Annotated in this window: 53 protein-coding genes and 1 other RNA gene (2 of these 54 cut by a window edge); 16 read left to right on the top strand and 38 right to left on the bottom strand. The window is 64.0% G+C overall.

Going from position 1 to position 55,201, the window contains the following annotated elements; genetic code table 11:
• On the bottom strand, positions 1-282 hold the 5' portion of the coding sequence (locus H5P29_RS14765; RefSeq protein ID WP_154386676.1) for a CreA family protein. 207 nt of this gene lie to the left of the window's left edge; the window shows 282 of its 489 coding nt (coding positions 1-282); the start codon lies at positions 280-282; its stop codon lies off the left edge, out of view.
• A 120-nt stretch (positions 283-402) separates the two neighbouring features.
• On the opposite strand from H5P29_RS14765, the gene H5P29_RS14760 reads away from it, so the two are divergent.
• The 4 genes from H5P29_RS14760 to H5P29_RS14745 all read left to right on the top strand — a co-directional run bounded on the left by H5P29_RS14760 (position 403) and on the right by H5P29_RS14745 (position 4,026).
• Complete coding sequence (locus tag H5P29_RS14760) at positions 403-606, top strand: hypothetical protein (protein WP_154386677.1); 204 nt, start codon at positions 403-405, stop codon at positions 604-606.
• A gap of 34 nt (positions 607-640) precedes the next feature.
• Positions 641-1,219 (top strand): SCO family protein, encoded by a 579-nt coding sequence (locus tag H5P29_RS14755; RefSeq protein ID WP_154386678.1) that lies wholly within the window; start codon positions 641-643, stop codon positions 1,217-1,219.
• A gap of 21 nt (positions 1,220-1,240) precedes the next feature.
• On the top strand, positions 1,241-2,113 hold the full coding sequence (locus H5P29_RS14750; RefSeq protein WP_154386679.1) for a 50S ribosomal protein L11 methyltransferase: 873 nt from the start codon (positions 1,241-1,243) through the stop codon (positions 2,111-2,113).
• 83 nt (positions 2,114-2,196) lie between these two features.
• The gene (locus H5P29_RS14745; protein ID WP_154386680.1) at positions 2,197-4,026 is read left to right on the top strand and encodes an aminopeptidase P family protein; all 1,830 of its coding nucleotides are present in this window, start codon (positions 2,197-2,199) and stop codon (positions 4,024-4,026) included.
• A gap of 48 nt (positions 4,027-4,074) precedes the next feature.
• Here the strand turns inward: H5P29_RS14745 and H5P29_RS14740 are convergent, their stop codons facing one another.
• The 23 genes from H5P29_RS14740 to mraZ form a co-directional block, all read right to left on the bottom strand.
• A complete protein-coding gene (locus H5P29_RS14740) occupies positions 4,075-4,371 on the bottom strand; it encodes an AzlD family protein (protein WP_154386681.1) in 297 nt (98 codons plus the stop codon).
• Positions 4,368-5,096, bottom strand: coding sequence for an AzlC family ABC transporter permease (locus tag H5P29_RS14735; protein WP_246340994.1), 729 nt, complete (start codon positions 5,094-5,096; stop codon positions 4,368-4,370). The genes H5P29_RS14740 and H5P29_RS14735 overlap by 4 nt, the downstream gene beginning before the upstream one ends.
• Before the next feature lie 154 nt (positions 5,097-5,250).
• Positions 5,251-5,859, bottom strand: coding sequence for a 3'-5' exonuclease (locus H5P29_RS14730; protein ID WP_154386708.1), 609 nt, complete (start codon positions 5,857-5,859; stop codon positions 5,251-5,253).
• 8 nt (positions 5,860-5,867) lie between these two features.
• On the bottom strand, positions 5,868-8,024 hold the full coding sequence (gene ligA / locus H5P29_RS14725; protein ID WP_154386683.1) for an NAD-dependent DNA ligase LigA: 2,157 nt from the start codon (positions 8,022-8,024) through the stop codon (positions 5,868-5,870).
• Between the two features lie 130 nt (positions 8,025-8,154).
• On the bottom strand, positions 8,155-9,831 hold the full coding sequence (gene recN, locus H5P29_RS14720) for a DNA repair protein RecN (protein WP_067960423.1): 1,677 nt from the start codon (positions 9,829-9,831) through the stop codon (positions 8,155-8,157).
• 10 nt (positions 9,832-9,841) lie between these two features.
• Positions 9,842-10,711, bottom strand: coding sequence for an outer membrane protein assembly factor BamD (locus H5P29_RS14715; protein ID WP_067960420.1), 870 nt, complete (start codon positions 10,709-10,711; stop codon positions 9,842-9,844).
• A 182-nt stretch (positions 10,712-10,893) separates the two neighbouring features.
• Positions 10,894-11,829: a UDP-3-O-acyl-N-acetylglucosamine deacetylase gene (gene lpxC, locus H5P29_RS14710; protein ID WP_067960413.1), complete on the bottom strand. Its 936-nt coding sequence runs from the start codon at positions 11,827-11,829 to the stop codon at positions 10,894-10,896.
• Between the two features lie 276 nt (positions 11,830-12,105).
• Positions 12,106-13,794 (bottom strand): cell division protein FtsZ, encoded by a 1,689-nt coding sequence (ftsZ, locus tag H5P29_RS14705; protein WP_067960410.1) that lies wholly within the window; start codon positions 13,792-13,794, stop codon positions 12,106-12,108.
• A gap of 70 nt (positions 13,795-13,864) precedes the next feature.
• Positions 13,865-15,175: a cell division protein FtsA gene (gene ftsA, locus H5P29_RS14700; RefSeq protein WP_067960407.1), complete on the bottom strand. Its 1,311-nt coding sequence runs from the start codon at positions 15,173-15,175 to the stop codon at positions 13,865-13,867.
• Positions 15,172-16,113, bottom strand: coding sequence for a cell division protein FtsQ/DivIB (locus H5P29_RS14695; RefSeq protein ID WP_067960405.1), 942 nt, complete (start codon positions 16,111-16,113; stop codon positions 15,172-15,174). The genes ftsA and H5P29_RS14695 overlap by 4 nt, the downstream gene beginning before the upstream one ends.
• Positions 16,101-17,027: a D-alanine--D-alanine ligase gene (locus tag H5P29_RS14690; RefSeq protein ID WP_067960401.1), complete on the bottom strand. Its 927-nt coding sequence runs from the start codon at positions 17,025-17,027 to the stop codon at positions 16,101-16,103. Before H5P29_RS14690 ends, H5P29_RS14695 begins: the two co-directional genes overlap by 13 nt.
• Before the next feature lie 347 nt (positions 17,028-17,374).
• Complete coding sequence (murB, locus tag H5P29_RS14685; protein WP_067960398.1) at positions 17,375-18,340, bottom strand: UDP-N-acetylmuramate dehydrogenase; 966 nt, start codon at positions 18,338-18,340, stop codon at positions 17,375-17,377.
• Positions 18,337-19,743, bottom strand: coding sequence for a UDP-N-acetylmuramate--L-alanine ligase (gene murC / locus H5P29_RS14680; RefSeq protein ID WP_067960396.1), 1,407 nt, complete (start codon positions 19,741-19,743; stop codon positions 18,337-18,339). The genes murB and murC overlap by 4 nt, the downstream gene beginning before the upstream one ends.
• Positions 19,740-20,867 carry an undecaprenyldiphospho-muramoylpentapeptide beta-N-acetylglucosaminyltransferase gene (murG, locus tag H5P29_RS14675; RefSeq protein WP_067960393.1) on the bottom strand — a complete coding sequence of 376 codons (1,128 nt, stop codon included), beginning with the start codon at positions 20,865-20,867 and terminating at the stop codon, positions 19,740-19,742. Before murG ends, murC begins: the two co-directional genes overlap by 4 nt.
• 1 nt (position 20,868) lies before the next feature.
• Entirely contained in the window at positions 20,869-22,023 is a 1,155-nt protein-coding gene (gene ftsW / locus H5P29_RS14670; RefSeq protein WP_067960389.1) for a putative lipid II flippase FtsW, read from the bottom strand.
• Entirely contained in the window at positions 22,023-23,423 is a 1,401-nt protein-coding gene (gene murD, locus H5P29_RS14665) for a UDP-N-acetylmuramoyl-L-alanine--D-glutamate ligase (protein WP_154386686.1), read from the bottom strand. The genes ftsW and murD overlap by 1 nt, the downstream gene beginning before the upstream one ends.
• 7 nt (positions 23,424-23,430) lie before the next feature.
• Positions 23,431-24,513: a phospho-N-acetylmuramoyl-pentapeptide-transferase gene (gene mraY / locus H5P29_RS14660; protein WP_067960384.1), complete on the bottom strand. Its 1,083-nt coding sequence runs from the start codon at positions 24,511-24,513 to the stop codon at positions 23,431-23,433.
• A 24-nt stretch (positions 24,514-24,537) separates the two neighbouring features.
• Positions 24,538-25,971 (bottom strand): UDP-N-acetylmuramoylalanyl-D-glutamyl-2,6-diaminopimelate--D-alanyl-D-alanine ligase, encoded by a 1,434-nt coding sequence (locus H5P29_RS14655; protein ID WP_154386687.1) that lies wholly within the window; start codon positions 25,969-25,971, stop codon positions 24,538-24,540.
• Positions 25,968-27,422, bottom strand: coding sequence for a UDP-N-acetylmuramoyl-L-alanyl-D-glutamate--2,6-diaminopimelate ligase (locus tag H5P29_RS14650; protein ID WP_154386688.1), 1,455 nt, complete (start codon positions 27,420-27,422; stop codon positions 25,968-25,970). Before H5P29_RS14650 ends, H5P29_RS14655 begins: the two co-directional genes overlap by 4 nt.
• A 48-nt stretch (positions 27,423-27,470) precedes the next feature.
• The gene (locus H5P29_RS14645) at positions 27,471-29,189 is read right to left on the bottom strand and encodes a penicillin-binding protein 2 (protein ID WP_067960374.1); all 1,719 of its coding nucleotides are present in this window, start codon (positions 29,187-29,189) and stop codon (positions 27,471-27,473) included.
• On the bottom strand, positions 29,186-29,560 hold the full coding sequence (locus H5P29_RS14640) for a hypothetical protein (RefSeq protein ID WP_067960370.1): 375 nt from the start codon (positions 29,558-29,560) through the stop codon (positions 29,186-29,188). The genes H5P29_RS14645 and H5P29_RS14640 overlap by 4 nt, the downstream gene beginning before the upstream one ends.
• Positions 29,561-29,563: 3 nt before the next feature.
• The gene (gene rsmH / locus H5P29_RS14635) at positions 29,564-30,580 is read right to left on the bottom strand and encodes a 16S rRNA (cytosine(1402)-N(4))-methyltransferase RsmH (protein ID WP_154386689.1); all 1,017 of its coding nucleotides are present in this window, start codon (positions 30,578-30,580) and stop codon (positions 29,564-29,566) included.
• Positions 30,577-31,035, bottom strand: a complete 459-nt coding sequence (gene mraZ, locus H5P29_RS14630) for a division/cell wall cluster transcriptional repressor MraZ (protein ID WP_055969736.1) — start codon at positions 31,033-31,035, stop codon at positions 30,577-30,579. Before mraZ ends, rsmH begins: the two co-directional genes overlap by 4 nt.
• A 407-nt stretch (positions 31,036-31,442) precedes the next feature.
• On the opposite strand from mraZ, the gene H5P29_RS14625 reads away from it, so the two are divergent.
• Entirely contained in the window at positions 31,443-32,558 is a 1,116-nt protein-coding gene (locus H5P29_RS14625) for a cystathionine gamma-lyase (protein ID WP_154386690.1), read from the top strand.
• A 208-nt stretch (positions 32,559-32,766) separates the two neighbouring features.
• Here H5P29_RS14625 and rnpB read toward each other — a convergent pair.
• The 4 genes from rnpB to H5P29_RS14605 form a co-directional block, all read right to left on the bottom strand.
• Positions 32,767-33,163: RNase P RNA component class A (rnpB, locus tag H5P29_RS14620), an RNA gene on the bottom strand.
• A gap of 172 nt (positions 33,164-33,335) precedes the next feature.
• Positions 33,336-34,046, bottom strand: coding sequence for a lytic transglycosylase domain-containing protein (locus H5P29_RS14615; RefSeq protein WP_371818562.1), 711 nt, complete (start codon positions 34,044-34,046; stop codon positions 33,336-33,338).
• 155 nt (positions 34,047-34,201) lie between these two features.
• A complete protein-coding gene (locus H5P29_RS14610) occupies positions 34,202-34,966 on the bottom strand; it encodes an N-acetylmuramoyl-L-alanine amidase (RefSeq protein WP_154386691.1) in 765 nt (254 codons plus the stop codon).
• On the bottom strand, positions 34,963-35,682 hold the full coding sequence (locus H5P29_RS14605; RefSeq protein WP_067960355.1) for a DnaJ family molecular chaperone: 720 nt from the start codon (positions 35,680-35,682) through the stop codon (positions 34,963-34,965). Before H5P29_RS14605 ends, H5P29_RS14610 begins: the two co-directional genes overlap by 4 nt.
• A 151-nt stretch (positions 35,683-35,833) precedes the next feature.
• Between H5P29_RS14605 and H5P29_RS32580 the strand changes: the two genes are divergently transcribed.
• Positions 35,834-36,181, top strand: coding sequence for a hypothetical protein (locus H5P29_RS32580; RefSeq protein WP_246670865.1), 348 nt, complete (start codon positions 35,834-35,836; stop codon positions 36,179-36,181).
• Positions 36,070-36,726: a DMT family transporter gene (locus tag H5P29_RS14600; RefSeq protein ID WP_246670866.1), complete on the top strand. Its 657-nt coding sequence runs from the start codon at positions 36,070-36,072 to the stop codon at positions 36,724-36,726. Before H5P29_RS32580 ends, H5P29_RS14600 begins: the two co-directional genes overlap by 112 nt.
• 65 nt (positions 36,727-36,791) lie before the next feature.
• On the opposite strand, the gene H5P29_RS14595 is transcribed toward H5P29_RS14600, so the two are convergent.
• Entirely contained in the window at positions 36,792-37,082 is a 291-nt protein-coding gene (locus H5P29_RS14595) for a hypothetical protein (protein ID WP_154386692.1), read from the bottom strand.
• 196 nt (positions 37,083-37,278) lie between these two features.
• Here H5P29_RS14595 and H5P29_RS14590 point away from each other — a divergent pair, with 196 nt between their 5' ends.
• Positions 37,279-38,523, top strand: coding sequence for a DUF3419 family protein (locus H5P29_RS14590; RefSeq protein ID WP_154386693.1), 1,245 nt, complete (start codon positions 37,279-37,281; stop codon positions 38,521-38,523).
• Complete coding sequence (locus tag H5P29_RS14585; protein WP_154386694.1) at positions 38,523-39,188, top strand: class I SAM-dependent methyltransferase; 666 nt, start codon at positions 38,523-38,525, stop codon at positions 39,186-39,188. The genes H5P29_RS14590 and H5P29_RS14585 overlap by 1 nt, the downstream gene beginning before the upstream one ends.
• On the opposite strand, the gene H5P29_RS14580 is transcribed toward H5P29_RS14585, so the two are convergent.
• Positions 39,181-40,569 (bottom strand): serine hydrolase, encoded by a 1,389-nt coding sequence (locus H5P29_RS14580; RefSeq protein ID WP_154386695.1) that lies wholly within the window; start codon positions 40,567-40,569, stop codon positions 39,181-39,183. The genes H5P29_RS14585 and H5P29_RS14580 overlap by 8 nt on opposite strands.
• A 235-nt stretch (positions 40,570-40,804) precedes the next feature.
• On the opposite strand from H5P29_RS14580, the gene H5P29_RS14575 reads away from it, so the two are divergent.
• Positions 40,805-41,608: a GH25 family lysozyme gene (locus H5P29_RS14575; protein WP_067960341.1), complete on the top strand. Its 804-nt coding sequence runs from the start codon at positions 40,805-40,807 to the stop codon at positions 41,606-41,608.
• A 167-nt stretch (positions 41,609-41,775) separates the two neighbouring features.
• Positions 41,776-42,996: a lytic murein transglycosylase gene (locus H5P29_RS14570; protein ID WP_083948549.1), complete on the top strand. Its 1,221-nt coding sequence runs from the start codon at positions 41,776-41,778 to the stop codon at positions 42,994-42,996.
• A gap of 49 nt (positions 42,997-43,045) precedes the next feature.
• Here H5P29_RS14570 and H5P29_RS14565 read toward each other — a convergent pair whose 3' ends face one another.
• Together H5P29_RS14565 and H5P29_RS14560 are read right to left on the bottom strand one after the other, a co-directional pair.
• On the bottom strand, positions 43,046-43,924 hold the full coding sequence (locus tag H5P29_RS14565) for an NAD-dependent epimerase/dehydratase family protein (protein WP_154386696.1): 879 nt from the start codon (positions 43,922-43,924) through the stop codon (positions 43,046-43,048).
• Between the two features lie 113 nt (positions 43,925-44,037).
• Positions 44,038-45,261 (bottom strand): alanine racemase, encoded by a 1,224-nt coding sequence (locus H5P29_RS14560; RefSeq protein ID WP_154386697.1) that lies wholly within the window; start codon positions 45,259-45,261, stop codon positions 44,038-44,040.
• A 159-nt stretch (positions 45,262-45,420) separates the two neighbouring features.
• Here H5P29_RS14560 and H5P29_RS14555 point away from each other — a divergent pair, with 159 nt between their 5' ends.
• Entirely contained in the window at positions 45,421-46,317 is an 897-nt protein-coding gene (locus H5P29_RS14555; protein ID WP_067960332.1) for a DMT family transporter, read from the top strand.
• Between the two features lie 471 nt (positions 46,318-46,788).
• Here H5P29_RS14555 and metF read toward each other — a convergent pair whose 3' ends face one another.
• Positions 46,789-47,703: a methylenetetrahydrofolate reductase [NAD(P)H] gene (gene metF / locus H5P29_RS14550; RefSeq protein ID WP_067960329.1), complete on the bottom strand. Its 915-nt coding sequence runs from the start codon at positions 47,701-47,703 to the stop codon at positions 46,789-46,791.
• A complete protein-coding gene (locus H5P29_RS14545) occupies positions 47,703-48,710 on the bottom strand; it encodes a metalloregulator ArsR/SmtB family transcription factor (RefSeq protein ID WP_067960326.1) in 1,008 nt (335 codons plus the stop codon). The genes metF and H5P29_RS14545 overlap by 1 nt, the downstream gene beginning before the upstream one ends.
• 118 nt (positions 48,711-48,828) lie before the next feature.
• Here H5P29_RS14545 and tsaA point away from each other — a divergent pair, with 118 nt between their 5' ends.
• From tsaA to H5P29_RS14525, 4 genes are all read left to right on the top strand, one after another.
• On the top strand, positions 48,829-49,332 hold the full coding sequence (gene tsaA / locus H5P29_RS14540; RefSeq protein ID WP_154386710.1) for a tRNA (N6-threonylcarbamoyladenosine(37)-N6)-methyltransferase TrmO: 504 nt from the start codon (positions 48,829-48,831) through the stop codon (positions 49,330-49,332).
• 2 nt (positions 49,333-49,334) lie between these two features.
• Positions 49,335-49,649 (top strand): DUF2293 domain-containing protein, encoded by a 315-nt coding sequence (locus H5P29_RS14535; protein WP_067960323.1) that lies wholly within the window; start codon positions 49,335-49,337, stop codon positions 49,647-49,649.
• Positions 49,646-50,137, top strand: coding sequence for an Lrp/AsnC family transcriptional regulator (locus tag H5P29_RS14530; RefSeq protein ID WP_154386698.1), 492 nt, complete (start codon positions 49,646-49,648; stop codon positions 50,135-50,137). The genes H5P29_RS14535 and H5P29_RS14530 overlap by 4 nt, the downstream gene beginning before the upstream one ends.
• Positions 50,138-50,297: 160 nt before the next feature.
• Positions 50,298-51,245, top strand: a complete 948-nt coding sequence (locus H5P29_RS14525) for an aminotransferase class IV (RefSeq protein WP_154386699.1) — start codon at positions 50,298-50,300, stop codon at positions 51,243-51,245.
• A 16-nt stretch (positions 51,246-51,261) separates the two neighbouring features.
• Here H5P29_RS14525 and H5P29_RS14520 read toward each other — a convergent pair whose 3' ends face one another.
• From H5P29_RS14520 to H5P29_RS14505, 4 genes are all read right to left on the bottom strand, one after another.
• Positions 51,262-51,879, bottom strand: coding sequence for an MOSC domain-containing protein (locus H5P29_RS14520; RefSeq protein WP_067960316.1), 618 nt, complete (start codon positions 51,877-51,879; stop codon positions 51,262-51,264).
• Positions 51,880-51,976: 97 nt separating this feature from the next.
• On the bottom strand, positions 51,977-53,098 hold the full coding sequence (locus tag H5P29_RS14515) for a beta-ketoacyl-ACP synthase III (protein WP_154386711.1): 1,122 nt from the start codon (positions 53,096-53,098) through the stop codon (positions 51,977-51,979).
• A 202-nt stretch (positions 53,099-53,300) separates the two neighbouring features.
• On the bottom strand, positions 53,301-54,068 hold the full coding sequence (tam, locus tag H5P29_RS14510) for a trans-aconitate 2-methyltransferase (RefSeq protein ID WP_067960308.1): 768 nt from the start codon (positions 54,066-54,068) through the stop codon (positions 53,301-53,303).
• 123 nt (positions 54,069-54,191) lie between these two features.
• Positions 54,192-55,201 (bottom strand): IS3 family transposase gene (locus H5P29_RS14505; RefSeq protein ID WP_371818561.1). Its coding sequence is split into 2 segments (ribosomal slippage): positions 54,192-55,067 and positions 55,070-55,201, totalling 1,353 coding nucleotides (it continues 345 nt past the right edge of the window); the frame shifts between segments, so codons are not numbered across the junction.

Below are 55,201 nucleotides of genomic sequence, written 5' to 3'. Positions count from 1 at the left end.
GAGGTCGATCTCGCCAATGGTGATCGGTCCGGTCTGCTGGCACGAGATTGCGGTGTCCGACGGGTTCTCGAACCAGTTGCCTTTCTGCAGCCGGTCGATCACGCCGCGGTCGAAATAGGAGACGTGGCAGGTGACGCCCTCGACCTTGGGGTCCTTGATCGCCTCGACGATGATGTCGTTGCCGAGCCAGTCGACGCCGACCTCGCCCACCTGCTGGGCCATGGCGGGCAATGCTGCGCCGAGCGCAAGGGTGGTCGCAAGGACGGAAAGGGCAAGCCGCATGAAAGCCTCCTGAATTGGCTGAAGTCGTCCACACTTGGGTCGCCCGCGCCCACCTTGCAAGCCAGAGACGCTGCATCCTGCTCGCGAAAAGGTGTTTTGTGGACGAATGAGAGCGTCAACATGTCCCTTTTGGCAAATCACGCGCCGCGCTATGTAGGGTTGATGAAACAGGCCTTGCCCATATCGCTTTCGGCGACCGCGTGGATCGCGCTCGGCATGATGGCGTTTGCGGCAGCTTCGGGCCTCGCCTTCGCCTCCTGGCTGGACAAGGACGCCGGCATCTTCATGTCGCTGGTCGAGGCCGGCATGTCCTGGTGCTTCTGAACCGGTCATCAATAACACCATGGAATCACAATCGATGATGCGCACGATCCTTGCCGGCATTCTGATCCTGATGGCCGCCGGCGTCGGCTGGCTGACCTTCGACTGGTACAGCAGCAAGACCAGCGCCCAGGCTTTCGGTGCGCCCTTCGTGCTTGTCGATCAGAAGGGCGCCGAGATCACCGAAGCGGCGTTCCGCGGCCAGCCAAGTGCTGTCTTCTTCGGCTTCACCCATTGCCCCGAGGTCTGCCCGACCACGCTGTTCGAGCTCGACGGCCTGCTCAAGCAGATGGGCGACGAAGGCAAGAACCTCCGCGCCTATTTCGTCTCGGTCGATCCCGAGCGCGACACGCCCGAAGTGATGAACAGCTACGTCAGCAACGTCTCCGACCGCATCACCGGCATCACCGGCTCGCCCGACAAGATCGCCGCCATGGCCAAGGCCTTCGGTATCTATTCCAAGAAGGTGCCGACCGAAGGCGGCGACTACACCATGGATCACACGGCGTCGGTGCTGCTGCTCGACAGCAAGGGTGATTTCTTCGGCACGATCGCCTATGAGGAGAACCCAGAGACCGCACTTGCCAAGCTCAAGCGGCTTGCCAAGGAAGGCTGACCCTCCTCTCCCGGACCCGACATGACCCAGACACGGCTGCACTTTACCACCGGCCGCGAAGCCGCCAACCGCATCTTCGCTGCCCTCGAAACCGCCTTCGAGGAAGATGGCTGGCCGATCGCCGTGATCGAGGTCGACGAGGACCGCGATATCCATGAGGTCTCGCTCTACACGGATGGCGATGTCGAGGACGTTGCCAGCCGCATGGCCGAGGTGGTTGCAGAAGCAGGCCACAAGGGCCCGCTGGGCCGTGAGGTGCTGCCCGACGTCGACTGGGTGGCGAAGTCGCTCGAAGGCCTGAAGCCGGTACAGGCAGGACGCTTCATCGTTCATGGCAGCCATGATCGCGAGGACGTGCGCCCCGGACAGATCGCCATCGAGATCGAGGCTGGCCTCGCTTTCGGCACCGGCCATCACGGCACCACGGCAGGCTGCCTCGAGATGATCGAAAAGGTGATGGCCGCGGAAAAACCGGCCAAGGCGCTCGACCTTGGTACCGGCAGCGCCGTGCTGGCGATCGCAGTCGCCAAGCTGGCGCCGATCCCGGTACTGGCAACCGACATCGACCCGGTCGCAACCGACGTGGCCGCCGCGAATGTCCGCCTCAATGGTGCTGCCGACCACGTCGAGACGGTCACCGCCGCAGGCTTCGACGACCCGATCTTCGCCGCGCGCGGCCCTTTCGACCTGATCGTCGCCAACATCCTGGCGCAGCCGCTGATGCTGCTGGCGCCCGAAATGGCCACGAACCTTGCGGTCGACGGCTCCCTCGTGCTGTCGGGTATCCTCGACCGTCAGCACGACGCCGTGCTCGAAGCCTATGTCGCGGCAGGCTTCCGCCACATCGAGACCTTCCACAGGGAAGGCTGGGTGACAATCCACCTCAAGAACTGAGCCCGCTGGCACAAGCCGGCGGCGTTGCCAGCAACGGCCGGCGCGGATAGGTTCGCCCGACATCCAGCTCTCGGGAAACCACCATGTTCCAGTCCTTTGATTCAGCCGGCGATCCCACCGTCGGCAAGCCGCGCGTGGCGTTGCTCCGGCAATGGCTCAAGGAACACGGGCTCGACGGCTTCGTCGTGCCCCGCGCCGACGAGCACCAGGGCGAGTATGTCCCGCCACGTTCGAATCGCCTGCGGTGGCTGACCGGCTTCAGCGGCTCGGCCGGCGTGGCGATCGTGCTCGCCCGCAGCGCCTACATCTTCGTCGACGGGCGCTACACGCTGCAGGTGCGCGACGAGGTCGATCTCGACATCTTCACCGTCGAAAGCCTGATCGACAACCCGCCATCGGTGTGGATCAAGGAAAGCCTGCCCAAGGGCGCAAGGCTTGGCATCGACCCGTGGCTGCACACCATGGGCGAGGTCAAGGCGCTGACAACGGCAACCGAAAAGGTCGGCGCCGTGCTTGTCCCCCTCGCCCGCAACCCCATCGACGCGATCTGGGAAGATCAGCCCGACGCACCGCTGGCCCCGGTCGAGATCCATCCGGAGGCCTTTGCCGGCGAACTGGCCAAGGACAAGTTGAAACGGCTCGCCGCAGCGATCGAGAACGACGGCGCCACCCATGTGATCCTGACCGACCCGTCGTCGCTCGCCTGGGCGTTCAACATCCGTGGTGGCGACGTACCCCACACGCCGCTTGCCCTTGGCTTCGCCATCCTCTCCGCCGACGGCAGCCATGCCGTGTTCATGGACAAGCGCAAACTTGGCCGCACCGAGGAGGCCTATCTCACCCAGCTTGCCGACATCAAGGCACCGAGCAAGCTCGACGACGCGGTCGCGGCCCTTGCCAAATCTGGCGCGAAGATCGCGCTCGACCCGGTGCTTGCCGCCGACAGGCTGCGCGCCCTGATCGAGGACAATGGCGGCACGGTGGTGCAAGCGCCCGACCCGGCCCGCCTGCCCCGCGCCACCAAGAATGCCCAGGAGATCGCCGGTTCGCGCGCTGCCCACCGCCGTGACGGCGCTGCTGTCGCCAAGCTTTTGTGCTGGCTCGACCGGCAGAATCCCGGCAGCCTCGACGAGATCGCCGTCGTGACCAAGCTGGAGGAATGCCGCCGCCAGACCGGCGAGGAAACGCAGATGCCGCTCCGCGACGTCTCGTTCGACACCATCTCGGGTGCCGGCGCCAATGGCGCGATCATGCATTACCGCGTCTCGAAAGCGACGAGCCGGGTGCTGGCCGAGGGTGAACTGTTCCTGCTCGATTCGGGCGCGCAATATCAGGACGGCACCACCGACATCACTCGCACCATGCCGGTCGGCAAGCCGAGCGAGGAGATGCGCGAGCGTTTTACCCTGGTGCTCAAGGGCATGATCGCGATCTCGCTGGCGCGGTTTCCCTCAGGCACGCGTGGCGCCGACATCGACGCGCTCGCCCGCATCGCACTGTGGAAGAACGGCCTCGACTACGCCCACGGCACTGGCCACGGCGTCGGGTCCTATCTCGCTGTTCATGAAGGCCCGCAGCGCATCGCCAAGACCGGCATGGAAAAGCTGCTCGCCGGCATGATCCTGTCCAACGAGCCCGGCTACTACAAGGAAGGCCATTACGGCATCAGGCTGGAAAATCTGATCCTGGTGACGCCAACCGCCGAGCTGCCCGGCGGCGACATCGCCATGCACGGCTTCGAGACGTTGACGCTGGCGCCTTTCGACCAGCGCCTGCTGCGCGCCGACCTGCTGACCCGCGAAGAGCTGGATTGGCTCAATGCCTACCATGCCCGCGTGCTGGCCGAGATCGGACCGATGCTCGACGGCGAAACGCTGGCGTGGCTGGAAAAGGCGACGGCGCAGATCGCCTGATCAGCGTGTAATGAAAACGACCGGCCGCTTCATGCGGCCGGTTTTCGTTCAGCCGATGAAATGCCGCATGGCAATCAACACGGCAGCGCCTGTCAGAAACATCGTCATCAGGCCACCACGCAGTCCAACAACGGCTGCCACGGCAAGCGCTGCCAGCTCAGCCGGACCGGCCGAGAGTGCCGCGGGTGCCACGAGCGTCGTCAGAACCGCAGCCGGCACCGCGTTCAGGCCCGCCTCGACGCGCGGATGGATGCGCTCGAAACGCGAAATGACGAGATGGCCGCCGATACGGGTCAGATAGGTGGCGACAGCGCCGGCAATGATGATCCAAAGCGTCGTGCTCATGACACCACCTCCGCCGTTTCTTCACTCGTCAGGCTCTCGTCGGACCTGACCGGCATCGCCGCCGCAAACAGCACGCCGGCCAGCGCCCCAATGGAAACATGCCAGGGTGAGCCTACGGTCTTGTAGGCGATCATCGAGGCAACGGCGCTGGCAACGACGATCGGCAGCCAGCGCGGGCGCTTGCGGAAGCTCATCACCAAACCGAGAAAATAGATCGGCAGCAGGAAGTCGAGCCCGATGGCATGGGGGTTGGGAATCAGCCGCCCGAACAGCGCGCCGAGCGCGCTTTCGGCGACCCAGAAGACATAGATCGGCAGCGCCATGCCCATGTACCAGGCAAAGGTCACCTGCTCGCCATTCTCGCCCTTGCGCTCGGCCTCGGCATATTGCGGATCGACCAGGAAGAAATAGCCGATGGCCTGCTTCAGGAACGGCCAATGGTCGATGTGCTTGCCAACGGCAGCCGAATAGAGAACGTGGCGGAAGTTGACGGCGAAGATCGATAGCACCACCAGCCACGGCGCGACATGCTGGCCGAACAACTCGATGCCGACCAGCTGGCTGGCGCCGCCATAGATCGAGGCGCTCATCAGTGTCGCCTCGACGACGGAGAAGCCGTTGTCGACGGCCAACGCCCCGAACAGGATGGCAAAGGGCGCCGACGCGACCACCACCGGCACGCTCAATCGCATGCCCTGCAAGAATTCACCGCGACGATCAGACATTAGGCCTCCGTGGCGCATCGGCCCCAGATCGAATTTTGAGCGTTGGAATGCACGATACAGGCCGAACGAGCTCGGCCAAGGCTCCATAGCTTGCGCGGGGGTCTGAATAAGTCAGCCGGCTTGGCGTGTCACATCAATTCGGTTGAGCCAACGATCAGCGCTTCTTGGCCTTCGGCGGCCGCTTCACCGAGCACGGCACATTACCGCCGGCATGAAGCCGGCCCATCGTCATGTCGAGCTTGATCGGCAGGTCGCGCAGCGCCGAGACGTTCAGCTTGCGCGCGGCTGCCAGCGCCACCTCGCCGCAGGCATGCGCGTCCTCTGCAGCATTATGGTGCCTGAAGGAGAAATCGATATGGCGCGACACCTCGTTGAGCCGGTGCGAGGTTAGCTCCTGCCACACCTTCTTCGCCATCTTGAGCGTGCAGATGTAGTCGATGTCAGGACTGACAGTGCCATACAGCTGATAGCTCGCCCTGAGCACACTCATGTCGAAGGACGCGTTGTGGGCGATCACAAGCGTGTCTGAGAGATCGTCCTCGAACTCCTCCATCACCTCGGGAAACTCGGCTGCGTCCTCGACATGTTCGGGCCGTATGCCGTGAACGGCAATGTTGAAGCGCGAGAACCGCATGTCCCGGGGGCGGATCAGTCGCTCCTCGATACGGATGACCGCGCCGTCCTCGATCCAGGCAAGGCCAATGGAGCACGGGCTGCTCCGCTGCTCATTGGCAGTTTCGAAGTCGATGGCAAGTGCTCGCATGACGTCTGTCAGCCCGCCTGCCCGACGCGTTCGAACCACTGGTCCTCTGTGATCACCTCGATACCCAGATCGGTCGCCGCCTTGAGCTTCGAGCCAGCACCTGGGCCCGCCACAACGAGGTCGGTCTTCTTGGACACCGAGCCCGCCACCTTGGCGCCAAGCTTCTCGGCCATCGCCTTGGCCTCGTCGCGCGACATCTTTTCGAGCGAGCCGGTGAACACCACCGTCTTGCCCGAAACGGGTGACGACACGTCGCCGATACGCTCCTCGTCAAGCGGCGTCACTTCGGCAAGCAGCGCATCGAGCACCTGCCTGTTGTGCTCCTCTGCGAAGAACTCGACCACCGCCTCGGCGACGATGGCGCCGATGCCGTTGACGCCGGTCAGCTCCTGCCAGGCGGCATTGCCCTTGTCACCCTTGCCCTCAGGCATCACGGCAGCAACACCAGCGGCGCGGAAGGTCTCGAAATTGATGTAGTGGCGCGCCAGGCGCTTGGCATTGGTTTCGCCGATGTGGCGGATGCCGAGCGCAAACAGGAAGCGCGAGAACTCGACCTGGCGGCGGTCGTCGATGGCCGCAAACAACTTGCGAGTCGATGTCGCGCCGAAGCCATCGATGTTCTCGAGCTTGGTGAGCGATCCTTCTTGTCGCCGCTTCAGCGTGAAGATGTCCGCCGGCGAGCCGACATGCAATGCCGGGTCCTGCGACTGGAAGAAGAACTCGATCTGCTTCTCGCCCAGGCCCTCGATGTCAAAGGCATTGCGCGAGACGAAATGGCGAAGGCGCTCCACAGCCTGTGCCGGACAGATCAGGCCGCCGGTGCAGCGGCGCACCACCTCACCCTCCTCGCGGACAGCATGGCTGTCACAGGCCGGGCAGCGCGTCGGGAACAGATAGGGCTGCGCTCCTGCCGGGCGCTTCTCCAGGACGACGTCGAGGATCTGCGGAATGACGTCACCTGCCCGCTGTACGATGACGGTGTCGCCGACGCGGATGTCATGATCCTCGTCGCGAATGGCCGCGCCGCTGTTGCCGAGGCCCTTGATGTAGTCCTCATTGTGCAGCGTGGCGTTGGTGACCACCACACCGCCCACCGTCACCGGCTGCAGCCGCGCCACCGGCGTCAGCGAGCCGGTGCGGCCGACCTGGATGTCGATGCCGAGCAGTGTCGTCGTCGCCTTTTCAGCCGGGAACTTGTGCGCGATGGCCCAGCGCGGCGAACGCGAGACGAAGCCGAGCCGCTGCTGCAGGTCGAGCCGGTCGACCTTGTAGACGACGCCGTCGATGTCGTAGCCGAGCCCGGCGCGATTGGCCTCGATCATCCGGTACTGCGACAGCAGGCCGTCGACGCTGTCGAACACCTTCATCAGCGGATTGGTCTTGAAGCCGTAGGTCTTAAAAGCCTCGACCATGCCCATCTGGGTGTCGGCCGGCATGTCGCTGACCTCGCCCCAGGCATAGGCGAAAAAGCGCAGCGGACGGCTGGCAGTGATAGACGTGTCGAGCTGGCGCAGCGAACCGGCGGCCGCATTGCGCGGATTGGCGAAAATCTGCTTGCCAGCTTCAGCATTGCGCCGGTTGAGTTCGGCAAAGTCGGCGTGGCTCATATAGACCTCGCCGCGCACTTCCAGCACCTCGGGAAAGTCGCCCTTCAGCACGTTCGGAATGTCGGCGATGGTGCGGGCGTTCGCCGTGACGTTTTCGCCGACCTGGCCGTCGCCGCGCGTCGCCGCCGTCACCAGCCGGCCGTTCTCGTAGCGGATCGACAGCGACAGGCCGTCGATCTTGGGCTCGGCGGTGATTACCACCGGCTCGTCGGCGGACAGCCTGAGGAAGCGCCTGATGCGGCCGACGAACTCGCTGACGTCCTCGTCGGCAAAGGCGTTGTCCAGCGACAGCATCGGCACGACATGGGTGACCTTGCCGAATTTTTCGGAGACGGCAGCGCCCACCGACTTGGACGGCGAGTCCTCACGCACCAGTTGCGGAAAACGCTGCTCGATGGCGAGGTTGCGGCGGCGCAGCGCATCGTAATCCGCGTCCGAAATCGTCGGCGCGTCCTCGGCATGATAACGCAGGTCGTGGCCGGCAATTTCTTCGGCCAGCCGCGCAAGCTCCGCCGCGGCTTCAGTCTCGCTCAGCGAATCGACTGGCTTGTCGGACATGGTACGGCTCCGGCTGAAAACGCGGCCACCATAGATCAGGACGCTGTCGAGCGGGAGCCGCCCGGACCGAATTCCACGTCAAATCAGCAGCATCGCGAAGGCTCCTGACATGGGAGCCGCAATCGCGTGGTCAGGAAAGGACGGCCGTGTTCTCGCGCAGCAGGCGCTCGGCGGCGGCGCGCGCTTCCTCGGTGATCGAGGCGCCAGACAGCATGCGCGCGATTTCCTCCTGGCGCGCGGTACGGTCCATCTCGTGGATACCGGTCGCCACCTTGTCGGTGTTGCCCTTCTTGGAGATCAGGAAATGCGTCGCCGCGCGGGCCGCGACCTGCGGCGCATGCGTCACTGACAGCACCTGCACCCGGCGGGACAGCCGTGCCAGCCGCTGGCCGATGGCGTCGGCAACCGCGCCACCCACGCCGGTATCGATCTCGTCGAACACCAGTGTGGGTGCCGAACCACGGTCGGCAAGCGCCACCTTCAACGCGAGGAGAAAACGCGACAACTCGCCACCCGAGGCGACCTTCATCATCGGGCCCGGTCGGGTGCCGGGATTGGTGCGCACCCAGAACTCGACCTGATCGATACCTTCCTGCATGCGATTGTCGGCTTCGCTCGACATCTCGACGATGAATTCGGCGCGTTCGAGCTTGAGTTCGGGCAATTCGGCCATGACGGTCTTGCGCAGGCTCTCGGCCACAGTCTTGCGGAGCTCCGACAGATTGGCAGCGATGCGATCATAGGCATCGCGGCTGGTCCTCGCCTGCGTTTCCAGCACCTGCAGCCGCTCCTCGCCGGCATCGAGGTCGGCGAGGTCGGCAACCATCGTGTCGCGCAGCCTGGCTAGGTCGTCGACGGCAACATTGTGCTTGCGTGCAGCCGCGCGCAGGGCAAACAGCCGCTCCTCAGCCTTTTCCAGCCGCTGCGGGTCATATTCGGTGGCGCGAAGGGCGGCATCGACGCCGGATTGCGCCGCATCAAGCGAGATCATCGCCTCGTCGAGCGATTTCACCACCTCATCGAGCAGGCCCGGCACCTCGGCCGCCTTGCGCTGCAGGCGGCGCAACAGGCTGGCAAGCTGCGGCAGCGGCGACGACGAGCCCGACAGCACGTCCTGTGCATCCTGGATTTCGGAGGCGATCTTTTCGACGCGCATCATTGCGGCACGCAGCTCGGCGAGTTCGCTCTCCTCCCCCGGCTGGGGATCGAGCTTGGTGAGTTCGGTCACCGAGGCACGCAGATATTCAGCCTCGCGCGCGGCGGCATCGACGCGGGCGCGATGGCGTGACAGCTCCTGCTCGGCACCGCGCCACAACTTCCACGCGTCGGCGGTGGCCTTGGCTTCGCCGACATGACCGCCAAAGGAATCGAGCACATCGCGATGCGCCCCGGCGTCGACAAGCGCGCGATCGTCGTGCTGGCCGTGGATTTCGACAAGCGCGCGGCCGATGTCGCGCATCAGCGTGACGCTGGACGGCTGGTCGTTGACGAAGACGCGCGTGCGCCCGTCGGCGGTCTGGACGCGTTTCAGGATGATGTCGCCATCGTCGTCGATGGCATTGTCGGCAAGCAGCGTACGCGCCGGATGGTTGCGCGGCACGTCGAAGACCGCACTCACCTGCCCTTGCGTGGCACCGTGGCGGACCAGCGATGCATCGCCGCGCGCGCCGAGCGCGAGCGACAATGCGTCGAGAAGGATGGATTTGCCCGCGCCGGTCTCACCGGTCAGCACCGACAGGCCAGGCGTGAAATCGATGTCCAGCCGTTCGATCAGGACAATATCGCGGATCGACAGGCGCGAGAGCATCTATTTCTGGTCAGGCGCCGGAGAACATCTTCCCGGCCTTGGAAATCCAGGAGCCGGCATTTTCCCGAGGCTCGAGGCCATTGGTCTGCAGCAGCTTGTACGAATCCTTGTACCACTGGCTGTCAGGATAGTTCTGGCCGAGCACGGCCGCCGCCGTCTGGGCTTCCGAGGTCAGGCCCATCGCGTAGTAGGTTTCGACGAGGCGCGCGAGCGCTTCTTCGATGTGGCGTGTGTTCGAATAGTTCTCGACAACATTGCGGAAGCGCTTTGCCGAAGCGATGAATTCGCGACGCTCGAGATAATAGCGGCCGATCTGCATTTCCTTGCCGGCGAGCTGGTCGCGGGCGAAGCGGATCTTGGCGTTGGCGTCGTCGACATATTCGGAAGCCGGCCAGCGCTGAACCACCTCGGTCATCGCCTCGATGGTGCGGCGAGCTTCCTTCTGATCCTGCGTCACGTCGCGAATCTGGCGGAAATAGCTGAGGCCGATGATGTACTGGGCGTAGGCCGCGTCGTCGGTCGAGGGATAGAGCGCGAGATAGCGCTTGGCCGAGTTGATGGCCTCTTCATAGGAGCCCTGGCGATAGCTGGCGAAAGCGCCCATCACCATCGATTTACGGGCAAACTCCGAATAGGGATGCTGACGGTCGACAGCCTCGAACTTGCGGCTGGCCTCCTTGAGGCGGCCGGCATTGAGGTTGGCGAGGCCCTGATTGTAGAGCACATCGGCCGGTTCGGTCTGCTCGACATAGGTCGCGAGATCAACATCGGCTTCGCCGGACATGCAGCCGGACAGTGCAAGCGTCGGAGCGATGAGCGAAAGCGCCACAACCAGAGGCTTCACGCGCAATTTCGATCGATCGGCTCGTATCAATGACATCACAGAGTTCCGCCCCTTTGGCGCTGTTTCGCTTTTAGGCAATGGCCATAGATCACAACTGGCTTTGCCGGGCAACGCTATCAGCCGCCAATCGCGCAATTTTGTGGCACGCAATGACGCATGCCATTTCGCCGGCCAAGTGGTGCAACAAGGTCACACCACCTCCAGGCGATTGCCGGCCGTCAGAGGGTCCAGGGCGCGTGGACTGCGGCACTGACAGCGATAAGTTCGGCCGAGCGGCCGCGCTCGCGGCGCGACGTCTCGACGACTTCGAAAGCCGACCTGTCAGAAAGCAGGCGGCGCAGCGCAGCGGCGTTCAGCCGGTGGCCACCGCGATAGGAACGGAAGCAGCCGATGAAGCGCGCGCCGGCGAGTGCCAGGTCGCCCATCGCGTCAAGCGTCTTGTGGCGCACGAACTCGTTGGAGAAGCGCAGGCCTTCCATGTTGATGATGTGGTTGTCGTCGCCGATGACCACTGAATTCTCGAGCGACGAACCAAGCGCATAGCCGGCTGCCCACAGGCGCTCGACGTCCTTCATGAAACCAAAGGTGCGGGCGCGCGAGATCTCGCGGCGGAATATGTCGTCGTTGATATCGGAAGCAAAGGACTGGCGCCCGATCGCTGGGCTCTCGAAATCGATCTCGACCTCGAATCGCGTGCCGCCATGGGGACGGAACTCGGCCCAGGAGGCGCCGCTTTCGATTCGTACCGGCTTGAGAACGCGGATGTAGCGGCGCTTGACGCACTGCACTTCGATGCCGGCCAGGTCGATGGCCTCGACGAACTGCGCGGCACTGCCGTCCATGATCGGGATTTCAGCGCCTTCGACTTCGATCAGCAGATTATCGATACCGAGGCCGAACAGAGCGGCCATCAGGTGTTCGATCGTGGCAACGTGCTGGCCGGCGGGATCGCCGAGCAAGGTGCAAAGATCGGTCGCACCCACTTCTGACACAATTGCGCGAAATTCTCGGTCAGCAACCTGAAACACCACGCCCGTATCCGCGTCTGCCGGCGCGAAATGGATGGCTACCGGCTTGCCGCTGTGAACGCCAACGCCCGACAGGGTGACACGCGATTTGAGTGTTGTCTGATAGTCCTGCAAGTCGATCCCCATATGCCCGTACTCACCACGTCCGCTTCGCCACACCACGGCGCACGGCTCTTATGCTCGCCAGACGGGACCTCATCCCCACAATACCCGTCAGCGACCTTAATCGGCGCGAAGATAGTCTTCCGGGTGAGAGACTCCAAATCACGGTTTCTTACTCTGTGTAACTGCGGGGACGCTTCGACTCGCCCCGCCAAGCTCATGTTTTAACTTATCTTTTCAGAGCAAAAGGCGGGCGTCGAGACGCCCGCCTTTCAAACAGTGTTACCGGCCGTTCACAGATCAGTTGGCTTGCCGGCGAAGGAACGCTGGAATCTCCAGCTGATCGTCCTCCTGAGTCCGTGCCTGCGGTGCCAGGCGGCCATGTTCGTCGAGCTGTCCGCGGCGCGGCGCGTACATCTGCGATTCCTGGCTGGTCATGCGGCGCTGCTCGGGCGCCGGCTGGCGCAGCTTGGGCTCGCGCGGCTGCGCGGGCTGCAGGCGTGCCGGTTCTTCCTCACGGCGGGTCAGGCCGCTGGTCAGGCGCTTGAGCAGGCCCATCGGACCACGATCCTCATGCTGCTCGGCCGGCTGAGCCTTGGCTTCGACCTCGGCCTTGACCATCGGCGGAAAGTCCTCGACGCGCGGCATGCGCGGCTGAACCTGGGCCGGCTGCATCATCTCGCGCTGCGGTGCCATCTGCGGCTGGGCAACCGGCTGCGGTGCGGGCTGCTGGAACTGCTGCGGCTGATACTGCTGGACCTGCGGCTGGGCCGGCGGAGCGGCAAACAGCTTGCTCTGCGGACGGAAGTCGTCAGCCGGAGCGGCTGGCCGCGGCTGCGCCATCGCGGCGGCATTGGCTTCGGCAAGGCGGATGGCCTCGGCAACCGGATCGTTGGTGCGCACTTCCATGCGCGGCTGTTCGACAGGAGCAGCCTGCACGACAGGACGCGGTGCCTCGACCTGACGCTGTGCCGGCTTCGGCGCCTGACGGATGGTCAGCGGTGCAGCAGCCATGTCGGCAGCCGACTTGTCGATGCCGGTGGCGACGACCGACACGCGGATGACGCCTTCGAGGTCTTCGTCGAAAGTGGCGCCCAGGATGATGTTGGCGTCCTGATCCACTTCCTCACGGATTCGGGTGGCAGCTTCGTCGACTTCGAACAGGGTCAGGTCGCGGCCGCCGGTGATCGAGATGAGCAGGCCCTTGGCGCCCTTCATCGAGGTTTCGTCGAGCAGCGGGTTGGCGATTGCTGCTTCGGCGGCGGCCATCGCACGGCCCTCGCCCGAAGCTTCGCCGGTGCCCATCATCGCCTTGCCCATTTCGCGCATCACCGAACGGACGTCGGCGAAGTCGAGGTTGATCAGGCCTTCCTTGACCATCAGGTCGGTGATGCAGGCAACGCCCGAATACAGCACCTGATCGGCCATGGCGAAGGCGTCCGCGAAGGTCGTCTTGTCATTGGCCAGACGGAACAGGTTCTGGTTCGGGATGACGATCAGCGTGTCGACGCACTTCTGCAGCTCTTCGATGCCGTAATCAGCCGTCTTCATGCGGCGCTGGCCTTCGAAGTGGAACGGCTTGGTGACGACGCCGACGGTCAGGATACCCTTTTCGCGAGCGGCGCGGGCGACGACCGGAGCAGCACCGGTGCCGGTGCCGCCGCCCATGCCGGCGGTGACGAAGCACATATGCGTGTTCGACAGGTGGTCGATGATCTCGTCGATGCACTCTTCAGCGGCGGCGCGACCGACTTCCGGCTGCGAACCCGCGCCCAGGCCCTCGGTGACATGCGCGCCGAGCTGGATGAGACGCTCGGCCTTCGACATGGTGAGTGCCTGCGCATCGGTGTTGGCCACGACGAACTCGACGCCGCGCAGGCCAGCGGTGATCATGTTGTTGACAGCGTTGCCGCCGCCACCGCCGACACCGAACACGGTGATGCGGGGCTTGAGCTCGGTGATGTCCGGCTTCTGCAGATTGATCGTCATAGTCCTCGTCCTTTTTGCCTTTCGAACCGCTTCGCCGTGCGGCCGGTAATGGGGCTGCCCCCGTCAATTCCTAAAAACTGTCTCTCAACCACTGACTCATGCGATGCAGTTTTCCGCCAGTTCCCGTTGCCCTGTAACGGGAAATCCCTTTCGCAGACTGGCTCTCGATGCCGGCCATCTGCGGGTAGATGAGAAGCCCGACGGCGGTCGCGAAAGCCGGCCCCTTGGCCGCCTCCGGCAGACCTGCCACGCCGAGTGGGCGGCCGATGCGCACATTGCGGCCGAGAATGCGTCGCGCTGCCTCGGGCAGGCCGACGAGCTGACTGGCACCGCCGGTGAGGACGACGCGTTTACCGACGGCATTGCCGTAACCCGACTTGTTGAGCCGGTCGCGCAGCAGTTCCAGCGTCTCGTCAATGCGGGCGCGGATGATGCGCGTCATGACAGAACGCGGTATCTGCAGCGGAACTTCGCTGTCGTCGACGCCGATCGGCTGGATGCTGATCATGTCGCGGTCGTCGGTGGTGCCGGGCAGCGCCGATCCATGCATGACCTTGAGCCGCTCGGCATCGTCGAGACGCGTCGACAGGCCCTTGGCCATATCCATGGTGACGTGATTGCCGCCCACAGGAATGGCGTCGGCATGGACGAAGCGCCCTTCCGCAAAGACCGAAAGCGTGGTCGTGCCACCGCCCATGTCGATGCAGGCAGCACCCATTTCGAGTTCGTCGTCGACGAGTGCCGCAAGGCCACTGGCGTAAGGCGTAGCCACCATATGCTCAACCGACAGGTGCGAGCGGTTGATGCAGAGCTCGAGATTGCGCATCGGCGCCGAATCGCCGGTCAGCACATGCATGTCGACGCCAAGCGTGTCGCCGACCATGCGGCGCGGATCGCGCACGCCGCGCTCGGCGTCGAGCGAGAAGGCGACAGGCAGCGAGTGGATGACGTCGCGCTCTGCCTTCAGCGCCTGCTTGGCACCGGCGGCGAGCACGCGCTGGACGTCGGTTTCGTCGACCTCATGGCCGCCGAGATTGATGGTTGCCGAAAACGCCTCGCTCTTGATGCGGCCGGCGGACAGATTGACGATCAGTGAGTCGGCGGTAAGGCCTGCCATGCGCTCGGCGGCGTCGACGGCGAGACGGATGGCATGTTCGGCGCGGTCGAGATCGACGACCACGCCCGACTTCACGCCCTGCGACTTCTGGTGGCCGATGCCGATGACCTGGGCCTGGTGGGTACGTCCCTTGAGCAGCTGACTGCCTTCGGCCGGCTTCAGCTTGGCGACCACGCAACAGACCTTGTTCGAACCGACATCAAGCACCGTAAGGATGCCCGAGCGACGCGAAACCGGATCCTTTTGACCGCCCAGCCAGCTCATATTCTCTTCTCCGCCTTCGCCTTGAGGGCTTTCGGCTTGTTTTTCAGCAGATCGGCGCGCCGCTCGACAGCTTCCGGCGTCAACTGCACGACCAGCCGGTCACTGAAACGCATGTCGACGGCCGCGATGTCACGGGTCAGCAGCGCGTTCTCGCGGTCGAGATCGGCAAGATCGGCAAGCGCTGCATCGACCTGATTCTCGGGCAGCTTGACGGTGATGCCGTTGTCGAGACGCAGATCCCAGCGCCGTTCGCCGACGCGAATGTAGCCTTTTACCCGCGAACCAAGCGCGGGGAACGCCTGAACCCTGGCGACGAAGTCGGCGGCACGGTCGGCGGCACCAAAGCCGACGACCAGCGGCAGCGTGGCCTGGCGCCCGCCAGCATAAGGAGCGATGATCTTGCCGTCCTTCTCGACGACGCTGAGCTGGTTTCCGTGCTGCCAGATCGCAAAAGCGTCGCGCTCGTCGATGCGAACCTCGATCGTATCGGGATAGACCTTGCGAACAGCGGCATCGCGCACCCAGGGCAAGCTGACGATACGCTCGCGCGCCTCTTCCGGATTGAAGCCGACGAGCGAAGTCCAGCCATCAAGCTCGAGCTTGTCGAGAATGTCGATTTCGGAGGTTTCGCGATTGCCCGAGACCTTGATCTGGTCGACGGCAAAGCCGCTGCGAGCGGTCACGCCCTGGACCATCGCCGGGAAGTGACCCCCGAGATAGGCGCCATAAAGCGAGCTTGCGGCAAGGAACGCAGCCGTCAGCATCGACGCAGCATAGGGCGGAGGAGTGAACTCCCCACGCCCGAAGCGCGACAGCATGCGAACCGGCTTGCGCAGCAGCCGCGGCAGCACGAAATGCTCCGCGGACAAGGGCAGCCCGAAGACGCGCGGCGCCGAGCCACCCATCCTTCTGTTCTGTCCCGACCTCAACGCAAACACGAAGCGTCCTCCACCATCCAACTCAACAACTCACCAAACGAATGCCCGGCTTGGGCTGCAATCTCAGGCACCAGCGACGTCGGCGTCATGCCGGGTTGAGTGTTGACCTCCAGCCAGACGACCTCTCCATTTTCGGAATGGCGGTCGTCGTACCGGAAGTCAGACCGGGAGACGCCCCGGCACCCGATCGCTTGGTGAGCCTTGAGCGCCAGTGTTTGTATTTTTTGGTAAATATTCGGTGAAACTTTCGCGGGGCATTCGTGCTTTGATCCGCCGGCGACATATTTTGAATCATAATCGTAGAAGGCGTGACCGGTCGGAACGATCTCGCAGACGCCAAGCGCAACATCACCCATAACGGCACAGGTCAACTCACGACCATGGACGTAACGCTCGACCATCACCGTGTCGCCGTAGCGCCACTCGGATGAGGAGATGACCTGCGGCGGATGCGACTGGTCTTCCTTGACGATGACGACACCGAAGCTCGACCCTTCGGACACCGGCTTGACCACGTAAGGCGGTTTCATCGGGTGTTGGTTGCCGATGGCAAAACGGTCGAGAACCCTGGATTCGGCAATCGGAATGCCGGCAGCTTTGGCCACCTTCTTCGACTGCTCCTTGTTCATCGCCAGTGCCGAGGCCAGCACGCCGGAATGGGTGTAGGGAATGCCGAGATATTCGAGGATGCCCTGGATGGTGCCGTCTTCGCCGAAGGGGCCATGCAGGGCGTTGAATGCGACATCCGGCTTGAGCGTCGAAAGCACTGCGCCGACATCGCGATCGACGTCCACTCGCGTGACCTGATAACCGACCTGCTCGAGCGCTTCGGCACAGGCATTGCCAGACGACAGGGACACAGGCCGCTCGGACGAAAACCCGCCCATCAGGACAGCGACGTGCTTTGACTTCATCCCCTGAGATCCCCTCTCGACTCAGACACAACGCCTTGTTTCCAAAGATCAAAAAAGAGCACCCGGAAGTTGGACCTCCGGCTGGAAACGCGGGCTACGCGTCACGCGACTCAAATCAGGAAACGCTTTAGGTCAGAGAATCAGAGACTTGATTCCGTGGCAAGAGCCGATTGGAATTCGTTGCAATTTCATGACCAATGCGACTTCCGTTGACCTGCAGGATGACCAGAGGAAAAGGCGGAATTCGGGTCGCAAAAAGGCCCCGGCGAGGATGCGCCGAGGCCTTTCGAAGATCGTCATTTCGGATGGCCTTCACAGGCTCCTGCTGCTCCGGCGGAGCGCGCCGCCTAGAGCAATTGCCCCAAGAATTCCTGCACTTCGTGGCCGGGCTTGAAGTTGCCGAGACGCTTGATTTCCCACTGCAGGCGGATGCCCGAATTCTCGAGCACGCGGCTGCGCACCGTCTCGCCAAGATACTCGAGATCATAGCCGCTGGCGTTGCCGGTGTTGATCATGAAATTGCAATGCAGCGGCGACATCTGTGCGCCGCCGATCATCAGTCCGCGGCAGCCGGCGTTGTCGATTTCCTTCCAGGCCGAGGTTCCCTCGGGATTCTTGAAGGTCGAGCCGCCCGTCTTCTCGCGGATCGGCTGCACCGTCTCGCGATGGTGCTGGACCGCATCCATCGCCGCTTTGATGGCGTCCTTGTCCTCCGTATAACCCTCGAAGGTCGCCGAGGTGAAGATCAGGTCGGCTGCGGCAGCCGATTGACGGTAGCTGTAGCCCATGTCGGCATTCGACAGCAGATGCAGGTCGCCCTTGCGGTCGAGCGCGCGGACCTCGACGACGCGTTCGCGCGTCTCGACGCCATTGGCGCCCGCATTCATCCGCAAGGCGCCGCCGATGGCGCCGGGAATGCCGTGGTAGAAATGAAAGCCGCCGATGCCGTTGTCATGCGCAAGGGCTGCCACGCGCTTGTCGGGCGTCGCAGCACCAGCCTTTATGCCGGTCGCCGAAATTGCCTCGGCCTCGCCGAACCCCTTGGCCGACAGCCGAACCACGAAGCCAGGAATGCCACCCTCGCGCACCAGTAGGTTGGAGCCGATGCCGACGACCATGACAGGGATTTCTTCCGGCACAGCCTTCAGGAAGGCAGCCAGATCCTCTTCGTCCGCCGGCTGGAACAGCGCCTGGGCAAGGCCTCCGGCACGGAACCAGGTGATCTTCTCCATCTCGGCGCTGGGCGTGAGGCGTCCGCGCAGGCCGGTTAGCCGGTCGCCGAGTTTGGCTATGAGCGCCTCGCCTCCGATCACGATCCGCCCCCGGCGAGCTCGCCCGGCAGGGCGTAGGCCCATTGTGTGATGTTGCCGGCGCCGAGATAGACGACAAAGTCGCCCGGCATGGCCAGTTCGCGCACGACCGGCGCCACGGCAGCCGGGCCATCGATGTAACGCGCGTCGCGATGGCCGCCGGCACGGATGCGGGACGTCAGGGCTTCCGAGTTGACGCCGTCGATCGGATCCTCGCCGGCCGTATAGACGGGCGCGATCATGACGGTATCGGCGTCGTTGAAGCAGGCCGAGAAATCGTCGAACAGGTCGCGCAGGCGGGTGAAGCGGTGCGGCTGGGCAATGGCGATGACGCGGCCGGCGGTGGCTTCGCGCGCCGCGCGCAGCACGGCCTTGATCTCGACCGGGTGGTGGCCGTAGTCGTCGAACACCTCGACGCCATTCCAGGTGCCGGTATGGGTAAAGCGGCGCTTGACGCCGCCGAACGACGACAGCCCGCGCTTCACCGCTTCGGCAGAAAGGCCGAGTTCGGTGGCAACCGCGATGGCAGCTGTGGCGTTCGAGACGTTGTGGCGGCCCGGCATCGGCAGGCGCAGGCCCTCGATGGTGGTCGAAGTCGCCGACTTGCGGTTGCGGATGACAACGTCGAAGACCGAAACGGCACCTTCCATGTGGTGATTGGTGAAACGCACGTCGGCCTGGGCATTCTCGCCATAGGTGATGACGCGGCGATCCTCGATGTGGCTGACCAGCGCCTGCACCTCGGGATGGTCGGTGCACATCACCCCAAAACCGTAGAACGGCACATTCTCGACGAACTGGCGGAACGCTTCGCGCACCTTGTCGAAGGTGCCGTAGTGGTCGAGATGCTCGGGGTCGATGTTGGTGACGACGGCGACGTCGGCCGGAAGCTTGAGGAAGGTGCCGTCGCTCTCGTCGGCCTCGACCACCATCCACTCGCCTTCGCCCATGCGGGCGTTGGTGCCATAGGCATTGATGATGCCGCCATTGATGACGGTCGGGTCGAGCCCGCCTGCATCGAGCAGCGTCGCCACCATCGAGGTCGTCGTGGTCTTGCCGTGGGTGCCGCCGATGGCGACCGCGTTGCGGAAGCGCATCAGCTCGGCCAGCATTTCGGCGCGGCGTACGACGGGCAGAAGCTTCTCGCGTGCCGCCTGCAGTTCGGGATTGGTCTTCTTGATCGCGGTCGAAACGACGATCACCTCGGCGTCGCCAAGGTTCTCGGCCTTGTGACCGACGAAGCACTCGATGCCCTTGTCGCGCAGGCGCTGGACGTTGGCGCTCTCGGACTGGTCGGAGCCTTGCACCTTGTAGCCGAGATTGTGCAGCACCTCGGCGATGCCGCTCATGCCGATGCCGCCGATGCCGATGAAATGCACGAGGCCGATGGTCTGCGGCATCTTCATGACCGCACTCCCTTCTTGAATTCCGAAACGGGCGTTTTGGACGCAATAGCCTCTGCGAGGTCGGCGAGCAACCGTGTGGCGTCCGCTTTGCCAACTGACTTGGCGGCAGCCGCCATCGTCACCATGCGCGCCGGATCCTCCATCGCACCCCCGATCAGCTCGGCAATGCGCTCAGGCGAAAGCGTTGCCTGCGGGTGCACTTCGCCGCCGCCGGCTGCAGCCAGTCGCGCGGCGTTCGCCGCCTGGTCGTGGTCGAGCGCGTAGGGATAAGGCACCAGAAATGCCGGGCGGCCGATGACCGCAATCTCGGAAACCGTCGAGGCACCCGAGCGCGAGATCACCAGATGCGCTGCCGCCATGCGCTGCGCCATGTCGCCGAAGAACGGCGACACGTCGGCGGCGATGCCGAGCTTGGCATAGGCCGCCTTGACCTTGTCGGCATCCTCGACGCGTGCCTGCTGGGTAACACACAGGCGCTTGCGCTGCGCTTCGCTCAATAGCGCGATTGCACCAGGAACCGCGTCGGAAAAGAACTGCGCGCCCTGGCTGCCGCCGAAGACCAGCAGATTGAAGGCATCCGCGCCGGTCGACGCAATGTAAGGCGTCTTCGCCGCCTCGATGACAGCCGGGCGCACCGGATTGCCTGTCACGACGACCTTGGCGCTATTGGCGCCGGCATTCTCGGGCAGGAAGCCGCCGGCGACCGCATCGACCCTGGCTGCAAGCGCCTTATTGGCGCGCCCCATCACGGCGTTCTGCTCATGCACCATCGACGGCACGGAACGCCGCGTCGCGGCATAGAGCGGCGGCAGAGTCGGATAACCGCCGAAGCCGATGACGACGGAGGGCTTGATCTGGGCAATGACCTTCGAGGCCTGGCGCACGCCGCGCCAGATGCTCCAGAAGGCGCGCAAGAGCGCAATCGGGTTCTTCGAGCCGATGGTCGACGATGAAATCGGATGAATGGCCGCAGCCGGAAACTTGCCGGCGAAACGTTCGGCGCGGTCGTCGGTGGCGAGATGCACCTGCCAGCCGCGCGCGGTCAGTTCATGTGCCAGCGCCTCGGCCGGAAAGAGATGGCCGCCGGTCCCGCCGGCGGCAAGCATGACAGTTCCCTTGGCCATGTTATTGGGCCGCAACCACATGGCGCGGCATGGCGGAGAAACCACCCGGCCTGAGTTTTTCCGGCTTCTTGCGGGTCAAGGACAGCACCATGCCCATCGACATGGCGATCGCGATCAGCGACGAGCCGCCATAAGAGATGAAGGGCAGCGTCATGCCCTTGGCCGGCATCAGTTGCAGGTTCACACCCATGTTGATGACCGACTGGAAGCCGAAAACGACGACGAGGCCGGCAACAGCATAGCGGGTGAAGTCATCATGCTCCCTGAGCGCGGTGCGCAGGCCGCGCAGCACGATGAAGGCAAAGATCGCCATGATGATCAGGCACAGGATGATGCCGAACTCCTCGCCGGCGACGGAGAAGACGAAGTCGGCGTGGCTGTCGGGGATGACCCGCTTGACGGTGCCCTCGCCCGGTCCGACGCCGAACCAGCCGCCATTGATAATGGCGTCGCGGCCCATGTCGACCTGGAAGGTGTCGCCCTCGCCGGTCATGAAGCGGTCGATACGTCCGGCGACGTGCGGGAAAATCGTATAGGCGGCAAACAGGCCGCCGGCGCCCACGCATCCAAGCGCGATGATCCAGAACCATGACATGCCGGCCATGAAGAACATCACGCCCCAGGTGCCCAGCACCAGCATGGTCTGGCCAAGGTCTGGCTGCGCCACAAGCAATGCCACGACGAGGCCGAGCAGGATCATGGCAAACAGGTTGCCGGGGATGTCGGGCTGGCGCTCGTGCTCGGCGAACAGCCAGGCGCAGATGACCACGAAGGCCGGCTTGAGAAACTCGGAGGGCTGGATCGAGACACCGGCCAGCGACAGCCAGCGCCTGGCGCCCTTGACCTCGACGCCGATGAACAGCACGGCCACCATCATCACCAGCATGATGCAGAGCATCACCAGCGCCATGCGCCTGATCTGCCTGGTGTCGAGGAACGACACCGCGATCATCACCGCCAAGGCGGGGATGGTGAAGATGATCTGGCGGGTGGCGAAGTGGAACCCGTCCAGGCCGATGCGCTCGGCAACCGCCGGGCTTGCGGCGAATGAAAGCACGATGCCCAGTCCCATCAGCGACAGGAATGCCGCGAGGAACCATCGATCGACCGTCCACCACCACAAGGCGACGGGACTTCTGTCGAGACGGCTGGCCATTATCTTGCCCCTCCGATAGCGCTGACGCCATCAATAGCATTCACAGCTTGCCTGAAGGCTTCGCCGCGAATTTCGAAATTCTTGAACTGATCGAAGCTGGCGCAGGCTGGCGACAGCAGCACCACGGCCTCGCTCGTATCGTCCCTGGCGGCATCCTCGGCCGCGTGCTCGACGGCTGCCGCCAACGTGCCCGAGATTTCATAGGGCACCGCTTCGCCAAGCGTCGCGGAAAACGCCGGAGCCGCTTCGCCAATCAGATAGGCCTTGGCGATGCGCGGGAACAGGCTGCGCAGCGGCTCGATGCCTCCCTCCTTGGGCAAGCCGCCGGCAATCCAGTAGATGCGCGGGAAGCTCGACAGAGCGGGTGCCGCGGCATCAGCGTTGGTCGCCTTGGAATCGTTGACGAACAACACATGCCCCTTGCGGCCAACCTGCTCCATGCGGTGGGCAAGGCCGGGGAAGCTTTCGAGACCGGCCTGGATCTCGCCGAGGTCGAGCCCGACCTTGAGACAGGCAGCTACAGCTGCGAGCGCATTCTGGGCGTTGTGTTGGCCGCGCAGCGAACCGATGCCTTCGAGGAAGGCGATGCGGCTGTAGCGGCCGTCGATTGCTTCCATCAGGTCGCTGCCGTCGGCGAAATAGCCGTCGGTCAAAGGAAGACGCTTCGAAATACGCACGACTTCCTTGCCGGCGCGTTCGAGCCTGTCGGCGATCTGGGCGCAGTAGATGTCGTCGACGCCGATGATGGCGGTGTCGCTGCCGGCGACCAGGCGCTCCTTGATCGACGCGTAGTGCTGCATGGTGCCGTGGCGGTCGAGATGGTCGGGCGTCAGGTTGAGCAGGACACCGGCAGTCGGGTTGATCGATGGCGCGAGGTCGATCTGGTAGGACGAGCACTCGACGACGTAGTGGCGGTCAGGCCGCGGCGCATCCAGCGTCATCACGGCGCGACCGATATTGCCGCCCATCTGCGTATCACGACCGGCCGACTGCAGGATGTGCGCTGTCAGCGCCGTCGTCGTCGACTTGCCGTTGGTGCCGGTGATGGCGATGAAGGGCGCGGTCGGCGCCGTCGCCAGGCGTTCGCGCGCGAAAAGTTCGATGTCGCCGATGATCTCGACGCCGGCGCCACGCGCCAATTCCACGGTCCAGTGCGGTTTGGGGTGCGTCAGCGGCACGCCCGGCGACAGCACGAAGGACGCGACGCCGGCCCAGTCGGCGCCGCGCAGGTCGCCGGTCGAAATGCCCTCGGCAGCGGCCCGCGCCACGCTTTCGGGATTGTCGTCCCAGGCAAGCACGTCGGCCCCACCCTCCGCGAGCGCGCGCGCTGTCGCGATCCCGGAGCCGCCGAGGCCGAAGAGCGCCACTCGCTTTCCCTGAAATGACGTCGCGGGGATCATGGGAGCCTCAGCGCAGCTTGAGGGTGGAAAGGCCGATCAGCGCCAGGATAACAGCAATGATCCAGAAGCGGATGACAACCTGGCTTTCGGTCCAGCCAAGTTTTTCGAAATGGTGGTGGATCGGCGCCATCAGGAACACCCTCTTCCCGGTCATCTTGAAGAAGCCGACCTGAATGATGACCGAAAGCGCCTCCATGACGAACAGACCGCCGACGATCGCCATGACGATCTCGTGCTTGGTGGCGACAGCAACCGTTCCGATCAGGCCACCAAGCGCCAGCGAGCCGGTGTCCCCCATGAAAATGGCGGCGGGCGGCGCGTTGAACCAGAGGAAGCCGAGGCCGGCGCCGATGACGGCGCCCAGGATGACGGCGAGTTCGCCGGTGCCGGGCACGAAGTGAATCTGCAGATACTCGGCGAAGACCGCGTTGCCCGAGAGATAGGCGATGACGCCAAAGGAAGCCGCCGCGATCATGATCGGAACGATGGCAAGACCGTCGAGGCCGTCGGTCAGGTTCACGGCATTGCCGGCACCGACGACCACGAAGCAGGCGAAGGGAATGAAGAACCAGCCGAGATTGAGCAGGAAATCCTTGATGAACGGGAATGTCAGCGACGACGAGAACGGCGCCTGGCCATTGTGCATGATGACCCATGCAGCGATGCCGGCGATGACGAATTCGATGCCGAGGCGCGCCTTGCCTGACAGGCCGAGATGCGACTGCTTGGTCACCTTGAGATAGTCGTCATAGAAGCCGATGGCGCCGAAGCCGAGGGTGACGAACAGCACCACCCAGACATAGACGGAGGTGATGTTGGCCCACAAAAGCGTCGACCCGACGATGCCGCTGAGGATCATCAGGCCGCCCATGGTCGGCGTGCCGGCCTTCTTGAAATGGGTTTGCGGACCGTCGGCGCGGATCGGCTGGCCCTTTCCTTGCCTCAGGCGCAGGGCGTTGATGATCGCCGGCCCGAAGATGAAGACGATCAGCGCCGACGTGATCAACGCGCCGCCGGTGCGAAAGGTGATGTAGCGGAAGACGTTGAAGAACGACACCTTGTCCGCAAAGTCGACAAGCAAAGTTAGCATGCGTATCGGTCCCCCGAGACCTCGTCAGGTCGGTGTGGTGTTGCCGGCCTCAGCCGGGAATGTCTTGATGAGCGTTTCAACCAGGCGATTGAAGCCAATGCCTTTCGACGACTTGATCATGACCGCGTCGCCGGGCCGCAGCGTGGTGAGGAGCACGGATTTCAGCTCCTCGACGCCGCTGCGATATTCGGCCCTGAACCCCTCGGGCAGCGTATCGGCAAGCGCCTTCATTTCCGGTCCCGCCATCAGCACCATGTCGGTCCTGGTCGAGCCGATCAGTTCGGCAAGTGCCTGATGCAGCTTGGCCGAATGGCTGCCGAGCTCCAGCATATCACCGAGCACGGCGATGCGGCGGCCGGCGCCATGGATCGGCGTCGCGTCAAGCAGCTCGATCGCTGCCTTCATCGAGGCCGGATTGGCGTTGTAGCTCTCGTCGATCAGCGTGATCGGCCCGTTCGGCAGCTGCAAAATGTGGCGCTGGCCGCGTCCGCTCTCTGCCGTCATCGAGGCGAGCGCCGTAGCGACCGTCGGAACGTCGGCGCCGCAGAGATGGGCTGCCCCCAGCACGGCGAGCGCATTCTGGACGATGTGGCGTCCTGGCGCACCGATGCGGGCCGGCACGTCACGGCCGCCGATGCGCGCCATGACCATCGAATGATCGGCTTCCAGCGTGCATTTCAGCAGGCGGAAATTGGCACGGGCGTTCTCGCCATAGCTCATGACATTGTCGATGCCGGCAGCGCGAGCGAACTTTTCCAACAGCTTGAAGCGGCCGTCGTCGCGGTTGAGCAGCACCGCCCCGCCCGGCTCGACGCCTTCGAAGATCTCGGCCTTGGCCTTGGCGATCTCGTCGAGATTGCGGAAGAAGCCGAGATGGGCCGCCGCGATCAGGGTGACGATGGCGATGTGCGGGCGGACCATGCGCACCAGTGGGCTGATCTCGCCGGGATGGTTCATGCCGATTTCGAAGACCGCGTAGTCGCAATCCTCGGGCATGCGTGCCAGGGTCAGCGGCACACCCCAGTGATTGTTGAAGGATGCGGCCGAGGCATGCACCTTGCCGACCGACGACAAAGCGTGGCGCAGGGCTTCCTTGGTCGAGGTCTTGCCGACGGAACCGGTCACCGCGATGATCCGTGCCCGCGATCGGGCACGCGCCGCAATACCGGCCTTCTCCAGTGCAACGAGCACGTCGGGCACGACGATCATGGGCGCCGTCAGGCGCCCCAGGGCGGGCAGCTTGCCTTCGGCAACGACCAGCAGGCCGGCACCGGCCTTGATCGCCGCGGTAGCGAAGTCGTGGCCGTCCATCGCGTCGCCCTTGATGGCGAAAAAGGCCTCGCCGGGTTTTAGGCTGCGGCTGTCGATGGAAATGCCCGAAATGCCTTCCGGCATCTGGCCGAGCGGGCGGCCGCCTGTCGCCTCAACGAGCGCCTCGGAGGTCCACAACAGACTCATGCCGCAACTCCGGCAAGCGCGTTGCGGACTTCCTCGTGATCCGAGAAGTGCAGTGTATCGGCGCCGATGGTCTGGCCTTCCTCGTGGCCCTTGCCGGCGACGATCAGCGTATCGCCCGCATGCAGCATGCCGACGGCCTCGTGGATCGCCCGGCGGCGGTCACCGATCTCAATGGCGCCGGGAGCCGCAGCCATGATGGCCGCGCGGATGGTTTCAGGAACCTCCGAACGTGGATTGTCGTCGGTGACGATGGTGACGTCGGCCAGTCGCGTCGCGATCTCGCCCATGATCGGGCGCTTGCCGCGATCGCGGTCGCCGCCGCAACCGAACACGACGATGACGCGGCCGGTGGTGAACGGCCTGACAGCCGCCAGCACGTTTTCGAGCGCGTCGGGCTTGTGGGCGTAATCGACATAAACGGGCGCACCTTGCGCCGTTGTGCCGACGAGGTCGAGACGGCCCGGCGCGCCTTCGAGATGTTCGAGGGCTGCCAGCGCCTTGGCAACGTCGGTGCCGGTAGCGATCGCGAGCCCCGCCGCAACGAGCGAGTTGGAGACTTGGAAATCGCCGGCCAGCGGCAGGTCGATCTCATAGATGGTGCCGCCGTATTCGATTTCGGCGCGCTGGCGGTGGCGTTCGTGCTCGACGCGCTTGAGCGCCAGGAACTGGCCGTTACGGCCGACGGTCAAGACGTCGAGGCCCGCGGCGCGGGCCGCTCCGATCGTCGGCGCGGACCAGGCATCGTCGGCGAAGACGATCGCCGGCGCGCCTTTGGGCAACAGCGTGTCGAACAGGCGCAGCTTGGCGCGGTGATAGTCCTCGACCGTCGGATGGTAATCCATGTGGTCGCGACCAAGATTGGTGAAGCCGGCGGCGGCGAGGCGCACGCCATCGAGGCGGCGCTGGTCGAGACCATGGCTGGAAGCCTCCATCGAGGCGTGGGTCACGCCTGAAGCGGCGAGTTCAGCGAGCAGCTTGTGCAAGGCGACCGGATCGGGCGTGGTCAGCTGGCCGTATTCGACCCGACCGGGCGCGACGACGCCTGTCGTACCTATGCTGGCCGCGGCCAGGCCGGCATGTTTCCAGACCTGGCGAGTAAAGGCGGCGACCGAGGTCTTGCCGCTGGTGCCGGTAACGGCAACCATGGTTTCGGGCTGGCTGCCGTAGAATTTCGCTGCCGCGAGCGCCAATGCCCGCCGCGGATCGTCCACCGTGATCACCGGCAGGCCGGCGGAAGAAAGATCGACGCCCTTGGCCGCGACGACAGCAATTGCACCGCGCCTGGCCGCATCGCCTGCATAGGTCGCGCCGTCCGCCTTGCTGCCGGAGACGGCAAAGAAAAGGATCCCCGGCGTTACCTGCCGCGAATCCGACGAAACCCCGCTCACCTCGACATCCCGGGGCAGAACCCCGTCGACGGGCAGGACACCAGCAAGGTCTTCTATTTTCATCGAGTTCCGTTCGTCACAAACAAGCAGGACGCTTCTGCGCGCCCAGAATCAAGGGTAGGAAGCCAGCGTTGCCCCAGCTTCTTGGCCGAATTCTGGCTTCACGCCAAGCAGAGACGCCGAACGGCGGATAATGTTGGCGACCATGGGTGCCGCGTTGAAGCCCGCCGTTGCGCCCACGCCCGGATGTTCACGCTTGGGTTCGTCGACGATGGTCAACACGACGTATTTCGGATTGTCCATCGGAAATGCCGCAAGAAAGGCGTTGAAACGGACGTCGGAGGAGTAGCGGCCGTTGACGACCTTCTCGGCGGTACCGGTCTTGCCGCCGACACGGTAGCCCTCGACCTGCGCTCGCGCGCCTGAACCGCCCGACCCCTTGGTCGCGTTGAGCTTGTAGAGATACCTCATATCCTCGCTGGTCTGCGGCTTGATGACCTGCGTCGCAACCGCGTCAGCTTCGGCCTCGGTCCGCGTCAGGAAAGTCGGCGGTATCAGCTTGCCGCCATTCATCAAGGCGGCGGCGCCAACCGCTGTCTGTAGCGGCGTCGTCGACATGCCGTGGCCGAAGGAGATCGTGATCGAATGCACCTTCTTCCACACCTTCGGCTCGGTCGGACGGGCAACTTCGGGCAGCTCCGTCTGCATGCGGTCGAGCAGACCCATGCGCTTCAGGAACTCGCGGTGGCCTTCGATGCCGACAACATCGGCTTCACGCGCCGAGCCGATGTTGGACGAATAGATGAACACCTCAGGCACGGTCAGCACCCTGCCCTTGCCGTGGAAGTCGCGGATGGTCTGGCGTCCGATGGTGATCGGCCGGCGCGCGTCGAAGGTGCTGTCCATCGTCACCTTGCCGGAATCGAGTGCCATCGCGGTGGTGAAGCTCTTGATCGTCGAACCCATCTCGAACAGGCCCGCCGACATGCGGTTCAGTCGATCCTTGTCCTGGGCGTTGTAGGGATTGTTGGGATCGAAATCGGGCACCGAGCCCATGGCCAGCACCTCGCCTGTCTTGACGTCGAGCACGACGGCGCCGGCAGCGATGGCCTTGTACTTCTCCAGGGCGCTGACGAGTTCGTCGCGCACGATGTGCTGGACGCGCAGGTCGATGGACAGCTTGACCGGCTTGAGGTCCTTGGCGATTGCCAGGCCCGAAGCCTGGAGGTCGGCGAGACCCTGATCGTCGATGTATTTCTCGAGGCCGGAAATGCCCTTGTTGTCGATGTTGGTCAGGCCGACGATGTGCGAAGCCGTTTCACCGCCGGGATAGAAGCGGCGCTTTTCGGTTCGGAAGCCGATGCCGGGAATGCCCAGCGCCATGATCTCGGCCTGCTGCTTGGGTGTGAGCTGGCGCTTGAGCCAGACAAAGCCGGTGCCGCTCTTGAGCTTGAGATAGGTCTGCTCGACCTCAAGGTCGGGCAGCACGGTGGTGAGCTTCTCGATCGCCTCGTCGGCATCGACGATGCGGCGCGGCTCGGCGAACAGCGACGACGTCTTGATGTCGGTGGCAAGCACCTCGCCGTTGCGATCGACGATATCGGGACGCGACGCCGTAACGCGCGATTCAGGTCCCGAAGACATCTCGGGGTCCTGCATGCCGAGATAGACGAGACGTCCGGCAATCGTCGCATAGATGCCGAAGAACACCGCCATGGTCATGACGACGCGGTTGCGCGTGCGGCCGCCGGTCGCCTTGCGCGCGCTGTCGACGACGATCGAGGGCTTGCCTTCACCCTTGCCGCGCTTCCTGCCAAGCAAGCCGATCATCGGGCAATCCCTCCGGTCACGGTCTGGTCGGGTGCGGCTTCGGCAACGCCGCCGAAACGCTCCGATGTGATGTCTTCGATGGTCAACTGGCGTTCCGGCAAATCGTTCAGGCCAACGATCTGGCGCGCATCCACCGGCTGCAGCTTGAGTTCGGCCTCATAGACCTGTGACAGCTTCTGCAGGCGCGCGGGCTGGGTGAGCAGGCTCCAGTCCGCTTTCAACAGGTCGATCGTGTCTTCCTCGAAGCGGATCTGCGCCTCGATCTTGTTGACGGCCTTGAGCTGGTTCTCGGCCTCATCCTTGGTCTTGTAGGTGAACGCCGCGGCGCCAACCATAACGGCGATCAGCACGATGTCACTGGTGCGGAACATGGTTCACCTTTCTCCCGACTGGCTGACGTCGGGAAGCTTCGGAAGCCCGAAAATGGAAAAGTCTTCGGCGCGCGGTGCAGCCGTCGTGCGAACGGCAGCCCTGAGTTTGGCCGAACGCGAACGCGGATTGATTGCCGTCTCGGCGTCGCTCGGACCGACAGCACCGCCGGCCTTGTCGAAGGTCGTGGCGATGGTTTCGAGTTCCGGCATGTAGCGCGACCGCGACGGGCTCGACGAGCGGTCGGTGATGAAGCGCTTGACGATGCGGTCTTCGAGCGAATGGAAGGTGACGACCACAAGCCGCCCGCCGGGCTTCAGTGCACGCTCGGCTGCGAACAACGCCCGCGCCAGTTCGCCAAGCTCGTCGTTGACATAGATGCGCAGCGCCTGGAACACGCGCGTCGCCGGATGAATCTTGTCCTTCGGCGCGCGACCGATATGGGTCTCGATGGCGTCTGCCAGGTCGAGCGTGCGCTCGAACGGGCGGCGCTCGCGGCGGCTTTCGATCATACGGGCGATACGCCCGGCGTGGCGCTCCTCACCGAGGAAACCGAAGATGCGGGCAAGATCGCCTGATTTGAAGCGGTTGACGACGTCGGCGGCGCTGGCACCGGCCTGGGCCATGCGCATGTCGAGCGGACCGTCGGCGCGAAAGGAAAAGCCGCGCTGCGCCTGGTCGAGCTGCATTGACGACACGCCGATATCGAGCACGACACCGTCGACGAGCTCGACATGCTCGTCGAGGCTGGAGAATGGCGCCTGGACGAGACGGAGCTTGCCGCTCGACTGCGCTTCGAGCTCGCGCCCGGCTGCAATGGCATCAGGATCGCGGTCGATTGCCACCACCGACGCGCCGGCCGCGAGAATAGCCCTGGTATAGCCGCCGGCACCGAACGTGCCGTCGACGACCACGTCGCCCGGCTGCGGATGAAGCGCCTTCAGAACTTCGGCGAGGAGGACCGGAATGTGGCGGACCGGTCCGCCGACAGCAAGATGGTCATCGCCGTGGCCAGCCGTCATTCCGGTCGCTCCCCAGGCTTCGTCCCCTGCCGAAGCTTCAGGAGCCGGGCACGCACGTCCGCGCCATGGCTGCGCAGCCGCTCCGGCTCCCACATCTGAAAAAACTGCCCCCGCCCGACAAAGGCCACGTCGGTGGTGATCCCCGTATGCTCGCGCAGGAAATCCGACACCGAAATGCGCCCATCCTGATCGAGCTTGAGGAAGGTGCTGTCGCCATGGATGAAAAAGGACATGTCGTCCGCCGTCTGCAGGAACGGATCTTCTTGGGCGATGCGCTGCTCGTAACGGTCGAGCAGGTCGAGGCCGCCAACATCCAGCGCCGGCACGTCGAGTGCCCTGAGCGCATAGAGCTCGGCGTAGCCGCGCTTCTGCAATACGGCACGGAAATGCGCCGGAACGGAGACCCGCCCCTTCGCATCGATCCTGTTCACCGCGTTTGACAGAAACCGATCCATCGACTGATCCGGCCACTTCCGTGGCCGCGCCCCTCTTCGTCATGCCACCCGAGCCCCGATGGCCCGGATCAATCCCAAAAAATGCCTCCGTCGCAGGGCCAGCGCACTTCGACCTGCAGCCGCCGCGGCTGCCGGATCGGCGAACGCCTTACCCTTTACTGGAACGAAATCATGGTTACCGATTTGGGATAACATGGGGTGATATGGGCGTCAACGGGAACTGGGCACACTTGGCCGTCACCAGCGCCCTTTCGGGCCCTTTCGCGGCTTCCTGATTTTTATGATCCCTTAAGGCTAACGAAGTCTTACGTGGCCCAACGCTGCGGCCCGGTTTCCGTCTTGCCGCGCAAGGACCTAGCCCCTAGCGTTGAGGTGTCATCTGCATTGCCAGGGAGAGACAGCAAATCATGTCCGAGACCATGAAAGCCCGCGCTGCCAGCCTCGCCCATCTGCGCCGTTCGAAACTCGGCGTCGGCGACCCGATCCCGGTGCCGCTGACCATGGCCTCGATCTATCACGCGCCCGGCGACGCGACGGGCTTCAACCAGTATGGCCGCTTCAGCAACGCCAACTGGTCGGCCACCGAAGAGATGCTCGGCCATCTGGAGGGGGCGCCTTGCGTGGCATTTCCCTCAGGCATGGGGGCCATTTCGGCCGCCTTCTTCGCCTTGCTCAAGACCGGCGACCGTATCCTCGTCGCCTCGGACGGCTATCACACGACGCGCATCCTGGCCGATCGCTTCCTCGGCGCCTTCGGCGTCAAGACCGACGTGCGGCCGACGGCAAGCTTTCTCGATGGCGGCTTCCAAGGCTACCGCCTCGTCTTCATCGAAAGCCCGTCCAACCCGACGCTCGACATCTGCGACATCGCGGCCGTGGCGGGTGCCGTGCACAAGGCCGGCGGCCTGCTCATCGTCGACAACACCACGATGACGCCCTTCGGCCAGCGCCCGCTCGACCTCGGCGCCGACATCGTCGTCGCCGCCGACACCAAGGCGCCCAACGGCCATTCCGACGTGCTGTTCGGCCATGTCGCCAGCCGCGATCCGGACATCGTCGCCGCCGTCACCGAATGGCGACAGAATGCCGGCGGCATTCCCGGCCCGTTCGAGGCCTGGCTGGTGCATCGCGGCCTGGAAACGCTCGAGTTGCGCTTCGACCGCATGTGTTCGACAGCCGAAATCATCGCGCCGCGCCTCAATGCGCACCCGGCCGTCAGCGGCTTGCGCTTCCCTGGACTGGAAGGCGACCCGTCGCACAATCTGGCCCGTGTCCAGATGGACCGCTTCGGCTTCCTGATCAGCTTCGATCTCGGCTCAGAGGAGCGGGCGGAAGCCTTCATCAATGGCTGCGAACTGATGCATGCTGCCACCTCTTTCGGTGGCGTGCACACCGTCGCCGAGCGCAGGCTGCGCCGCGGCGACGCAGTTACGCCGGGTTTCGTCAGGCTGTCGGTCGGCTGCGAGCCGGCGGAGGAGCTGTGGACCGCGATGAAGGCATCGCTGGACAGGCTGGACGGTTGACGGCAGTCAGGACGACGAAACGTCGTCGACCGAGATACCGCTATGGCCATGAAGGACGCACAGGATGTCTACGCGTCCGCCTCCAACACGACAGAAAATGACATGATCGACCTCGGCCAATCACATGCCCCGGGGCGCGGCCTCCGCGCCCTTGAATCAAGACACGCGAGATCGGCCACAAGCGATTGAAGGCATGGGCAAAGAGGCAAGCGCCAGCTGGCCTGTAAGCCGGGTTCTGTATGGCCCCCGCGCCTTGCAGCACGGGAACGTGGCGACCATTCTTCTTGGGCGCATGTTGCCATGCGCCTCACGCAACCTACCCGGGCGGTGAGCCGGAAACAGCCCTGAGGGTTTCCCCTCGCACCACCCCTATTCGGTTTTGCTCCCGGTGGGGTTTACCTTGCCGCTCCTGTTGCCAGTCGCGCGGTGGGCTCTTACCCCACCCTTTCACCCTTACCGCGAAAATCGCGGCGGTTTGCTTTCTGTGGCACTTTCCCTGGGGTCGCCCCCGCCGGCCATTAACCGGCACCGTGTATCCATGGAGCCCGGACTTTCCTCACCCGCTGCCTTTCGGCAATTGCGGGTGCGGCCGCCCGGCCAGCTGGCAAGGCGTATAGAATGGTTCACACGGCAAAAGGCAAATGAAAACATTCGCCTTCAGCGCACTGTGCGTCCGAATGGACGCGCCCCGGACGCTCCAACTCGCTACATCTGCGCATCGTGCTTTCCGAAAATCGCAAACGATTTTCGAGCCGATGCGGCGGGATCCCCGAGCGGTTATCCGCCGATGCGGGCCTGGACTTTCTTGCAGTAGGCGGCGGAAACCGGGTTCATGCGCTTGGCACCGTGGCCGGCATTGTACTTCAGGATTGTGCCGCAAGTCGTGCCGCCGGAAAGCTCGTGAGCCTTGGCAAGGTACTTCATGCCGAACTTGATATTGGTCTCGGGGTTGAACAGGCCCTTGGCCGAACCGCTGTAACCCATCATGCGGGCAGTCGACGGCTTGATCTGCATCAGTCCGATTTCGCCGGCGCTGCCGCGGACGTTGGGGCGGTAGTTGCTTTCGACGCTGATCACGGCATGGGCGAGCGAAACCGGAACGCCGTAGGACGAAGCGTAGCGCGCGACGATCTCACCGTAAGGTGTGTTCGCCTTGGCGGCCTTGGCCGACTTGCCGGCCTGCTCCTTCAGCGACTTCGCGCCCTTGGCGCCGATCGAGGCGGTCGTGAAATTGTCGACGGCGGTTTCCTTTTTGGCGCTGCAGCCGAAAAGATATGGGCAATCGTCGCCGATCTTGTTTGCCTTGGCTGCACTGGCTTTCTTGCTGGTTTCGATGATCGCCTTCGAGGCCCTGACTGCGCCGTCCTGGGCGTGAGCGGCAAAAGAGGTCAGGCCGGCGGCACATGCCACCGCTAAAACGGTCAAATTCTTCATATTATCCTTGTTCTCGAACAGGCCGAACGACAGCCGAAAGCCGTCGCGCAGCATCCCTTCCTAAACGCCGGAGGGCCCTCTTACGGGGCATGGCAGACTTAGCCGGCGCCTTGCACGGAAATGCATGTGACGGGGGAACTGGCGGGAAAAATGACCGGACAAGTCACAATGCGTGACAGGTTGTAATCTGGCGAATCACCAACCCAGGGCTAGTCAAGCCCGCCGGGAAGCGCCGCAAGTAGCCGCCGCAGCGTCGACACGGTCGATGAATCGACCACGCCGTCGACGCAGCTGGTGCGGAAGTGACGTTGAAAAGCCTGAACAGTTACAACCGTTTGCGCGTCGAGGCGGCCGGTGATCTCGACGCCGTAACCATAGAGCGCGAGCATCGATTGCAGCTCCTCGACAGCCGCCCCGCCGTCGCCCGGTTGCAGCAGCGCGCGCCCTTTGCGCGGCGAAGGTGCGACCCAATGACCTATGCCGGACTGGGCCAGCATCCGCCACGAAAACTTCTCGCCGGGGTCGACCTTGCGTCCCAGGGCGACGTCGGAATGCGCCAGGACGCGCTCCGGCGCCACATTGTGGCGCTCGGCGATGCCGAGGCAGAGCTCGATCACCGCCCGCATCTGACGCCTGGGAAACGCGCGGTAGCCGAGCGCATGGCCCGGATTGACGATCTCGATGCCGACCGAGCAGGAGTTGATGTCGGTTTCGCCGCGCCAGGAGCTCTTGCCGGCATGCCAGGCGCGGTCGCCTTCGCGCACCATCTGAACGATGCGTCCGTCCTCATGCACCAGATAGTGCGACGACACTTCGCTTTCGGGATTGCACAGCCAGGACTCCGCACCATCGCCGGTTTCCATACCGGTGTAGTGCAGCACGATCATGTCGGGCTTCATCCCGTCGCGCCGCTGCCCGAAATTGGGCGAAAGCCGTACCTCGGCATGCGGTTGGTCGGGTTGAAAACCGCTCATGCGTGCCGGAGTCCCCTTTCGATCATCTCGTAGGCCGCATTGATCGCGGCGATGCGGGTGGTGGCGATCCTGATGAACTCTTCCGGCAGGCCGCGCGCGATCAGCTTATCGGGATGATTGCTGGCGACAAGCTTGCGGTAGTGTTTGCGCACATCTTCGAACGGCTTGCCGCGCTCGATGCCGAGCACACGATAGGGATCGGTGTCGCCGAGATCGAGATGGCGCGCCACGATGGTCTGGTAGTGCATCTCGTCGATGCGGAATATCTCGGAGACCCGATGCAGGAAGCTGCCCTCGCACTGGTGCATCATGCCGTCGGCCTTGGCGATGTGAAACAGGCCGTCGAGGATGTCCTCCAGCATTCCGCAATTGGAATGGCCGGAACCGCACAGCTTGGCCATGCGTTCGGCGTAAAACTCGAAGCCGGCGACGTCCTGCTGGGCAATGTCGTAGAGTCGCGCGACGTCGCGCGCATGCTCGGGCGGGACCGCAAATATTTCGTAGAAGGCGCGCACCTCGGCCTGGGAAACAACCCCATCGGCCTTGGCCATCTTCGCCGACAGCGCGATCATCGCCACTGAAAACGCCACGCGGCGGCGGGTTTCCGCGTCTCCGGAAAAGACGGTGCGCACGGCCTCGACGACGTCCGCGACGCCATTTGCCGCCGACGCAGAGATACGCGCGATGAAGTCGCCGAGACGGTCCCAAATCGACATGGCCGCTTCTTAGGATGAAACATTCGCAAATGCGAGATGCCTTGGTGCCGCGCGCATAACTTTGTCGGCAACAGTCCGGCATCTGGACCAAAATTCTGGCCCAATGGAATTTTCACGACGCAAAAGCCAGCCGCCGCTATCGATCTGCGTCATGGATGCACGCAACACCACCCAGCCGGCACGCACGGTCTCCCGCGAGACGATTGGCCTTGCCTTGGGCACGCTCGGCGTCGTCATCTTCGGCGGCACCCTGCCGGCGACGCGCGTGGCTCTCGCAACCCTTTCGCCCTGGTTCGTCACCAACGGACGCGCGGCAATGGCCTCGCTTGATGCGGCCGCGCTGCTGCTCGTCCTGCGCAAGCAGTCCCGAAGGACGATGCGCCAGCATTGTTTCTCGCCGGCCTGCTTCTGGTCTTCGGCTTCCCGGTCTTCTCCTCCATCGCCATGCAGACGGTACCGGCGTCCCATGGCGGTGTGGTTCTCGGCGTATTGCCGCTGACCACCAGCATCTTTGCCGCCCTCATCGGCGGCGAGCGGCCATCCTCGCTTTTCTGGGCCTGCGGCGTCGCAGGCGCCGCTCTCGTCGTCACCTTCGCCATCAGCGACAGCGGCACGCAGCTGTCGTCAGGCGACCTGTTCCTGTTCCTCGCGGCCCTCTCGGCGAGCCTCGGCTACGTCGTGTCTGGCAAGCTGTCCCGCCGCATGCCGGGCTGGGAGGTCATCTGCTGGTCGCTGATCCTGACCGCGCCGATCTCCATAGCAGGAGCCCTGCTGAGCTGGCATCCGGAGTTCGCCTCCGCCTCCTCGGCGCAGACATCTGCCTTCTTCTATCTTTGCTTCGGCTCGATGTTCCTCGGCTTCTTCGCCTGGAATGTCGGTCTCGGCATGGGCGGCATCGCCCGCGTCAGCCAGGTCCAGCTGCTGCAGACCTTCGTCACCCTCGCCATCTCCGCCTTCCTGCTTGGCGAACATGTCGGCGCAAGAACTCTCATCTTCGCGCTCGCCGCATCGCGATCGTGGCGCTTGGCCGCCGGGCCCGGGTGACGCGCTAACCTCGACACAAAAGAAAAGCCCGGAGCGATGCTCCGGGCTTGCCTCCTCCGGCAACTTTACTGCGCGGGTGCAGCCGGCTCGACGGGCTTGGGCTGCATCGGATCGGTGTTCTGCATCTCGCCGCTCGTGCCGCTCTCCGGTGCCGGTGTAATGCTCTTGGTCGTGGTGTTGTCGGTCGCCGGCGGCGAGGCCTCGGGCGTGGCCGGTGCCGGGTTCACAGGAGCCGGCTGTTCGGTCACAGGCGGTTTCACGCTTTCAGTGGTCGTGCTGTCGGTGCCGCTGTCACTACAGGCGGCGACGCCGAACAGCGCAATGGCGGAAACCGACGCGAGAATGAACTTCTTCATAACAATCTCCTTTCGAGAACGGCCCGTTGAACGGGCGTCGGAGATGAAATGCGCGAGGTCCCGCACGGTTTCGTAACGTTCGGTTGCGCCCTGACACATAAGCGCCTGTCGTGCCGCCGTCATCGCACCGTCACCGCATTGTCACGCCGGTAGGCTACCCGCTGCGCCCAACAACGAAGCGGGGAATCGCATTTCCATGACCGACGTTTCCGGAGAACTTGTCTTTCGTCGCGGCAAGAAAGTTGGAAAGGCGGTTTACCAGAACCGCGTACTTTCGAAGGAAGGCCTGTCCGAGCGGCTGTTTGCGCTGCTGTTTTCGGGCCTCGTCTATCCGCAGATCTGGGAAGATCCCGACGTCGACATGGAGGCCATGCAGCTTGGCGAGGGCCACAGGATCGTCACCATCGCCTCGGGCGGCTGTAACATTCTCGCCTATCTTACTCGCTCGCCGGCCAGGATCGACGCCGTCGATCTCAACGGTGCCCACATTGCGCTGAACCGAATGAAGCTGGCCGCGGTACGCCACCTGCCAACGCAGGGCGACCTGTTCCGCTTCTTCGGCGAAACCGATGTCGAGCACAACTCACATGCCTATGACCGCTTCATCGCGCCGCATCTCGATGCTTCGAGCCGCGCCTATTGGGAGCGCCGCAGCTGGCGCGGCAAGCGCCGCATCGCCACCTTCGACGGTAATTTCTACAAGACCGGCCTGCTTGGCCTGTTCATCGCTGCCGGTCACCGCGTCGCCAAACTCTACGGCGTCGACCCGGCCGCCATCATGGCCACCGGCAGCCAGCAGGAGCAGCGCCGCTTCTTCGACGAAAAGATCGCGCCGGTGTTCGAGCGCCGCATGCTGCGCTTCATCACGTCGCGCAAATCCTCGCTGTTCGGTCTCGGCATCCCGCCGGCGCAATACGACTCGCTTCTGACTTCGGGCGACGGCTCGATGGCCGGCGTGCTCAAGGCGCGGTTGGAAAAGCTCGCCTGCGACTTCCCGCTCGAAAGCAACTATTTCGCCTGGCAGGCCTTCGCTCGCCGCTACCCCAAGCCCGGCGAGGCCGCCCTGCCCGCCTATCTCGAGCAGGACAATTACGCCACGATCCGCGCGAGCGTCGATCGTGTCACCGTCCACCATGCCAACTTCACCGAACTTCTGGCCGACAAGGATGCCGGTTCCGTCGACCGCTACATCCTGCTCGACGCCCAGGACTGGATGAGCGACGAGCAACTCAACGCGCTGTGGACCGAAATTACGCGCACGGCCGCGCCGGGCGCCCGCGTCATCTTCCGCACCGCGGCGGAACCCAGCCTGCTGCCAGGCCGCCTGTCGCCGGCATTGCTCGACCAGTGGACCTACGAGGAACGGGCCTCGCGCGATTACACCGCCCGCGACCGCTCGGCGATCTATGGCGGCTTCCACCTTTATGTGAAGAAATCCTGATGAGCACGCCCGAGCTTTCGGCCGGCCATTCCGGGCTGATGGATAGCGTCTACCGACATCAGCGCCACATCTACGACCTGACGCGCAAATATTACCTGCTCGGACGCGACCGCATGATTTCGGAGCTCGCTCCGCCCAAGGGTGGCACCGTGCTCGAACTCGGTTGCGGCACCGGACGCAACCTGATCCTTGCAGCGAGGCGGTTTCCCGACGCCCATTTCTACGGCCTCGACATTTCGGGCGAGATGCTGGTCACCGCCAGAGCATCGATCGCCCGTGCAGGCCTGTCGGATCGCATTTCGCTGGCGCAGGCCGATGCGACCTCGTTCGACGCCGCAGCCCTGTTCGGTCGTGCCGGCTTCGACCGCGTCTTCGTTTCCTACTCGCTGTCGATGATCCCCGGCTGGGAACGTTCGGTGTCCGCGGCCCTCGCCGCTTCCACGGGTTCCGTCCATGTCGTCGACTTCGGCCAGCAAGAAGGGTTGCCCGGCTGGTTCCGCAAGCTGCTGCGTCGCTGGCTGGCCAAGTTTCATGTCGCCCCGCGCGAGACGCTCGCCTCCGACATCGCCGCGCAGGCCCGCGTCGCCGGAAAGAGCTGCCGCTTCACCTCGCTCTACCGCGGTTATGCCTGGCTCATCGTCGTCGGCGGCGCCAAGCCTATCTGAGTGCTGCCACCAAAGCCGACAGCATCGCCTGCGGCTTGTAGCGCAGCTTGGACGGCGTCAGGCCGAGCCGGACGACCACCAGATTGGCCGAAGGCACCATCGCCACAGTCTGGCCGTCATGGCCCTGCATCCAGAAGGTGTCGTCGGGCAGATCGAAGCCGACATCGGGATCCTCGCCTTCCGGCGTGCCGCCTTCCGGCCCCTGCAGCCACAACTGGCCGCGGCCATACTCACCTATCGGGGCTGCAGGAGCCTTCTCGCGCATCCAGGCGACATAGCCTTCGGGCAGGATGCGCGCGCCGTTCCAGACACCATCCTGCAGCAGGAACTGGCCGAAGCGCGCCCAATCATGCGCCGTGGCGTAGAGATAGGACGATCCGGCGAAGGTGCCGCGCGCATCGGCCTCCAGCACCGCACTGGTCATGCCGAGTGGACCGAACAGTTTTTCGCGTGGCCAGGACAGGGCCTTGGCCGGATCGCCGACGGCGTCCTGCCAGAGGCGCGACAAAAGCAAGGTCGTGCCGCTGGAATAGGAGAATTTCTTGCCGACTTCGGCGGCCAGAGGCTTGGCCGCGGCGAAGCTTGCCATGTCTGGCTCGAGATAGAGCATGCGCGTGACGTCGGTGACGTCGCCGTAATCCTCGTTGAACTCCAGCCCGCTCGACATTGCCATGAGGTCGGCCAGGCTGATTTCGGCGCGGCCATCGGCCTTCCACGGCTCGAACAGCTTCGTCTTGTCGACCGACATCTTGCCGTCGGCGACGAGCGTGCCGATGATCGCGGCCGTCACAGTCTTGGTCATCGACCAGCCGAGCAGCGGGGTCGAAGAAGCAAAACCCTCGCCATAACGTTCGCCGACGATCCGGCCGTTCTGCACGACGACGATGGCGCGCATGCCGGGGCCGGCCAGTGCCGCATCGTCAAGTACGGCCGTGATCGCCGGGTTCTGCGAGGCATCGACCTTCTCGCCCTCCGGCCACAGCGCCTCGGCATCGGCCGCGGGTGCGACCGGTACGGAACCCAGCGCAGCGGCGGCAATGTCACCGTCCGGCACGTTGCTGCAACCGGCGCCGTCATGGGCAACGGCAAGTTCTCTGCCGAAGACGCCGAACAGGCCCGCGCGCACCGTGCCGGCGCTCTGGTCGACGCTCACCGACATCAGCCGGAGCAATGGATGACCCGGTGCCTGGACATCGTCGGCCAGCACCTGATTGGCGTCGCGGCCGGCGAGGAAGACATTGGAACAGACGATCTTGGCGGCATAGCCGGAGCCGACACGGATCAGCGCCGGGGGCGCAAAGTACAACCAGGCCGACAAGCCGGCGACCACAAGGACAATGAGGGCGACCAGCCATTTCAGGATCTTGCCGATGATGCGCATAGCTTTCCCCGCCCCCTACGTCATGCGTCCGCCATGGAATTGCCGTCATTCCTCCGCCAAATCTTTGAGGCTGTCGAGCGCGATCAACGGTTTATCAACCATGATCGGCGATCACAGAGGGGGATGTGCGGTGTCTCGGGGAAACCGCTGATCCATCGGAATAGTATCCGGGCCGCAGGGCCTGCCCCATGAACGATATGCTCTGGCCGGTTCCTGCCGGCCGCAAGGAGAAGTAATGCGCCGCGCTTCGGCTCTTGTGCTGCTCGCCTTCCTCGGCGCTTGCTCGACCTCCGACACCCTGTCGCTTGGCCCCGTCGGCAATGCCGGCAACATGGCCTCCGTTTCGGTCAAGAACCCACGCTTCAGCGACAGCGATCCGCACCAGTGGGAAAGCGGCGCCCCGTGGACCTACGCCATCCATGGCACCGATGTCTCCAAGTACCAGACCTCGATCGACTGGCACCAGGCCAAGGGCAGCGGCATTTCGTTTGCCTTCATCAAGGCCACCGAGGGCGGCGACCGCGTCGACGATTATTTCGCCGAGCACTGGCGCGAAACCAAGTCCGCCGGCGTGCCGCGCGGCGCCTACCATTTCTATTATTTCTGCAGGCCTGCCGCCGAGCAGGCGCGCTGGTTCATCCAGAACGTACCGAATGAGCGCTCGTCGCTGCCGCCGATCCTCGACATGGAATGGAACCCGCAGTCGCCGAGCTGCAAGCTGCGTCCGCCTGCCGCCACCGTGCGCAGCGAGATGAAGATCTTCCTCGAAATGGTCGAGCAGCACTACGGCAAGAAGCCGATCATCTACACCTCGATCGACTTCTTCGACGACAACAACCTCGCTACGTTCCGCGGCTATCCATACTGGCTGCGCTCGGTCGCAGGCCACCCGACGTCGCGTTATGGCAGTCACCCCTTCACCTTCTGGCAGTACACCGGCACCGGTGTCGTGCCTGGGATCAGGGGCGACGCCGACATCAACGTCTTCAACGGCAGCGAAGCCCACTGGAGGAAGTGGCTCGCCGCCAACACCAGATAGTCCGGACTGCACCTCCGGGCTGCGCATTTCGCATGGCAGATGCGACAAGAAGAGGGGGTGCGGCCCTCGCCCGGGTTCTGTAGAAGGCGCGGCAAGACATTGAGCTGGCCGTCTGCCTGCTTTCGCCGTTCCGCGAAGGCCTGACCGGTCAAGCAGGAGAGCTGCCCATGAATTTGCTGAGCAAGGCGATGGTCGCCGCCCTTTTCGCCACCGCCGTTATGCCGGCAAACGCGCAGAATACCGCTGCCGTCACCCCTGCCGCGCCGGCAGCGACGCTGGAATGCGGCGACGACTTCGCCACCTGGAAACAGAACCTTGCCAACGAAGCCCGGGCCGCAGGCGTTGGTGAAAAGGGCCTTTCGGCTCTGGCGAATGCCACCCTCGACCCCAAGGTGCTCGAGCGCGACCGCGCCCAGGGCGTGTTCGCTCAGACCTTCACCCAGTTCTCCGAGCGCATGATCAGCGACTACCGGCTGAAGCATGGTGCCGCCAACCTGCAGAAATACGGCCAGTATTTCACCATGGCCGAACAGGAATTCGGCGTGCCCGGCCCGGTCATCGCCGCCTTCTGGGCGCTGGAGACCGATTTCGGCGCGGTGCAGGGCAACTTCAACTCGCTCAACGCGCTGGTGACGCTGGCGCATGACTGCCGCCGCCCGGACCTGTTCCGGCCGCAGGTCATCCCGCTGATCACGCTGATCGACCGCAACGTGCTGCCGGCCGACGTCCAGGGCGCCTGGGCCGGCGAAATCGGCCAGACTCAGATCCTGCCGTCCGACTATCTGGCGCGCGGTGTCGACGGTGACGGCGACGGCATCGTCGACCTGCGCAACACCCCCGCCGACGTCATCCTGACGACCGGCAAGAAGATTCAGTCGCGCGGCTGGAAGCGCGGCGAGCCGTGGATCGAAGAGGTTCGGGTACCGGCCGAAATGGCCTGGGAAGAAACCGGCCGCACCAACAAACAGCCGCTGTCGAAATGGGCGGCTATGGGTGTCACAATGCGCGACGGCACGCCGCTCAAGGACACCGGCCTCAAGGCAGGCATCGTGCTGCCGATGGGCCGCAAGGGCCCAGCCTTCCTGACCTATGACAATTACGACGTCTATCTCGAATGGAACCAGTCGGCGACCTACACGCTGACGGCAGCCCACCTCGCCGCCCGCCTCGCCGGCCAGCCGGCCTTCGACCGCGGCAATCCCGACGCCGGCCTGACGGGCGACGCCATGAAGGCGTTACAGCAGAAGCTTCACGACAGAGGCTACGACGTCGGCGGCATCGACGGCATTTTGGGCACCAACACCCGTGAAGCCATCCGCCAGGAGCAGATGCGCCTCAAGCTGCCCGTCGACGGTTGGCCGACAGACGAGCTGCTGGCGGATCTGTAAGGGAATAGGGAGGGATACCAACGCCTTGCCGTTGGAACCTCTCTATTCGCTATTCGCTTCCAAACAACTCCGCCACGCTGCCGTGCCTTGGTTTCCAGCCAAGCTCGGCTCGCGCCTTGTCGCCGCCCAGCCGCTGGCTGATGGCATAGCCGCGTGCCCACTCGCCGAGCCGCTCCGCAGCCTCATCGACGGCAGTAGCGCGGACTGCCGGTTGCCCCATTCCCAGGTACTGCGCCACGGCTGAGGCGATGTCGCCCACGCTCATGCCTTCAATAGCCGAACCGTTGTAGACGGAGCCAGGCCACGCTTTCTCCATGACCCGCACATAGAGGTCGGCAAGGTCCTCGGCATGGACGAGCGGCCAGACGACATCTGTCGATCCGATGACGTCGACGGTGCCGTCCTTGCGCAGAGCATCCATGTAGGACGAGAACACCCCGCCCTCGCCGGAATAGACCATCGCCGGATGAACCACGGTGCCTTCCACCTCCGGCGCCAAGAGCACGCGGTTCATGTTCTCGATCATCCAGCCGAAGGCCGGCAGCGGATCGAATGGACTGTCTTCAGTCGCGGCCCGCTCCCCAGTCGCACCGAACAGCCAGCAGCCGCCGGTATAGACGAAGCGCGGCCGGTTCGGCATCGCACCGAGCACCGGCAGCAGCGCGTCAAGCAAGGTCGTCTCGACCTCGCCCATGTCGTCGCCGAAGTCGGCAGCGGCATGGATCACGGCATCGACCGGTGGAAGCTTGCCGGCCCATTCGCGCGGAGTGCGCAGGTCGCCGAGCAGCGGCGTGGCACCCGCAGAGTTGAGGCGTTCAGCCGACGCTTGGGAACGAGCGAGGCCGATCACATCGTGGCCGCCCTCGACCAGGCGCTGCAGGATATGGCGACCGATGAAGCCGGTGCCGCCGAGAAGGAAAACATCCATGGGAATAGTCACTTAGCGCATGGTGGGCAACGAGTGGTGAGATGCGTAGATCGGAACGCGCCCAAGGCTATTCAAGCCACGATCATTGTTTGCCTGTTCGCTCTTCCCTTCCCTCACTCCGCCGCCATCGTCTCCAGGCTGGCGAAGCCTTGCGGCGCGTCGCCTTCGTCGAACGGCGTCGTCACCTCGACGAAGGTGTCGGGGTAGAAGCCGTTGAAACGGGTGCGCAGCGACAAAGAGTAGGCGCCGATATGGCCGATTTCGATCCAGTCGCCGGTGTCGATGGTCTCGGGCAGCCAGAACGGCCGTGACAGGATGTCGACGGAATCGCAGGTCGCGCCGCAGACCTTGAACGGAACGATCTTGTCGGCGTCACCGTTGCGGGCGCGTATCGCGGGATCGGGGATGAAGCGCGCCGGCAGCGTGATCTTGCCGGTCCATGAATCCGACAGCGACGCCCAGATGCCGTCATTGATGTAGAGCCGCCTGCCCTTGCGCAACAGCACCCGCACGATCAGCGAAAGGCACCGCGCCACAATCACCCGACCCGGCTCGGCAACGAGCGGCATTTCGTCGAAATTGTATTCGTTGAGGTCGCCGCGCAAGCGCGACATGATCTGCCCGATCGAAGGCATGGCCGGCTTCTTGGAATTCGGATCGTGGCCGTATTCGGCCGGGAAGCCGCCGCCGACATCGAGTCCGGCGAGGTCAAACGACACACGATTACGCACCCAGTCGACCGAGGCGAGCGCCCGCTCATATGTGTCGGGGTCCTCGATCTGGCTGCCGACATGGAAACACAGGCCGACCTTGTAGCCGTTGCGGTTGAGCCGCTCGCACAGCTCGACAGCATTGGCCGGCCCGGCGCCGAACTTCTTCGACAGCTCATATGCCGCCGAGCCCTTGGTCTGGACACGCACGAAGACGGTGATCGCGCCGGGGTCGATGTCGAGCGCCCGCACGACACGGTTCAGCTTCATGATCTCGTCTTCGTGGTCGACCGCGATCACTCTGATGCCATAGGTCTCAAGCGCCAGGCGGATGTCGGACTGCGCCTTGACCGGATGCATGTAGATCATCTCGGCCTCAGTGGAGACTTCCCTCACCGCGGCGAATTCGCCTGGAGACGCCACGTCGAACATGGTCACGCCGGCCTCGACAAGCGCCTTGAGCACGATCAGTTCGCCATTGGTCTTCACCGCATAGGCGGTTCTGCCGGGGAACATCTCCATGAAGGCGCGTGCATCGGTCTTCAGCACTTCCGGTCGGAAGCAATAGACCGGTGCATCGGGGCGAAGAGCGAGGGCTGCCTCGCGTGCATTCTCGAATCGCTGCATGGAAGCTCCTCGTTTGCCGGCCAAAATCTAAACCAAGCGGTCCGCGATGCAACCCGACAGGGCTTGGCAGGAGTGTTGCGTCAGCCAAAGGAATCGGGTGGCCCTACCCAGGAATCGCGCGTAGCTGTCGAATGTGACGAAGCGAAGAAGGAAGCGGACATGAGTGCACGCGACTGGGCCAGGCTTTTGCTTCTGGGGGCGATCTGGGGCGGGTCGTTCTTCTGCGTGCACATCGCGGTCGCCGAGATCGCGCCGCTGAAACTGGTGCTGTTCCGGGTGCTCATCGCGGGAGCGGCACTGCAGCTGTTCCTGCTGCTCCGCGGCCCCTCCTTCCGCCTTGCTTTCCCCCACCTCGGCACGCTGTTCGTGCTCGCAGTGCTCAACAACGTCATCCCGTTCACGTTGATCTGCCTCGGCCAGACCGAGATCGGCGCGGGCCTGGCCTCGGTGCTCAACGCCACGACGCCATTCTGGACGCTGGTCATCGCCAACATCGTCACCAACGACGAGAAATTGAACTGGAACAAGCTGGCCGGCATAGGACTGGGTATCGCCGGCACCGCCATCATGGTCGGCCCGGGCATCGTCGCCGGGCTCGGCGGCCCGGTCTGGGCCAAGTTCGCCCTTGTCGGCGCCTCTCTCTCCTACGCCTTCGCGCTGATGGTGGCGCGCCGGCTGAGGGGCGTGCCGCCGGCAATCATCGCCACCGGCCAGCTGACGGCCTCATCGGTCATCATGATCCCGCTGGTCTTGATACTGTACGGCACCTCTGGCCTGTTTGCCGCCAGCACCAATGCGTGGCTGGCAACGTTTGCCTTGGCGCTGGTCGCCACCGCCTTCGCCTACATCCTGTTCTTCAAGCTGGTGGCTTCGGCCGGCGCCACCAACACCTCGCTGGTGACGCTGATCGTGCCGGCGAGCGCCATGCTCTTGTCGGTAAGCTTCCTCGGCGAGCGGCTCGAGGCCTTCGAACTGGGCGGCATGGCGCTGATCGCGCTCGGGCTCGTCACCATCGACGGACGTCTGTTCAAGCGGCGCCAGCCGGCTGGCGCGTGAGCGAAATCGGGTCGTCATTGGGAATGAGCAATGCCCAGTTCGGGATTGCTGCAGCGCCGTCTTTCGCCTTCCGAAAAGGTGATTGGGCACTGTCGTGGCTAATCGATTTGCCACAATTTCTCCACAACCCTTGCCGGTGTGTTTACCAAGCAAATCCAACGGCTAAGCGTGAGAAACGCGTCGCATTTTCCACAATCTTGTCGCAATGCAGCACATTTTTCGCTTGTGTGTGACCGAAATGCCCCTAGATTCCGGCCTGTGGCTTGCAAACAGGAGGCTATGCATGGGACTGACTAGGTCAATCAATGCAGTCATGATTTGCGCTGCCTTTGCCTTCATCGGCGCGCTTATTGTCGGAGTTCTTCCATAGGCCGTTCAACGGCGGAAGACCAAAGCACCTCCAAGGTGGAAGCTTCGAGAAGGCCGGGATCACCCTCCCGGCCTTTTTGATTCCGCCCAGTCGGATTGCCGTCAGGCGGCTGCCGATCCCTGCACAACTGGCTGCGGCCGGATGCCGATCATGTGGCACACCGCCACCACCAGGTCGGCCCGGTTCATGGTGTAGAAATGGAAGTCGTTGACGCCGCGCTCGACCAGGTCGAGCACCTGTTCCACCGCCACGGCCGACGCCACCAGCGCATGGGTCTGCGGATCCTTGTCGAGGCCTTCGAAGCGCTCGGCCAGCCAGCCCGGCACATGGGCGCCGCAGCGCGAGGCAAAGTTGGCAACCTGGGTGAAGCTGTGGATCGGCAGCACACCCGGCACGATCGGAATGTAGATGCCGGCCTTGCGGGCGCGCTCGACGTAACGCTCGTAAAGATCGTTGTCGAAGAAGAACTGGGTCACCGCGCGCGTCGCGCCATTGTCGACCTTGCGCTTCAGCATGTCGAAATCGGTGACGAAATCAGGGCTTTCCGGATGCTTTTCCGGGTAGGCCGAAACCGAGATGTCGAAATCGCCCTGCGCCTTCAGCGCGCCGACCAGCTCGGCGCCGTTGGCGTAGCCGCCGGGATGCGGCTGGTAGGCAGCACCTACGCCCTCCTTAGGATCGCCGCGCAGCGCCACGAAGCGCTTCACGCCCATGGCGGCGAACTCTGCGATCACCTGGTCGACTTCCTCGCGGGTCGCGTCGACGCAGGTCATGTGCGCGGCGGGCGTCAGCGTCGATTCCTCAAGGATGCGCTTGACCGTGCGGGCGGTACGCTCGCGGGTCGAGCCACCGGCACCGTAAGTTACCGAAACGAACTGCGGACGCAGCGGCTCGAGCCGGGTCACAGTCTCCCAGAGACGCGCCTCCATGTCGTCGTTCTTGGGCGGGAAGAACTCGAAGGAAACACGGATCTTGTTGCCGATGTCGGAACGCCTGGAGAGCGGAAATTGGTTCATCAGGCAGTTTCCCTTTGGACTTGCAGTTCAGGATTGGGATCGGCGATCAGCAGGCGCTTGTCGCGCGCCAGCCAGAGTTTGACGGTCAGGCTGGCCTTGGCCGAGCCGCGTGGTTCGAATTCTTGGGTCTCCTCGAGTTCGAGCCCGGCCTCGGACAGCCAGTCTTCGATCTGCCGATCGGAGAAGCCGAGGCGCGCATGCGCATGCTCGGAGCGCAGGAAGTCGAGCCCGTGCGGGGCGAAGTCGACGATCACCAGCCGGCCCGAAGGGCGCAGCAGCCGCGCCGCCTCCTGGATGGCGCGGGCGGGATCGTCGAGATAGTGCAGCACCTGGTGGATGGTCACGAGGTCGAAGGCATCGCGCTCGACCGGCGGCGAGAAGATGTCGCCCTGGCGCACCTGCGCGTTGGCAATTCCTGCCTTGTCGAGATTGGCGCGGGCAACGGCCAGCATTTCGCGCGACTGATCGATGCCGACGCCGCGGCGATAGATCGGGGCGAAAATTTCGAGCAGGCGCCCCGTGCCGGTACCGAGGTCGAGCATCGACTGGAACGGCCGCTTGCCGACCAGCTTGACGAGTGCGGCTTCCACGGCGCGATCAGGTGCATGCAGCGAGCGCAATTCGTCCCAGCTCGCGGCATTGGCGCTGAAGTAACGGGCCGCGCGCTCCTGGCGCTTGTGCTTGACGTCATCAAGACGCTCGAAATCGCGCACCACCTGGCTATCTGACGTATCGATGCTTGATACCAGCCCCTGCACGAAGCCACGCGCCTGGTCGGCGTCGGAAAGCCGGAAGAACGCCCAGGATCCTTCCTGGTAGCGATCGATCAGCCCCGCCTCGAGCAACAGCTTGAGATGACGCGAAACGCGCGGCTGCGACTGGCCGAGGATCTCGGTCAGGTCGGAAACCGTCAGGTCGCCACGTGAAAGCAGCGTCAGGATGCGAAGCCGGCTGGATTCGGCCGCCGCCTTCAAGGTATCTACCATGGTGTCGAGCGTCACATGCATCGGCTTTGGTTCTCGCCAAAAGACATAAACATATCTTTATGTGACGCAGCGAATGATTGCAACGCCCAATGTCGCATGCGGGCAAGAAAATGGCGCGACCGTGGGAGGCGGCATGAAGATGTTCGAACAGCGCGAGGGCGAAATCCCGCTCGCCGGCGATCCGGCGGCTGACGCCGACGACGCCCGCCTCGCCTATATCGGCCGCATCGCCTCGCCCTGGAAGCAGCGCGAGCACTGCCCCAAGAACATGAACGCCGCCCGCGAGCGTGGCGGTGGCGCGACCGTCACCGTCGACGTCCCCTACCGTGCCGGGCTCGCCGGCCTTGCCGGCTTCAGCCATGTCGTCGTGCTTAGCTGGTTCGAACAGGCGCCGCGGAATCTGATTGTCCAGAAACCGCGCCATGCCTCTGACGCGAAAGGCGTTTTTGCCCTGCGCTCGCCTGCCCGACCGAACCCTATCGGCCTTCACGTCGCGGCGATCGTCTCGCTCGACATGGAAAACGGCGTGATCGAGCTCGATGCCATCGATGCGTTGGATGGCACACCGGTCATCGACCTGAAACCCTACTTCGCTTCAGTCGACGCCATTCCCGACGCGACGCGTCCGAGCAAGGACGCCTGACCATGCCAGCCTCCACTGGCCGCCAACGTGCAGTGGCCAAATCGCTGACCGCGCTCCTGCCACTCGCGCCTTATGCCGACACGGAAGCCATCCGCGCCGACGCGCTCGCTGTGCATCTGAAGACGCTGCCGCCGTCGATCGCCGTGTGGCTGGCGACCGTCGCCCATGTCCGCCATGCCCATACCGACTACGAGAAGCTGCTGTCGGAGGGTTACGACCGCGATTCCGCCCGCTTCTTCGTCATCGACCAGGTCAACGCCACCCTCACCCGCTGGCGCGCTACCCGCCTGCTCGACGCAGACGAGGATTTGGAATGACCGGAACGCAGCCCAACAGCCGAAGTGCTGTGCCGCTCGACGAGCTCGACCGCCGTATCCTGGCCGCTCTGCAACAGGACAACCGGCTGTCCTTCGCCGAACTTGCCGAGCGGGTCGCCTCGTCGGCAGCCTCCTGCATGCGACGGGTCAAGCGCCTGCGCGATGCCGGTGTCATCATCGCCGACGTTTCGATCCTCGATCCTGTAGCCGTCGGCAAATCGCTGACAGCGGTGATCAACATCGACCTCGAGGCCGAGCAGCGCGATCTTGTCGACGCGTTCAAGCGGCAGATGCGCGCAGCGCCCGAAGTGACCCAATGCTACATGGTGACGGGCGGCGCCGATTTCGTGGTGATCGTCAACGTCGAAGACATCGACGCTTATGAGGCATTCACCCGCAAGTGGCTCTACTCCAATCCCAACATACGCAAGTTCCGCTCGATGATCATGCTGGACCGCGTCAAGTTCGAACCGCGCGTCGCCGTATAACTGCATTCGCTCTTCAAACGGCTCGACTGCATTGCTCTTGTTTCAGCAAGGCCGGGATTTTGATCAGCCTGCGTCATCTGGCCCGGCATTTTGACCGAAATGGCGTATCGCGAGGCGGCATACTCCGGTCAATCATCCTGGACGCGGAGAACCAGCGACAATGGACGTCAAGCCACAGCAATTGCCGGCGATCGAACCCCGCCACGTGGATCCGCATGCCTATCCCCAAGGCATCGCCTTCCTCGACGACCAATATCTGCCGATGTCGGAAGCCAAGATCTCGGTACTCGACTGGGGCTTCCTGCATTCGGACGCGACCTACGACACTGTCCATGTCTGGAACGGCGCCTTCTTCCGGCTCGACCTGCATATCGAGCGCTTTTTCAGCGGGCTGGAGCGGCTGCGTATGTCGATCCCCTTCGACCGGGCTGGCGTCACCGAGATCCTGCACAATTGCGTGGCGCTGTCAGGGCATCGCTCGGCCTATGTCGAGATGCTGTGCACCCGCGGCGCCTCGCCGAACTTCAGCCGCGACCCGCGCGACGCCACCAACCGTTTCATGGCCTTCGCCGTGCCGTTCGGCTCTGTCGCCAATCCTGAGCAGCTAGAGCGCGGCCTGCATGTGTCGATCAGCCAGCGCGTGCGGATCCCGCCGGCCTCGATCGACCCCGCAATCAAGAACTACCACTGGCTCGACCTCGTGTGTGGCCTCTATGATGCCTATGACAACAACGCCGAGACGGCACTGCTGCTCGACTTCAACGGCAATGTCGCCGAGGGCCCGGGCTTCAATGTCTTTGCCGTGAAGAACGGGCGCCTGGCGACGCCGGCAACCGGCGTCCTGCCCGGCATCACCCGGCGCAGCGTCTTCGACCTCTGTGCCGAAGCCGGCCTTGTCGCCGAAGCCGTTATCGTCAGCGTCGATGCATTGCTTGGCGCCGACGAGGTGTTCATCACCTCGACCGCCGGCGGAATCATGCCGGTGACCAAGATCGACGGGACTGACGTTGCCAATGGCAAGGTTGGCCCTGTTACCACAAGGCTGAAAGACGCCTATTGGGCGAAACACGACGACCCCGACTGGTCGATGCCGGTCACCTATCCCTGACCGGTAGGGGCTGTGCTCACGCCCTGTAGATCCACTGCTCGGGCACCCGCACCGAGACCTCTTCGCCGGCCGCAATCACACCGGGCTTCTCGACCCAGCCGACAAGCCCGCGCAGCCGGCGCGACACTTTCGGGAACAGCAGCGAGCCGGCGTCGTGGTCGACCATGCCGGCATGCTCGGCGATCGAGCGACCGGCAACGCGGCACGGCGCGTTCTGGCCGTCGATCTTGATCGTCACGCCACCCTTGAAGAACAGCATGGTGCCCGAGGGCAGCATCGACAGCATCGGCACGCCCTCGAGCAGGAGATTGGCGCCGATCCACTCCGGTTTGATCTCGGCAAGGCCCATGCGCTCGGCGACGATTGCCATCTCGTCGGGTGCGACGATCGACAGCTGCCGCTCGTTGCGCATCTCGGTGCCTCGCGGATACCACGGCTCGCGCCCGCCGGAGCGCCTGGTGTGACCAGCATGGACATCGCCGACGATGCCCTCGAAGGTCAGCGGCAGCGTTTCCACCGCCCAGGTGACGAAATGGTCTTCCGGCGCGGTGTAGACACCGGCAACGCGCGCCGCGAATTTGCGGCCCGGCAGGATTTCAGGTTCGCCCTCGCGGTGCATGGTCGGGTCGAGCATCTTTAGCCTTCTCGGTTTAGCGGCATGACCCGGGAAATCCAGACAAAAAGCCTGATCCCGGCGATCATCCGAACTGATCGATCCCCTGGTCGCCCCTTCACATCATGCGGACCAGCGCGCCGCCGATCGAGTAGCCGGCGCCGAAGGCGCAGATCAACCCGTGGTCGCCCGCCTTCATGTCCTCGTGGTTTTCCTTGAGCGCGATGACCGCACCGGCCGCCGCCGTGTTGCCCAGCCGCTCCAGCACCATCGGCGCCTTGTCGTGGTCGGCATCATGGCCGAGCGCCAGCTTCAGGATCATCGCGTTCATCCGCGCATTGGCCTGGTGCAGCCAGTAGCGCCTGATGTCGGACGGTGTCATGCCGTGGTCGGCGAGAAAGGCGGTGATGAAGCGATGCGCCGCATGGGTCACCTCCTTGAACACCTTGTTGCCGACCTGCTTGATCATGTTGCCCTCCATCTCGACGACGGAGGTGTTTTCCTGTCCGGCACGCAGCAGGAAGCCGAAATTGGTGCGGATATTGTTGGAGAACTGCGTCCAGTTGCGCGTGTCGAGCATCTCGAAGCGCCCCGGCCGGGTCTCCTTGGGTCCAATTGCCTCGACGACCATCGCCACCGAGGCGTCGCCGAAGATGAAATGCGTCTGGCGGTCACGGAAATTGAGGTGCCCGGTGATGATCTCGGGCGTCACAATCAGCACGCGCTTCTGTCCGCCCGAGCGGACGAGATTGAAAGCGACGTGCAGGGCGGCCGCCGCCGACGAGCAGCCGAGGCTCATGTCGAAGGCAGCACCCTCGATGCCGAGCTCCTTCTGGATCTCGATCGAGATCGCCGGATAAGGTCGCTGCTGGTGCGAGGCGGCGCAGATCACCATGTCGATGTCGGCGCCGGTGAGCCCGGCATGGGCGAGCGCCTCGCGTGCCGAGGCAACACCGAACTCGGCCTCGACCGAAAGGACGTCGTCGGCGCGCGGCGCGATGCGCGGCGTCATCCGCTCAGGGTCGAGAATGCCGTCGAGCGTGTGGACGTGCCGATTCTTCACGCCGGAGGCATAGACGATGAAGTCGCTGTCCGATCTCTTGATCGGCTCCTGCCCTGCGGCTTCGCGCTTGATGTTCTCGATGTCGGCCCAGGCGTTGAAGCTCTCGACAAGTTCGTCGTTGCTGATCGTTGCCTGGGGAATTTCGACGCCGATGCCACTGATGATGACGCGATGCATAAGACCGTCCATGCCTGAATTTCCGCAGCATGCCCGATAGCAGTTACCGCTTCGGAAAAACCCATGCTCCAGCGACGAAAATGGAGCCATCAGGCCCCGGCGCATCCTGCCCCCGTCTCCAGCAGACTCGCCAAGTGCAGATTACGTCACATGGAGGCGTTCGAATACGCCCTGAACGCAACACTCGCCCCGATATCCCGCCCTATGCTCGCTGTGCCACCAGGAAGATCCTGGGAAAGCGCAACAGCACCTTGCCGTCGGCGGCGGGCGGATAGGCAGCGGCGATGCGCGCCGTGTAGGCGGCGAGATAGGCTTCGCGCTCGGCCGGTTCGAGCGGATCGACGAAGGGCTTGAGCCCCGTTCCCTTGACCCACTCGACGATCGCCGCGGCGTCCGCCAGCGGGTGGTTGTAGACGGTGTGCCAGATGTCGACCCGCGCCGACAGCGGCACGAGCAGGTCATAATATGAAACGACCGATGGCAATTGCGCGCGGGCGGCGCCTGCGATCCTTGCGGCGAAGGGCACTGCGGCTGCGGTCTCGCGCATCGCCATATGCGACGGCTCGCCGATATTGTCGGGCATCTGCACTGCGAGGTACCCGCCCGGGGCGAGCAGCGTCATCAGGCGTGCCAGAACGGCCTGATGGTCCGGCAGCCACTGGAACACGGCATTGGCGAAGATCACGTCGACGGGCTCGTCGGGCGTCCAGTCGCGCGCATTGGCGAGCTGGAACTCTACATCGGGCAGCCGACGCCTGGCCTGCTCGATCATGTCGGGCGACGTGTCGAAGCCGGACACCGTCGAATCCGGCCAGCGCTCGACCAGAAGCTCGGTCGAATTGCCCGGCCCACAGCCGATGTCGACCACTCTTCTCGGCCGCTCCAGCGGGATTTGCGCCAGAAGGTCCCGGGACGGCCGCGTCCGCTCGTCCTCGAATTTGAGATATTGCGCGGCGGACCAGTCCTTCATGTCGGGGACTCCAGAAGCAATTCCGGGAAGTGCGAGGGCGTTTTCCGTCTCGCTACGCAAAGCAGCGGGCAGAAAACAAAAAACGCCCCGCTTTTTTGAACTGACCCCGTAAAGTTGGACGGTTCATTGAGCTGGTAGATTTAAGGGCTGGGTCCTGTATTGCACAGGGGCCAGCCCTTTCAGTTTCAGTTTGATGCGGCGGTGGTTGTAATAGTCGATGTAGCGCTCGATGGCCTTATCGAGGCTTTGGACAGTTTCGAACCTTTCCGGGTGGAAGAGCTCGGACTTGAGCGTGGCGAAGAAGCTCTCCATCGGTGCGTTGTCGAGGCAATTGCCTTTGCGTGACATGCTTTGTGCAAGGCCTCTGGTTTCCAGCCTGCGCTGGAATGCCGACATCTGGTACTGCCATCCCTGATCGGAATGCAGGGTCGGCCGTTCGTCCTCATTGAGCCGGGCGAAGGCTTTTGTCAGCATATTGTCCACCAGTTTGAAGCGCGAGCGGCGCGCCGTCTCGAAGGCGACGATCTCGCCATTGTAGAGGTCCATGATGGGAGACAGGTAGAGCTTGTCGCCGGCCACGCTGAACTCCGTCACGTCGGTCACCCATTTGCAGTTGGCGCGGTCGGCGCTGAACTTGCGCTGCAACAGATCGGGAGCGGTCCGCCCAACCTCGCCCCTGTAGGAACGATACTTCTTCGGCCTGACCAGCGACTTCAAACCCATCCCGGCCATCAGGCTCTGGACGGTCTTGTGGTTGACGCCTTGACCCGACTGGCGCAGTTGCGCAGTCACCCGGCGATAGCCGTAGCGGCCCTTGTGGCTGTCGAAGATGGCCTTGATCGCCTCCTTCAGCGCCACATGGCGGTCCGGGCGCGAGGCTGCCTTTTGCCTGTAATAGAACGTGCTGCGCGGCAGCTTCGCCAGATCGAGCAGGCCCTCAAGCGGATGCAACGGCCTTAACGCCTGGACGGCTTGTGCTTTTTGGGCGCGTGTCCCTGCGTTAAGGCCTCCAGTTTTTTTAGGTAGGCGTTCTCCATCCGCAGTTGCTTCAGCTCGGCCAGCAGTTCTTCCCGGCTTTTGGCTTCGTCACTGGGTGCAACAGGCACTGCGGGGGCCGGCGGCTTCGACATGGG

The sequence above is a fragment of the Aminobacter sp. MDW-2 genome (assembly GCF_014250155.1).
In the GTDB taxonomy this organism is placed as follows: domain Bacteria; phylum Pseudomonadota; class Alphaproteobacteria; order Rhizobiales; family Rhizobiaceae; genus Aminobacter; species Aminobacter ciceronei.
Note: the sequence above shows the minus strand (reverse complement) of the source record. Positions and strands in the feature narration are given on the sequence as shown.

Excerpts from the sequence above, each read along its gene's own strand:
- murC (WP_067960396.1), bottom strand. The coding sequence starts at position 19,743 with ATGAAGATGCCGCAGACCATCGGCCTCGTGCATTTCATCGGCATCGGC.
- H5P29_RS14530 (WP_154386698.1), top strand. The coding sequence starts at position 49,646 with ATGACCGGAACGCAGCCCAACAGCCGAAGTGCTGTGCCGCTCGACGAG.
- H5P29_RS14755 (WP_154386678.1), top strand. The coding sequence starts at position 641 with ATGATGCGCACGATCCTTGCCGGCATTCTGATCCTGATGGCCGCCGGC.
- H5P29_RS14590 (WP_154386693.1), top strand. The coding sequence starts at position 37,279 with ATGACCGACGTTTCCGGAGAACTTGTCTTTCGTCGCGGCAAGAAAGTT.
- H5P29_RS32580 (WP_246670865.1), top strand. The coding sequence starts at position 35,834 with ATGGATGCACGCAACACCACCCAGCCGGCACGCACGGTCTCCCGCGAG.
- H5P29_RS14570 (WP_083948549.1), top strand. The coding sequence starts at position 41,776 with ATGAATTTGCTGAGCAAGGCGATGGTCGCCGCCCTTTTCGCCACCGCC.
- H5P29_RS14595 (WP_154386692.1), bottom strand. The coding sequence starts at position 37,082 with ATGAAGAAGTTCATTCTCGCGTCGGTTTCCGCCATTGCGCTGTTCGGC.
- tam (WP_067960308.1), bottom strand. The coding sequence starts at position 54,068 with ATGAAGGACTGGTCCGCCGCGCAATATCTCAAATTCGAGGACGAGCGG.
- H5P29_RS14525 (WP_154386699.1), top strand. The coding sequence starts at position 50,298 with ATGGACGTCAAGCCACAGCAATTGCCGGCGATCGAACCCCGCCACGTG.
- H5P29_RS14535 (WP_067960323.1), top strand. The coding sequence starts at position 49,335 with ATGCCAGCCTCCACTGGCCGCCAACGTGCAGTGGCCAAATCGCTGACC.
- H5P29_RS14580 (WP_154386695.1), bottom strand. The coding sequence starts at position 40,569 with ATGCGCATCATCGGCAAGATCCTGAAATGGCTGGTCGCCCTCATTGTC.
- murG (WP_067960393.1), bottom strand. The coding sequence starts at position 20,867 with ATGGCCAAGGGAACTGTCATGCTTGCCGCCGGCGGGACCGGCGGCCAT.
- H5P29_RS14565 (WP_154386696.1), bottom strand. The coding sequence starts at position 43,924 with ATGGATGTTTTCCTTCTCGGCGGCACCGGCTTCATCGGTCGCCATATC.
- H5P29_RS14645 (WP_067960374.1), bottom strand. The coding sequence starts at position 29,189 with ATGATCGGCTTGCTTGGCAGGAAGCGCGGCAAGGGTGAAGGCAAGCCC.
- H5P29_RS14730 (WP_154386708.1), bottom strand. The coding sequence starts at position 5,859 with ATGCGAGCACTTGCCATCGACTTCGAAACTGCCAATGAGCAGCGGAGC.
- H5P29_RS14625 (WP_154386690.1), top strand. The coding sequence starts at position 31,443 with ATGTCCGAGACCATGAAAGCCCGCGCTGCCAGCCTCGCCCATCTGCGC.
- ftsW (WP_067960389.1), bottom strand. The coding sequence starts at position 22,023 with ATGGCCAGCCGTCTCGACAGAAGTCCCGTCGCCTTGTGGTGGTGGACG.
- H5P29_RS14655 (WP_154386687.1), bottom strand. The coding sequence starts at position 25,971 with ATGAGTCTGTTGTGGACCTCCGAGGCGCTCGTTGAGGCGACAGGCGGC.
- mraY (WP_067960384.1), bottom strand. The coding sequence starts at position 24,513 with ATGCTAACTTTGCTTGTCGACTTTGCGGACAAGGTGTCGTTCTTCAAC.
- H5P29_RS14745 (WP_154386680.1), top strand. The coding sequence starts at position 2,197 with ATGTTCCAGTCCTTTGATTCAGCCGGCGATCCCACCGTCGGCAAGCCG.
- lpxC (WP_067960413.1), bottom strand. The coding sequence starts at position 11,829 with ATGGGGATCGACTTGCAGGACTATCAGACAACACTCAAATCGCGTGTC.
- tsaA (WP_154386710.1), top strand. The coding sequence starts at position 48,829 with ATGTTCGAACAGCGCGAGGGCGAAATCCCGCTCGCCGGCGATCCGGCG.
- H5P29_RS14545 (WP_067960326.1), bottom strand. The coding sequence starts at position 48,710 with ATGCATGTGACGCTCGACACCATGGTAGATACCTTGAAGGCGGCGGCC.
- rsmH (WP_154386689.1), bottom strand. The coding sequence starts at position 30,580 with ATGACGGCTGGCCACGGCGATGACCATCTTGCTGTCGGCGGACCGGTC.
- ligA (WP_154386683.1), bottom strand. The coding sequence starts at position 8,024 with ATGTCCGACAAGCCAGTCGATTCGCTGAGCGAGACTGAAGCCGCGGCG.
- H5P29_RS14555 (WP_067960332.1), top strand. The coding sequence starts at position 45,421 with ATGAGTGCACGCGACTGGGCCAGGCTTTTGCTTCTGGGGGCGATCTGG.
- H5P29_RS14515 (WP_154386711.1), bottom strand. The coding sequence starts at position 53,098 with ATGCATCGCGTCATCATCAGTGGCATCGGCGTCGAAATTCCCCAGGCA.
- H5P29_RS14615 (WP_371818562.1), bottom strand. The coding sequence starts at position 34,046 with ATGCTGCGCGACGGCTTTCGGCTGTCGTTCGGCCTGTTCGAGAACAAG.
- H5P29_RS14520 (WP_067960316.1), bottom strand. The coding sequence starts at position 51,879 with ATGCTCGACCCGACCATGCACCGCGAGGGCGAACCTGAAATCCTGCCG.
- H5P29_RS14715 (WP_067960420.1), bottom strand. The coding sequence starts at position 10,711 with ATGTCATTGATACGAGCCGATCGATCGAAATTGCGCGTGAAGCCTCTG.
- ftsA (WP_067960407.1), bottom strand. The coding sequence starts at position 15,175 with ATGAGCTGGCTGGGCGGTCAAAAGGATCCGGTTTCGCGTCGCTCGGGC.
- H5P29_RS14750 (WP_154386679.1), top strand. The coding sequence starts at position 1,241 with ATGACCCAGACACGGCTGCACTTTACCACCGGCCGCGAAGCCGCCAAC.
- metF (WP_067960329.1), bottom strand. The coding sequence starts at position 47,703 with ATGAACCAATTTCCGCTCTCCAGGCGTTCCGACATCGGCAACAAGATC.
- H5P29_RS14560 (WP_154386697.1), bottom strand. The coding sequence starts at position 45,261 with ATGCAGCGATTCGAGAATGCACGCGAGGCAGCCCTCGCTCTTCGCCCC.
- H5P29_RS14575 (WP_067960341.1), top strand. The coding sequence starts at position 40,805 with ATGCGCCGCGCTTCGGCTCTTGTGCTGCTCGCCTTCCTCGGCGCTTGC.
- H5P29_RS14740 (WP_154386681.1), bottom strand. The coding sequence starts at position 4,371 with ATGAGCACGACGCTTTGGATCATCATTGCCGGCGCTGTCGCCACCTAT.
- ftsZ (WP_067960410.1), bottom strand. The coding sequence starts at position 13,794 with ATGACGATCAATCTGCAGAAGCCGGACATCACCGAGCTCAAGCCCCGC.
- murD (WP_154386686.1), bottom strand. The coding sequence starts at position 23,423 with ATGATCCCCGCGACGTCATTTCAGGGAAAGCGAGTGGCGCTCTTCGGC.
- H5P29_RS14605 (WP_067960355.1), bottom strand. The coding sequence starts at position 35,682 with ATGTCGATTTGGGACCGTCTCGGCGACTTCATCGCGCGTATCTCTGCG.
- H5P29_RS14735 (WP_246340994.1), bottom strand. The coding sequence starts at position 5,096 with ATGTCTGATCGTCGCGGTGAATTCTTGCAGGGCATGCGATTGAGCGTG.
- recN (WP_067960423.1), bottom strand. The coding sequence starts at position 9,831 with ATGCTCTCGCGCCTGTCGATCCGCGATATTGTCCTGATCGAACGGCTG.
- H5P29_RS14650 (WP_154386688.1), bottom strand. The coding sequence starts at position 27,422 with ATGAAAATAGAAGACCTTGCTGGTGTCCTGCCCGTCGACGGGGTTCTG.
- H5P29_RS14585 (WP_154386694.1), top strand. The coding sequence starts at position 38,523 with ATGAGCACGCCCGAGCTTTCGGCCGGCCATTCCGGGCTGATGGATAGC.
- H5P29_RS14610 (WP_154386691.1), bottom strand. The coding sequence starts at position 34,966 with ATGAGCGGTTTTCAACCCGACCAACCGCATGCCGAGGTACGGCTTTCG.
- H5P29_RS14690 (WP_067960401.1), bottom strand. The coding sequence starts at position 17,027 with ATGAAGTCAAAGCACGTCGCTGTCCTGATGGGCGGGTTTTCGTCCGAG.
- H5P29_RS14760 (WP_154386677.1), top strand. The coding sequence starts at position 403 with ATGTCCCTTTTGGCAAATCACGCGCCGCGCTATGTAGGGTTGATGAAA.
- mraZ (WP_055969736.1), bottom strand. The coding sequence starts at position 31,035 with ATGGATCGGTTTCTGTCAAACGCGGTGAACAGGATCGATGCGAAGGGG.
- H5P29_RS14640 (WP_067960370.1), bottom strand. The coding sequence starts at position 29,560 with ATGTTCCGCACCAGTGACATCGTGCTGATCGCCGTTATGGTTGGCGCC.